Origin of the sequence: Azohydromonas caseinilytica (assembly GCF_012927045.1) — a bacterium.
In the GTDB taxonomy this organism is placed as follows: Bacteria; Pseudomonadota; Gammaproteobacteria; order Burkholderiales; family Burkholderiaceae_C; genus Azohydromonas; species Azohydromonas caseinilytica.
Genome location: NZ_JABBFW010000004.1, coordinates 54281 through 110145, shown reverse-complemented (window position 1 = coordinate 110145; position 55865 = coordinate 54281). Strand labels below are relative to the sequence as shown.

At 71.6% G+C, this 55865-nt stretch carries 49 protein-coding genes (1 of these 49 cut by a window edge); 23 read left to right on the top strand and 26 right to left on the bottom strand.

The features are described 5' to 3' along the window. The first annotated feature begins 182 nt into the window (after positions 1–182). The 6 genes from HHL10_RS07665 (at position 183) to HHL10_RS31130 (ending at position 8986) form a co-directional block, all read left to right on the top strand. Positions 183–545, top strand: coding sequence for a response regulator (locus HHL10_RS07665; protein WP_169159760.1), 363 nt, complete (start codon positions 183–185; stop codon positions 543–545). 23 nt (positions 546–568) lie between these two features. After that, positions 569–2764: a chemotaxis protein CheA gene (locus tag HHL10_RS07660; protein WP_169159759.1), complete on the top strand. Its 2196-nt coding sequence runs from the start codon at positions 569–571 to the stop codon at positions 2762–2764. 46 nt (positions 2765–2810) lie between these two features. Beyond that, the gene (locus HHL10_RS31135) at positions 2811–4574 is read left to right on the top strand and encodes a methyl-accepting chemotaxis protein (protein WP_310734548.1); all 1764 of its coding nucleotides are present in this window, start codon (positions 2811–2813) and stop codon (positions 4572–4574) included. Positions 4575–4631: 57 nt separating this feature from the next. Beyond that, complete coding sequence (locus tag HHL10_RS07650; protein WP_169159758.1) at positions 4632–6377, top strand: methyl-accepting chemotaxis protein; 1746 nt, start codon at positions 4632–4634, stop codon at positions 6375–6377. 100 nt (positions 6378–6477) lie between these two features. Then, positions 6478–7017, top strand: coding sequence for a chemotaxis protein CheW (locus HHL10_RS07645; protein ID WP_169159757.1), 540 nt, complete (start codon positions 6478–6480; stop codon positions 7015–7017). Between the two features lie 73 nt (positions 7018–7090). Further along, positions 7091–8986 carry a methyl-accepting chemotaxis protein gene (locus HHL10_RS31130; protein ID WP_169159756.1) on the top strand — a complete coding sequence of 632 codons (1896 nt, stop codon included), beginning with the start codon at positions 7091–7093 and terminating at the stop codon, positions 8984–8986. Positions 8987–9062: 76 nt separating this feature from the next. Here the strand turns inward: HHL10_RS31130 and HHL10_RS30965 are convergent, their stop codons facing one another. The 3 genes from HHL10_RS30965 to HHL10_RS07630 all read right to left on the bottom strand — a co-directional run bounded on the left by HHL10_RS30965 (position 9063) and on the right by HHL10_RS07630 (position 11475). Beyond that, positions 9063–9191, bottom strand: a complete 129-nt coding sequence (locus HHL10_RS30965) for a hypothetical protein (RefSeq protein ID WP_259373239.1) — start codon at positions 9189–9191, stop codon at positions 9063–9065. Between the two features lie 236 nt (positions 9192–9427). Next, the gene (locus tag HHL10_RS07635) at positions 9428–10399 is read right to left on the bottom strand and encodes a PDR/VanB family oxidoreductase (RefSeq protein ID WP_169159755.1); all 972 of its coding nucleotides are present in this window, start codon (positions 10397–10399) and stop codon (positions 9428–9430) included. Then, positions 10396–11475 (bottom strand): Rieske 2Fe-2S domain-containing protein, encoded by a 1080-nt coding sequence (locus HHL10_RS07630; protein ID WP_169159754.1) that lies wholly within the window; start codon positions 11473–11475, stop codon positions 10396–10398. Before HHL10_RS07630 ends, HHL10_RS07635 begins: the two co-directional genes overlap by 4 nt. A 254-nt stretch (positions 11476–11729) precedes the next feature. On the opposite strand from HHL10_RS07630, the gene HHL10_RS07625 reads away from it, so the two are divergent. Then, complete coding sequence (locus HHL10_RS07625) at positions 11730–12524, top strand: DUF2272 domain-containing protein (protein ID WP_169159753.1); 795 nt, start codon at positions 11730–11732, stop codon at positions 12522–12524. An 18-nt stretch (positions 12525–12542) separates the two neighbouring features. Here the strand turns inward: HHL10_RS07625 and HHL10_RS07620 are convergent, their stop codons facing one another. Further along, positions 12543–13055, bottom strand: coding sequence for a MarR family winged helix-turn-helix transcriptional regulator (locus HHL10_RS07620; RefSeq protein ID WP_169159752.1), 513 nt, complete (start codon positions 13053–13055; stop codon positions 12543–12545). A 239-nt stretch (positions 13056–13294) separates the two neighbouring features. Between HHL10_RS07620 and HHL10_RS07615 the strand changes: the two genes are divergently transcribed. Then, complete coding sequence (locus HHL10_RS07615) at positions 13295–15094, top strand: methyl-accepting chemotaxis protein (RefSeq protein WP_169159751.1); 1800 nt, start codon at positions 13295–13297, stop codon at positions 15092–15094. A 10-nt stretch (positions 15095–15104) separates the two neighbouring features. Here the strand turns inward: HHL10_RS07615 and HHL10_RS07610 are convergent, their stop codons facing one another. Both HHL10_RS07610 and HHL10_RS07605 read right to left on the bottom strand, forming a co-directional pair. After that, on the bottom strand, positions 15105–16079 hold the full coding sequence (locus HHL10_RS07610) for a DUF3293 domain-containing protein (RefSeq protein ID WP_169159750.1): 975 nt from the start codon (positions 16077–16079) through the stop codon (positions 15105–15107). A 180-nt stretch (positions 16080–16259) separates the two neighbouring features. Next, entirely contained in the window at positions 16260–18875 is a 2616-nt protein-coding gene (locus HHL10_RS07605) for an ABC transporter permease (RefSeq protein ID WP_235971181.1), read from the bottom strand. Positions 18876–18969: 94 nt separating this feature from the next. Between HHL10_RS07605 and HHL10_RS07600 the strand changes: the two genes are divergently transcribed. Then, positions 18970–19812: a dioxygenase family protein gene (locus HHL10_RS07600; protein ID WP_169159749.1), complete on the top strand. Its 843-nt coding sequence runs from the start codon at positions 18970–18972 to the stop codon at positions 19810–19812. A 1-nt stretch (position 19813) separates the two neighbouring features. On the opposite strand, the gene HHL10_RS07595 is transcribed toward HHL10_RS07600, so the two are convergent. Beyond that, on the bottom strand, positions 19814–20893 hold the full coding sequence (locus HHL10_RS07595) for a spore photoproduct lyase family protein (RefSeq protein WP_169159748.1): 1080 nt from the start codon (positions 20891–20893) through the stop codon (positions 19814–19816). A 49-nt stretch (positions 20894–20942) separates the two neighbouring features. Continuing rightward, positions 20943–22037 (bottom strand): BMP family ABC transporter substrate-binding protein, encoded by a 1095-nt coding sequence (locus HHL10_RS07590; RefSeq protein ID WP_169159747.1) that lies wholly within the window; start codon positions 22035–22037, stop codon positions 20943–20945. 149 nt (positions 22038–22186) lie between these two features. Between HHL10_RS07590 and HHL10_RS07585 the strand changes: the two genes are divergently transcribed. The 5 genes from HHL10_RS07585 to HHL10_RS07565 all read left to right on the top strand — a co-directional run bounded on the left by HHL10_RS07585 (position 22187) and on the right by HHL10_RS07565 (position 26962). Continuing rightward, positions 22187–22546, top strand: a complete 360-nt coding sequence (locus HHL10_RS07585; RefSeq protein ID WP_169159746.1) for a hypothetical protein — start codon at positions 22187–22189, stop codon at positions 22544–22546. A 99-nt stretch (positions 22547–22645) separates the two neighbouring features. After that, positions 22646–23563 (top strand): LysR substrate-binding domain-containing protein, encoded by a 918-nt coding sequence (locus HHL10_RS07580; protein ID WP_169159745.1) that lies wholly within the window; start codon positions 22646–22648, stop codon positions 23561–23563. A 129-nt stretch (positions 23564–23692) separates the two neighbouring features. After that, positions 23693–24901: a CaiB/BaiF CoA transferase family protein gene (locus HHL10_RS07575; RefSeq protein ID WP_169159744.1), complete on the top strand. Its 1209-nt coding sequence runs from the start codon at positions 23693–23695 to the stop codon at positions 24899–24901. Further along, positions 24898–25881: a hydroxymethylglutaryl-CoA lyase gene (locus HHL10_RS07570; RefSeq protein WP_169159743.1), complete on the top strand. Its 984-nt coding sequence runs from the start codon at positions 24898–24900 to the stop codon at positions 25879–25881. The genes HHL10_RS07575 and HHL10_RS07570 overlap by 4 nt, the downstream gene beginning before the upstream one ends. Positions 25882–25975: 94 nt before the next feature. Further along, on the top strand, positions 25976–26962 hold the full coding sequence (locus HHL10_RS07565) for a Bug family tripartite tricarboxylate transporter substrate binding protein (RefSeq protein ID WP_169159742.1): 987 nt from the start codon (positions 25976–25978) through the stop codon (positions 26960–26962). 16 nt (positions 26963–26978) lie between these two features. Here the strand turns inward: HHL10_RS07565 and HHL10_RS07560 are convergent, their stop codons facing one another. From HHL10_RS07560 to HHL10_RS07510, 11 genes are all read right to left on the bottom strand, one after another. Continuing rightward, a complete protein-coding gene (locus HHL10_RS07560) occupies positions 26979–27440 on the bottom strand; it encodes a hypothetical protein (RefSeq protein ID WP_169159741.1) in 462 nt (153 codons plus the stop codon). Positions 27441–27458: 18 nt separating this feature from the next. Continuing rightward, a complete protein-coding gene (locus HHL10_RS07555) occupies positions 27459–28187 on the bottom strand; it encodes a matrixin family metalloprotease (protein WP_169159945.1) in 729 nt (242 codons plus the stop codon). A 310-nt stretch (positions 28188–28497) separates the two neighbouring features. Then, positions 28498–29241, bottom strand: coding sequence for a matrixin family metalloprotease (locus HHL10_RS07550; RefSeq protein WP_169159740.1), 744 nt, complete (start codon positions 29239–29241; stop codon positions 28498–28500). Positions 29242–29483: 242 nt separating this feature from the next. Further along, the gene (locus HHL10_RS07545) at positions 29484–30521 is read right to left on the bottom strand and encodes an adenosine deaminase (RefSeq protein WP_169159739.1); all 1038 of its coding nucleotides are present in this window, start codon (positions 30519–30521) and stop codon (positions 29484–29486) included. A gap of 200 nt (positions 30522–30721) precedes the next feature. After that, complete coding sequence (locus tag HHL10_RS07540; protein ID WP_169159738.1) at positions 30722–31879, bottom strand: BMP family ABC transporter substrate-binding protein; 1158 nt, start codon at positions 31877–31879, stop codon at positions 30722–30724. Positions 31880–31939: 60 nt separating this feature from the next. Further along, positions 31940–32860: an ABC transporter permease gene (locus HHL10_RS07535; protein ID WP_169159737.1), complete on the bottom strand. Its 921-nt coding sequence runs from the start codon at positions 32858–32860 to the stop codon at positions 31940–31942. Continuing rightward, positions 32860–33963, bottom strand: a complete 1104-nt coding sequence (locus tag HHL10_RS07530; RefSeq protein ID WP_169159736.1) for an ABC transporter permease — start codon at positions 33961–33963, stop codon at positions 32860–32862. Before HHL10_RS07530 ends, HHL10_RS07535 begins: the two co-directional genes overlap by 1 nt. A gap of 16 nt (positions 33964–33979) precedes the next feature. Further along, positions 33980–35506 (bottom strand): ABC transporter ATP-binding protein, encoded by a 1527-nt coding sequence (locus HHL10_RS07525; RefSeq protein WP_169159735.1) that lies wholly within the window; start codon positions 35504–35506, stop codon positions 33980–33982. Positions 35507–35678: 172 nt separating this feature from the next. Further along, the gene (locus tag HHL10_RS07520) at positions 35679–37010 is read right to left on the bottom strand and encodes an NCS2 family permease (RefSeq protein WP_169159944.1); all 1332 of its coding nucleotides are present in this window, start codon (positions 37008–37010) and stop codon (positions 35679–35681) included. Positions 37011–37242: 232 nt separating this feature from the next. Beyond that, positions 37243–38535 carry a guanine deaminase gene (guaD, locus tag HHL10_RS07515; RefSeq protein ID WP_169159734.1) on the bottom strand — a complete coding sequence of 431 codons (1293 nt, stop codon included), beginning with the start codon at positions 38533–38535 and terminating at the stop codon, positions 37243–37245. Then, positions 38532–39536 (bottom strand): LysR family transcriptional regulator, encoded by a 1005-nt coding sequence (locus HHL10_RS07510; RefSeq protein WP_169159733.1) that lies wholly within the window; start codon positions 39534–39536, stop codon positions 38532–38534. Before HHL10_RS07510 ends, guaD begins: the two co-directional genes overlap by 4 nt. A gap of 71 nt (positions 39537–39607) precedes the next feature. Between HHL10_RS07510 and xdhA the strand changes: the two genes are divergently transcribed. From xdhA to HHL10_RS07485, 5 genes are all read left to right on the top strand, one after another. Further along, a complete protein-coding gene (xdhA, locus tag HHL10_RS07505; protein WP_169159732.1) occupies positions 39608–41092 on the top strand; it encodes a xanthine dehydrogenase small subunit in 1485 nt (494 codons plus the stop codon). A gap of 131 nt (positions 41093–41223) precedes the next feature. Then, positions 41224–43620, top strand: coding sequence for a xanthine dehydrogenase molybdopterin binding subunit (xdhB, locus tag HHL10_RS07500; RefSeq protein WP_169159731.1), 2397 nt, complete (start codon positions 41224–41226; stop codon positions 43618–43620). Then, complete coding sequence (xdhC, locus tag HHL10_RS07495) at positions 43617–44426, top strand: xanthine dehydrogenase accessory protein XdhC (RefSeq protein WP_169159730.1); 810 nt, start codon at positions 43617–43619, stop codon at positions 44424–44426. Before xdhB ends, xdhC begins: the two co-directional genes overlap by 4 nt. A gap of 3 nt (positions 44427–44429) precedes the next feature. Next, complete coding sequence (locus tag HHL10_RS07490) at positions 44430–44816, top strand: ACT domain-containing protein (RefSeq protein ID WP_169159729.1); 387 nt, start codon at positions 44430–44432, stop codon at positions 44814–44816. 215 nt (positions 44817–45031) lie between these two features. Continuing rightward, complete coding sequence (locus HHL10_RS07485; RefSeq protein WP_235971179.1) at positions 45032–45691, top strand: DUF1345 domain-containing protein; 660 nt, start codon at positions 45032–45034, stop codon at positions 45689–45691. 48 nt (positions 45692–45739) lie between these two features. Here the strand turns inward: HHL10_RS07485 and HHL10_RS07480 are convergent, their stop codons facing one another. From HHL10_RS07480 to mdlC, 3 genes are all read right to left on the bottom strand, one after another. Further along, positions 45740–46714, bottom strand: a complete 975-nt coding sequence (locus tag HHL10_RS07480) for a Bug family tripartite tricarboxylate transporter substrate binding protein (protein ID WP_169159727.1) — start codon at positions 46712–46714, stop codon at positions 45740–45742. Positions 46715–46842: 128 nt separating this feature from the next. Then, the gene (locus HHL10_RS07475) at positions 46843–48294 is read right to left on the bottom strand and encodes an aldehyde dehydrogenase (RefSeq protein WP_169159726.1); all 1452 of its coding nucleotides are present in this window, start codon (positions 48292–48294) and stop codon (positions 46843–46845) included. Between the two features lie 32 nt (positions 48295–48326). Next, positions 48327–49922, bottom strand: coding sequence for a benzoylformate decarboxylase (mdlC, locus tag HHL10_RS07470; protein ID WP_169159725.1), 1596 nt, complete (start codon positions 49920–49922; stop codon positions 48327–48329). 170 nt (positions 49923–50092) lie between these two features. On the opposite strand from mdlC, the gene HHL10_RS07465 reads away from it, so the two are divergent. Further along, positions 50093–50998: a LysR family transcriptional regulator gene (locus HHL10_RS07465; RefSeq protein WP_169159724.1), complete on the top strand. Its 906-nt coding sequence runs from the start codon at positions 50093–50095 to the stop codon at positions 50996–50998. 77 nt (positions 50999–51075) lie between these two features. Here the strand turns inward: HHL10_RS07465 and HHL10_RS07460 are convergent, their stop codons facing one another. Beyond that, positions 51076–51846, bottom strand: a complete 771-nt coding sequence (locus HHL10_RS07460) for a Crp/Fnr family transcriptional regulator (RefSeq protein WP_169159723.1) — start codon at positions 51844–51846, stop codon at positions 51076–51078. Positions 51847–51963: 117 nt separating this feature from the next. On the opposite strand from HHL10_RS07460, the gene HHL10_RS07455 reads away from it, so the two are divergent. Further along, entirely contained in the window at positions 51964–52521 is a 558-nt protein-coding gene (locus HHL10_RS07455) for a hemerythrin domain-containing protein (RefSeq protein WP_169159722.1), read from the top strand. A gap of 175 nt (positions 52522–52696) precedes the next feature. Here HHL10_RS07455 and HHL10_RS07450 read toward each other — a convergent pair whose 3' ends face one another. Then, a complete protein-coding gene (locus HHL10_RS07450) occupies positions 52697–54319 on the bottom strand; it encodes an IclR family transcriptional regulator domain-containing protein (RefSeq protein WP_169159721.1) in 1623 nt (540 codons plus the stop codon). Between the two features lie 120 nt (positions 54320–54439). Further along, a complete protein-coding gene (locus HHL10_RS31125) occupies positions 54440–54658 on the bottom strand; it encodes a hypothetical protein (RefSeq protein ID WP_169159720.1) in 219 nt (72 codons plus the stop codon). A 66-nt stretch (positions 54659–54724) separates the two neighbouring features. Between HHL10_RS31125 and HHL10_RS07440 the strand changes: the two genes are divergently transcribed. Both HHL10_RS07440 and HHL10_RS07435 read left to right on the top strand, forming a co-directional pair. Next, a complete protein-coding gene (locus HHL10_RS07440) occupies positions 54725–54970 on the top strand; it encodes a hypothetical protein (protein WP_169159719.1) in 246 nt (81 codons plus the stop codon). After that, the gene (locus HHL10_RS07435) at positions 54967–55527 is read left to right on the top strand and encodes an HU family DNA-binding protein (RefSeq protein ID WP_169159718.1); all 561 of its coding nucleotides are present in this window, start codon (positions 54967–54969) and stop codon (positions 55525–55527) included. The genes HHL10_RS07440 and HHL10_RS07435 overlap by 4 nt, the downstream gene beginning before the upstream one ends. A gap of 70 nt (positions 55528–55597) precedes the next feature. Here HHL10_RS07435 and HHL10_RS07430 read toward each other — a convergent pair whose 3' ends face one another. Continuing rightward, positions 55598–55865, bottom strand: partial view of an alpha/beta hydrolase gene (locus tag HHL10_RS07430; protein WP_169159717.1) — the 3' portion only. Its footprint extends 917 nt past the window's final position; the window shows 268 of its 1185 coding nt (coding positions 918–1185); the start codon falls outside the window, past its right edge; the stop codon is at positions 55598–55600.

The window sequence follows — 55865 nt, the reverse complement described above, 5'->3', positions numbered from 1 at the left end:
GGCACCGGACCCGCCGCGGCGCCCCAAGAATCGACGAGCCGGGCGCTGTGGCGCGCGCGGCGTGACATACGACGCGGTACGCGCCACTGCGCGGGCCGCCAGCGCCGTTGGCCGCTGCTGCCAACTTAAGTCAGGCCCGCGTACGCCGATAGACCGTCCAGCCTGCCATGGAGAAATAACGCATGCCTTCGATTCTTGCCGTCGACGACTCGACCTCGATGCGCCAGATGGTGTCCTTCACGTTGAAGAACGCCGGCTTCCAGGTGGTCGAGGCGGTGGACGGCCTGGATGCCTGGGACAAGGCCGACAGCCGCAACTTCGACCTCGTCCTGACCGACCACAACATGCCGCGCATGGACGGCATCACGCTCACGCGCAAGCTGCGCCAGCACCCCAAGTTCGGCCGCACGCCCATCCTCATCCTCACCACCGAGTCCAGCGACGAGATGAAGCGCGCCGGCCGCGAGGCCGGGGCCACCGGCTGGATGGTGAAGCCCTTCGACCCCGCCAAGCTGATCGAAGTGATCGGCAAGGTCATTCGCTGAACGCCCCCCCGGAGAGTCACCTCATGGGCGAGACAACATCCGACAACAGCCTGGACGCCGGCATCGACCTGAGCCAGTTCTACCAAGTCTTCTTCGAGGAGGCGCTGGAGAACCTGGAGCGCATGGAGCAGATGCTCCTGGAAGTGGACATCACGGCCGCCGACGACGAGGCGCTCAACGCGATCTTCCGCTGCGCGCACTCGGTCAAGGGCGGCGCCGCGACCTTCGGCTTCAACGACGTGGCCGAACTCACGCACCAGATGGAAACGCTGCTGGACCGGCTGCGCCGCCACGAGCTCCAGCCCGACAACGCGATGGTGGACGTGCTGCTGCAGTCCGGCGACGCGCTGCGCGCGCAGCTCGCGCGCCACGAGGCCGGCGGCGCCGGCGACCCGGTGGACACCACCGAGCTGCGCCAGCGCATCCGCGCCATGGCCGAGGGCCGCGGCGCCCCGGCACCGGCCGCGGCCGCGCCGGCCCCGGTGGCCCCGCCCGCCCCGGCCCCCGCGCCCGTGGTCGAGGCCGCCCCGGCCGAGGTGGTCGAGGCCGCGCCGGCCGTTGACGCCAAGCCCTGCCCGGTGCGCGAGCTCGAGCTCACGGTCGGGCCGCTGCAGCAGCCCGAGCAGGCCGACAACCTGGCCGAGCTGTTCAAGGAGATTCCCGACTTGGGGCTCTTGGAGCCGCTGGACGGCGGCCACGCCGCCGACGGCATGCGCCGCTTCAAGGTGCTGACCACCAGCAGCGACGACGAGCTGCTGGACCTGTTCACCTTCCACGTCGCGCGCGAGTCGATGCGCCTGGCGCCCATGCACAAGGGCTACGGCTTCCACGACGACGCCCCCGGCGCGCCGCCGCCCGAGCCGCACTGCGAGGGCTACGGCTTCTACGACGACGCCCCCGGCGCCCCCGGCGCGGCGGCCCCGGTGCCGGCGCCCGCCACCGGCACCGCCGTCACCCCGGCCGCGCCCGCCGAGATCACCGTGCCCACGCCCGCCGCCGGCCCCAAGCCCGCGGCGGTGCCGCGCGTGGACAAGGGCGAGTCCTCGACGCTGCGCGTGTCGGTGGAGAAGGTGGACCAGCTCATCAACCTGGTGGGCGAGCTCGTCATCACGCAGGCCATGCTGGCGCAGAACAGCAAGCAGCTCGACGGCGCGCTGCACCAGCAGCTCGTGGCCGGGCTGGCCGCGCTGGAGCGCAACACGCGCGACCTGCAGGAATCGGTGATGTCGATCCGCATGATTCCGATGTCGGTCGTCTTCAGCCGCTTCCCGCGCATGCTGCGCGACCTGGAATCCAAGCTGGGCAAGCGCATCGAGATGCACACCCAGGGCGAGGCCACCGAGCTCGACAAGGGGCTGGTGGAGAAGATCACCGACCCGCTCACGCACCTGGTGCGCAACAGCGCCGACCACGGCATCGAGCTGCCCGCCGAGCGCAAGGCGCGCGGCAAGGCCGAGCATGGCAGCATCACCCTGGTGGCCAGCCACCAGGGCGGCAACATCGTCATCGAGGTGCGCGACGACGGCCGCGGCCTGGACCGCGACAAGCTGCTCAGGAAGGCGCGCGAGCGCGGCCTGGACGCGCCCGACACGCTCAGCGACGCCGAGGTGTGGGGCCTGATCTTCGCGCCGGGCTTCTCCACCGCCGAGGTGGTCACCGACGTCTCCGGCCGCGGCGTCGGGATGGACGTGGTCAAGAAGAACATCACCGCGCTGGGCGGCACGGTGGAGATCGACTCCGCGCCGGGCCAGGGCATGAGCGTGAAGGTGCGGCTGCCGCTGACGCTGGCCATCATGGACGGCATGAGCGTGGGCATCGGCCAGGAGTGCTACATCGTCCCGCTGGCCAGCGTGGTCGAGTCCTTCCAGGTCAAGCCCGGCATGATCCGCGGCCTGGCCGGGGCGCGCGTGGTCGAGGTGCGCCAGGAGTACATGCCGGTGGTGGACATGCAGCGCATGTTCGACGTGCCGCGTCCGGGCATGGAGAACCCCAGCGACATGATGGTGGTGGTCGAGGCCGACGGCGGGCGCGTGGCGCTGCTGGTGGACGAGCTGCTCGGCCAGCAGCAGGTCGTGGTCAAGAACCTGGAGGCCAACTACCGCCGCGTGGACGGCATCTCCGGCGCGACCATCCTGGGCGACGGCCGCGTGGCGCTGATCCTGGACGTGGGCGGCCTGGTGCGCCGCTCGCGCAACCGGCTCATGGACGGCCACGCCTGACGGCCAGCCGCTGATCAAGCAACCAATAGCAGTTCTGGGGACCTGAATGATCAACGGCTGGATTCGCAGCTTTTCCATCCGCTTCCGCATGATCAGCGCCATCGCGATGGTGCTGGCCCTGCTGGCCGTGGTGTGCGGGGCGGGCCTCTGGGGGCTGACCAAGGTGCACGCCGTGGGCGACGGGTTCCTCCACGGCGCGCACGTCCAGGCCACGAAGGCGGCCGCGCTGCAGGAGCAGCTCGGCGCGATCCGGCGCTTCGAGAAGGACCAGGTCATCAATTACGAGAAGCCCGAGGTCGTCGCCCAGTACCACGCGAAGTGGATGGCCGCGATCCAGCAGGCGACCCGGATCGCGCAGGAGCTCGGCCAGGGCCCGGCCGACCCCGGCACCGCCGCGGCGGCGGCGATTGCCGCCGCGATCACCGACTACGCCGCCAAGGCCGAACCGGTGATGAAGCAACTGGCCGCCACCGCCTACGACACCGCCACGGTGGCCAACCGCCTGCTGGGCCCGGCCAAGGACGCCATCCATGCCACCGAGATCGAGGCGGGCAAGCTCGCGGCCCACGTGAGCGCGCAGCAGGCCGCCGCCGCGGCCGAGCTCGACGAGGCCTCGCATGTGGCCAACCTGCTCTTCGGCACGGCGGTGGTGCTGGCCATGGTCGTGGTGGTGCCGCTGACGCTGGCCAACATGGTGTCGATCTGCACGCCGCTGGCGCAGGCGCAGGCCGTGGCCGAGCGCATCGCCACGGGCGAGCTGTCGCAGGACATCGAGGTCAGCGGCAAGGACGAGACCGCGGCGCTGCAGCGCGCGCTGGCGAGCATGCAGCGCGCGCTGCAGTCGCTGGTGGGCGAGGTGCGCCAGACCGCCGCGTCGGTGCAGCTTGCCAGCTCCGAGGTGGCCTCGGGCAACAGCGACCTCTCCAACCGCACCGAGCAGGCCGCGTCGAGCCTGCAGCAGACGGCGTCGAGCATGCAGCAGCTCACCTCCACCGTGCGCGCCAGCGCCGAGGCCGCCGCCACCGCCAACCAGCTCGCCCACTCGGCCTCCGAGGTGGCGCAGCGCGGCGGCGAGGTGGTCAGCCAGGTGGTGAGCACCATGGACGGCATCCAGGCCGCGAGCCGGCGCATCGGCGACATCGTCGGCACCATCGACGGCATCGCCTTCCAGACCAACATCCTGGCGCTCAACGCCGCGGTGGAGGCCGCGCGCGCGGGCGAGGCCGGCCGCGGCTTCGCGGTGGTGGCCGGCGAGGTGCGCCACCTGGCGCAGCGCAGCGCCGAGGCCGCGCGCGAGATCCGGGCGCTCATCGGCCAGAGCGTGGCGCAGGTGGAAAACGGCTCGGCGCTGGTGCAGGACGCGGGCCGCACCATGGACGAGATCGTGCAGGGCGTGCGGCGCGTGTCGGACGTGATCGGCGAGATCAGCGCCGCCGCCGCCGAGCAAAGCGGCGGCATCGGCCAGGTCAACACCGCCGTGGTCGAGCTCGACCGCATGACGCAGCAGAACGCCGCGCTGGTGGAAGAGAGCGCCGCTGCCGCCCAGAGCCTGAGCGAGCAGGCCGTGCGGCTGTCGGAAGTGGTGGCGCGCTTCCGCACCGGCCGCGCCGAGCGGGACGCGCCCGGCGCCGTGGCGCTGGCCGAGCCGGTGCGCGGCGCGGCGCCGGCCCGTGCCCCGGCGGCCGCCACTCCTCCCCTGTCGTCCAAGGCCCTGGCCCGGGCCACGCCGGGGCGCGCGCGCCAGGGCGCGCCGGTGGCGAGCGCGGCCAAGGCGCCGGCAACCGACGCCGGCGAGTGGGAAAGTTTCTGAATCAACAGGCCCCGGCCTGACGCGCCGGACATGCCGGGACCCTGAAGAAAGTCATTGATGTCGAAAGTCGTTCTCTCGCTGGCCGCGCGGCTGCGCCTGATGGCGCTGGCCGTGACGCTGGCCCTGCTGGGCCTGGGCGCCTACACCGGCGTGGCGTTCCACGATGCCGCGCTGGACCTGCGCCTGGGCGCCACGCGCGCGGTGGTGCAGCAGTCGCTGTCCATCGCCCAGCGCTGGCAGGAGCAGGAGGCCACCGGCAAGGTCTCGCGCGCGCAGGCCCAGCAGCACGCCATGGACGAGATCCGCGCCATCCGCTACGACGGCAAGGAATATGTCTGGATCAACGACATGGTGGCGCGCATGGTGGCGCACCCGATCAAGCCCGAGCTCGAAGGCAAGGACATGTCGCAGACCCAGGACCCCGACGGCAAGCGGCTGTTCATGGAGTTCGTGGAAACCGTCAAACGCAACGGCTCCGGTTACGTGGACTACCTGTGGCCCAAGCCCGGCGAGCAGGCCAACAGCCCCAAGCGCTCCTACGTGGCGGGCTTCGCGCCCTGGAACTGGGTGATCGGCTCGGGCGTGTACACGGACGAGGTGCGCGCCGCGGCGTGGCGCTTTGCCGCGGTGAGCCTGGCCACGGCGCTGGTGGTGGGCCTGGTGGTGCTCGCCTTCGTGCAGCGCATGGCCAACGGGCTGCAGCGCCGGCTCGACAACGCGCAGCAGGCGCTGCAGGCCATCGCCGGCGGCGACCTGACGCGGCCGGTGAGCGCCGGGCGCGCCGACGAGATCGGGCGGCTGCTGCAGGCGCTGGAGCGCATGCGCCAGGACCTGGGCCGCATGGTGGCGCAGGTGCGCGCCGGCAGCGACGGCATCGGCGGCGCCTGCGCGCAGATCGCCAGCGGCAACGCGGACCTGGCCAGCCGCACCGAGCAGGCCGCCAGCGAGCTGCAGCGCAGCGCCGCGAGCATGCAGCAACTCGCCGGCGGCGTGCAGGCCAGCGCCGAGTCGGCCACCAGCGCGCACGCGCTGGCCGCCGGCGCCGCCGACGTGGCGCAGCGCGGCGGCGAGGTGGTGCACCGCGTGGTGGCCACCATGGACGAGATCCAGGCCGGCTCGCGGCGCATTGCCGAGATCACCGGCACCATCGACGGCATCGCCTTCCAGACCAACATCCTGGCGCTCAATGCCGCGGTGGAAGCCGCGCGCGCCGGCGAGGCCGGCCGCGGCTTCGCGGTGGTGGCCGGCGAGGTGCGCGCCCTGGCGCAGCGCTCGGCCGCCGCCGCGCGCGAGATCAAGGACCTCATCGGCGGCAGCGTGGACAAGGTGGAGGCCGGCAGCCGGCTCGTCACCGAGGCCGGCGGGACCATGGACGAGATCGTGTCGCAGGTGCGCCGCGTGGCGCAGCTCATCGGCGACGTGGGCGTGTCGCTGCAGCAGCAGGCCGAGGGTATCGCCCAGGCGCGCGACGCCGTGGGCCAGCTCGACACCCACACCCAGCAGAACGCCTCGCTGGTGGAGGAAACCGCCGCCGCGGCGCAGCACCTGCGCGAGCAGGCGCAGCGGCTGGAGTCGGCTGCGGCGGTGTTCCGGCTCGAAGGCATGGAGCACCTGCCCGCGGTCCGCACCGATGCCCGGACACAGGCCGCGGCGCTGATCGGGCGCGTGGCGGTTCGGGCAGCGCCCCCGTCCTCACTCCAGCCCCGGCCCCAGTCCAAGGCCGCGCCCGCGCCCAAGCCCGCGGCCGCCCCGTCCCCCGCCCCGGCCGCCTCCGGCGACGACGGCGAATGGGAGCAGTTCTGAAGTCCCTGAAAACCCCTCTGCCCCGCGCCGGCTGCCCGCCGCACGGGAGCTCCCTCAACACCCCGTGCGGCAGCGGCCGCACCTCATGCAGGAGTGACGCATGGAACTGATCAACAACCCCGCGCCCGCCACCGGTGGCGCCCTCCAGGTCGTGCAGCGCGGCGCCGCCCCCGTGGCCACCGCCGAGCCGCGCGGCGGCGAATACCTGACCTTCCGCCTCGGTGCGGAGGAGTACGGCATCGACATCCTGCGCGTGCAGGAGATCCGCTCCTACGAGCAGCCCACGCGCATCGCCAACGCGCCGGCGTTCATGAAGGGCGTGGTCAACCTGCGCGGCGTGATCGTGCCGGTGGTGGACCTGCGCCTGAAGCTGGGCTGCGACAGCGCCGAGTACAACAGCTTCACGGTGGTGATCGTGCTCAACGTGCGCGGGCGCATCGTGGGCGCGGTGGTGGACTCGGTGTCGGACGTGCTGCAGCTCAGCCGCGAGCAGATCCGCCCGGCGCCGGAGATGAACGCCACCGTGGACGCGAGCTTCATCACCGGCATCGGCGGCGTGGGCGAGCGCATGCTCATCCTCATGGACATCGAGGCGCTGATGAGCAGCTCCGACATGGGCCTGATCGACTCGGTGCGCTGACGCATTCCCGGGCCCGTTGCCCTTCAAGCAGTACCCGGGAGGGTCGATGACACGCTGGATCGCGGATCTGCCCATGGCACGCAAGTTCGTGCTGGTGGGATTGCTGGCCCTGGCCATGGTGGCGGTCCCCGCGACGCTGCTGCTGCAGCAGCAGTGGCAGGCGCTGCAGGAGCTGCGCTCGGAAGCGGCCGGGCTGGCCCAGGCCGGCGAGCTGCTCAAGCTGGTGCGGCTGACGCAGCAGCACCGCGGCACGGTGGCCGCCACGCAGGACGACGCGGCCGGCCGCGGCGCCCGCGCGGCCAAGCAGGCCGAGGTGGCCGCCGCGCTGGCGGCGACGCAGGCCGCGCTGGCCGGCCAGGGCGCGCTGGCGTCCCAGGCCGAAGCGCTCGGACGTGACTGGCAGGCACTGGTGCAGGCCCTGCCCGGCATGGCCAAGCCCGAGAGCTTCAGGCGCCACACGGCGCTGGTGGAGACGCAGCTGGCGCTGCTGGAGGCCATTGCCGACGGCAGCGGGCTGTCGCTGGACACCGAGGCGCGCAGCTACCACCTGGTCATGGGCACGCTCACCCACCTGCCCCAGCTCACCGAGCGGCTGGGCCAGGCCCGCGCGCGCGGCGCGGCGCTGCTGGCGCAGGGCCAGGCCTCGGCCGGCGAGCGCGCCGCCCTGGCCTCGCTGGCCGAGGTCGCGCGCGACCACCTCAGGGCCGCGCGCGGCGCCTTCGGCAAGGCCGGCGCCACCGATGCCCAGGTGCAGGCCGCCCTGCAGGCCCCGCTGCAGGCGGCGCTGTCGGCCTTCGACACGGGCCTGAAGCTCATCGACGACGGCGTGGTGCAGCCCGAAACCCTCAACCTTCCGGCACCGGAGTACTTCGCCGCCATCACGCGCGTGATCGACGCGCAGTTCGCGCTGGCGCAGTCCGCCTTCGGCGCGCTGGACACGGCGCTGGCCGAGCGCGTGGCCGCGCAGCGCCGGCTGCTGCTGCTGGTCAACGGCCTGGTCACGCTGTTCGGCGGCCTGGGCGTGGCGCTGCTGGTGTTCGTCACCCGCACCACGCGGCGCGCGGTGCGGGAGGCCGAGGCCGCGGCCAAGGCGTTGGAGCGCGGCGAGCTGCACCACGTGGTGCAGGTGCACTCGCACGACGAGGTCGGCCGGCTGTCGCAGGCGCTGCAGCACGCCATGCACTCGCTCTCGGGCATGGTGGTGGGCATCCGCCGCAGCAGCGAGTCGGTGAGCACCGCGGCGGTGCAGATCGCGCACGGCAACCTGGACCTGAGCCAGCGCACCGAGGAGCAGGCCTCCAACCTGCAGCAGACCGCGGCCTCGATGGAGCAGCTGCGCGGCATGGTGCAGACCAACGCCGAGAGCGCGCTGCAGGCCAGCGAGCTCGCCCGCGCGGCGCAGGACGCCGCGGGCGCGGGCGGCGCGGTGGTGCGCCGGGTGGTGAGCACCATGGACGAGATCACCACCTCCAGCCACCGCATCGTCGACATCATCGGCACCATCGACGCCATCGCCTTCCAGACCAACATCCTGGCGCTCAATGCCGCGGTGGAGGCCGCGCGCGCCGGCGAGCAGGGCCGCGGCTTCGCCGTGGTGGCCGGCGAGGTGCGCCACCTGGCGCAGCGCAGCGCAGAGGCCGCGCGCGAGATCAAGGCGCTCATCACCGAGAGCACTTCCAAGGTCGAGACCGGCAGCGCGCTGGTGCACGACGCCGGCCGCGGCATGGAGGAAATCGTCGCGCGCGTGCAGCAGGTGCACGCGCTCATCGAGCGCATCAGTACCGCGACGCAGGAGCAGAGCAGCGGCATCAGCCAGGTCGGCGACGCCGTGAGCCAGCTCGACCAGGTCACGCAGCAGAACGCCGCGCTGGTGGAGGAAAGCGCCGCCGCGGCCGAGAGCCTGCAGCAGCAGGCGCAGCGCCTGGTGGAGTCGGTCAGCGTCTTCCGCCTGGCGCCGCGGCAGGCCTGAGCCGGCGCCGTTCCTCACCCCGAACAGGGGCGGCGCCCCGGCGTGCCCGCCCCATAAAGCCCGGCCCCGTGAATATTTAGGTGCGCCAGTCCGGGGTATGGGCTTCGTATTCCTGGTCGGTGCCGGCCATATTGCCCACGGGTTTGCTGCAACCGATGAGGGAAAAGGCGGCCATCAGCACGACGGCGATCACGCGTTTGGACATTGGGATTTTCTCCTCAAGATCACGGCATTGGCCAGGTCTAGTGCAAACCCGATGCCGGCACCCGCAATCGAGGGGAAAAGAAATTCCCGAAGATACTTCCGATGACCCCTTGCGCTGCGGCGAGGCCGACTCTAAAGGTGAGCCTGGCCATATGCGGTGTTCCCGGGAGGAAAATACCATTCGCGCCTGGATATTCCCGGGACAAATATCCCGGGAATATCAACGGCGACGCCTATTCACAAATCCAGCACCAGCCGCGGCGACTTGGCGCGCGAGCAGCAGGGCGTGAACTGGTCGTTGGCCGCCTGCTCCTCGGGCGTGAGGTAGGCGTCGCGGTGGTCCACCTCGCCCTGCAGCACGCGCGTGAGGCAGGTGCCGCACACGCCCTGCTCGCACGACACCAGGATCTCCACGCCCGCCTCGGCCAGCGCCTGCGTCACGGTCTTGTCCGGGGCGATGGCGATGACGCGGCCCGAGCTGGCGAGCTGCACCTCGAAGCTGCCGTCGTCGGCGCGCGGCGCGGCGTCGGCGCCGGAGAAGAACTCCCAGTGCAGCTGCGCCTCGCCCCAGCCCTGCGCCCGCGCCGTGCCCAGCACCGCGTCCATGAAGCCCTTGGGCCCGCAGACGTAGAGGTGCGTGCCGGGCTGCGCCTGCATCAGCAGCCCGGGCAGGTCCAGGCGCTGCTCGGCGTCGCCGTCATCGAAGTGAAATTGCACCTTGTCGGCAAAGGCCGCGCCCTGGATTCGGTCCACGAAGGCGGTGCGCTCGCGTGAGCGCGCGGCGTAGTGCATCTCGAAGGAGGCGCCCATCACTGCCAGGCGCTCGGCCATGCACAGGATCGGCGTGACACCGATGCCCCCGGCCAGCAGCAGGCTCTTCTTGGCCTCGTGGGCCAGCGCGAAGTGGTTCTTGGGCGCGCTGATGCACAGCTCGTCGCCCTCCTGCACCGCGTCGTGCACGGCGATGGAGCCGCCGCGCGAGCCCGGGTCGCGCAGCACGGCAATGAGGTAGCGGTGCGTCTCGGCCGGGTCGTTGCACAGCGAGTACTGGCGCACGATGCCGCCGGGCAGGTGCACGTCGATGTGCGAGCCGGCCGAGAAGCCCGGCAGCGTGCTGCCGTCGGCGGCCACCAGCTCCAGGCTGCAGATGTCGGCGGCTTCGACCGCCTTGCGCGCCACGCGCACGCTCAGGGTGGGGCCGGTGCTCATTTCGCCATCTCCGCGGTGGAGGCAGCGGCGAGCCGGTCGGCCGACGCGCTGCGCTCGGCGGCCAGGACGCGGTCGATGACACGGCGCGACTGCACGCCGCCGGCGTCGATGTTGAGCATCAGCAGCTTCCTCTCGGGCCAGGTGCTGAGGTTGGCCTGCTGGCGCTCCAGCATCTGCAGGTCCTCGCCGAAGACCTTGCGCTGGCCCTCGCGGATGGCCACGGTCAGCGCCGGGTCCTGCGGCTTGAAGTGCCGCGCCATGCCCCAGAAGTAGTGATGCGAGGTCTCGGTCTCGGGCGTGATGAAGTCCACCACGATGGCGTAGACCTTCTTGTCCGCCGGCGCGTCGTAGCCGCCGTGGCCGGCCAGCGCCACGCCCACCTCGATCATCACGTGCGTGGGCGGGTTGAAGTGGCAGATCTGCCAGCGGTCCACGCGCTGGTCATCGGGCAGCCCGTGGCCGCGCAGCGCCAGCTTCCAGAACGGCGGCGCCTCGGGCAGCTCGTTCATGAAGCGGCTGGTGATGACGTGGTCGCCCTCGACCTTCGTGGTGCACGGCGTCTCGTCGATCTCCTTCTGGCCGATGGACGTGGAGTGCACGTAGGTCTCGTGCGTGAGGTCCATCAGGTTGTCGATCATGAGCCGGTAGTCGCACCTGACGTGGTAGTAGCCGCCGCCGTAGGCCCACTCGGGATCGTGGGCCCAGTGCAGGTCCGGGATGAGCGCGGGGTCGGCCTGGTCCTTGTCGCCGGGCCACACCCAGATGAAGCCGTGGCGCTCCACCGTGGCGTAGCTCTTGATGCACGGGAAGCCGCGCACACGCTGGCCCGGCATGGCGACGGCCTTGCCGTCACAGCCCATCTCCAGGCCGTGGTAGCCGCACACGAGCTTGCCGTCGGACACGTAGCCCAGCGACAGCGGCGCGCCGCGGTGCGGGCAGAAGTCCTCCACCGCGGCCGGACTGCCGTCGGCCTGGCGGTAGAAGACGATGGCCTCATTGCAGACCTTGCGGCCCAGCGGCTTGCCCTCGATCTCGTCGGGCGTGCAGGCGACGTACCAGGTGTTCTTGGGGAACATGTGTGTATCTCCTCTGGGATTCCAGCCAGTCGGTGGACGCATCGCGCCACGTCCCGCCCCGGGTCGCGGCAAGCCGTGCGCCGGCTCGGCAGGCGCCGCGATCGGTACGGGCGCCCCTGTCATTCAGAGCACTGAATATGTCATTCAGTGTACGGATCGTGGCTTTCTCGGGGAAGACGGTGCGGCTCAGGGCTTTCCCTAATCCGTGGCCCGGTCGATAGACACGCAAGCCGCTTGCTCAAGGCCCCGCAACCATGCCGATCCGCACTTTCCTCATCACCTTGACCGCCACGGTCCTCCTGCTGCTGGGCGGCTGCAGCACGCCGGTCGAGCCCCCGGGCGAGGCTTCAGGCGAACAGCAGACGGCACCCACCGGGGCCGGCGGCCGGGTCGTCACGCTGCCCACGCCGCGGCAGCGCCTGGTCTTCACCGCCCGGCAGGAATGGGCGCTGTGGGGCCGCGGCGTGTGGGACGCGGCCACCGACACCTACGAATGGCCCGCCGCCACGGCGCCGGGGCGCGAGCATGTCCCGGACTTCAGCAGCCGCGTGCTGCTGTACTGGCAGGCCCTCGACAACGGCGCCGGGTTGCAGGCCGAGGAGGCGCAGTACGGCGACGGCTCCCTGATCCCGTGGTCGGCGGTGTTCATCAGCTTTCTCGTGAAGGCCGCGGGCATCGGCGCCGAGCGCTTCCCGGGCAGCGCGCTGCACTGGCACTACATCAAGCACATCCACGACGCGCCCGACCCGCAGGGCTTCGAGGCGCTGGACGCCGCCACGACGCCGCCGGCGGTGGGCGACCTGATCTGCGCCCCGCGCGACGCGACCGCGCTGCGGGTGTGGTCCTTCGCGCAGCTGGCCGACCCCGACAGCCGCGGCGGCTACCACTGCGACGTGGTGGTGGAGATCGGCAACGGCACGCTGGGCGCCATCGGCGGCAACGTGCGCGACGCCGTCACCTGGACGCGCGTGCGGCTGCGCGAAGGCGGCTTGCTGGAGCCCTCGCCGCAGCGGCCGTGGATCGTGGTGCTGCGCAACCACCTGCCCTGAGCCGCGGCGCGCGCGGGCTCAGGTTTCCTGCGGCGCCAGCGCCTCGCTCGCGCTGCCCGAGCGCAGCGGCGCGCGGCTGTACTCGTTGCCCAGGTCCACGAACTTGCGCAGCAGGCGCAGGAACTCGCGCTGCTCGTCGGCCTCCAGGTGCGACAGCAGCGCCTGCTGCATGCGCCGCACGCCGGGCACGGTGCGCGCCAGCACCGCCTCGCCCTCGGCCGTGAGCAGCAGCCGGCGCTGGCGCCGCGGCAGCACCTCGCGCGTGATCCAGCCCTTGTTCTCCAGCCGCGCGGCGATCTCGGCGGCGGTGGAGGTGTCCAGCGCCACCTCCTGCGCCAGCCGCACCTGGTCCAGCCCGGGCTTCTCCTGGAGCATGCGCAGCACCGAATACTGGATCGGCGTCACCTCGCGCCCGACCTCCTCGTAGAACACCGACACGGCGATCTGCTGCGCGCGCCGGATCAGGTGCCCGGGCTGGTCATAGAGCTCGATGGCCAGGAGATCGGCGGGCGGGGCGGCGTCGGAAGGCATGGCGAAAAGGGCGGCGGGGGCAACGGCCTGGGAAGCGCGAATTCTGCACGCAGCGCCCGGCGCGCTTCCCATGCCAGCCGCCATCCTCCGAATGGTCATGCTTGAGATGGATCAATCGACGTGGAGTCCGGCACGCCGTTACAGCTCTGGACCCTTCAGTCCATCCGTGACATCCCGATGAGCAGTTATCGCAGCTCAAGCGTGCGCCCGGAAGCCTCGGGTGCCTGAAAGACCAAGCCATGATTTCCTTCAACAAGCTCCGACTCGGTTCGCGCCTGGGCATGGGCTTCGCCGCCGTGCTGGTGCTGATGCTCGGCATCGTCGTGACCGCCCTGGTCAACCTCAACAAGGTCGGCGCCGCGTCCGACCGCGCCATCGAGGTGGACTGGGTGAAGTCCGAGGCCACGGCCACGCTCAACGCCTACACCCGCGCCAACGCCCGCCGCACCATGGAGCTGTTCTTCGCCAAGGACGAAGCTGACCTGCAGCGGATCAAGCAGCACATCGCCTCCAACAAGCAGAAGGTGAGCGAGTCGCTGGAGACGATGGACCGGCTGGCCTACACCGACCAGGGCAAGGCCATCATCGGCCGGATCAAGGAATACCGCGCCGCCTACGTCGCCTCCTTCACCAAGGTGGAGCAGCTGCTGGGCAAGGGCCAGCGCGACGAGGCCTCGGCGCTGCTCACCGCCGAGACGCTGCCGGCCATCGACCGGCTGCAGAACGAGGTGGAAGTCTTCTCCGAGCTGCAGAAGGGGCTCATGGCGGCCAGCAACGAGCAGGTCACCGGCGACATCTCTTCCGCCCGCGTGGAGATCCTGGTGCTGGGCGTGATCGCGCTGGTGGTGGGCGCGGGCTTCGCCTGGTGGCTCACCCGCACCATCACGGCACCCATCCTGCAGGCGGTGAAGGTGGCCAAGACCGTGGCCGCCGGCGACCTGACCTCGCGCGTGCAGGTCACGCGCCAGGACGAGACCGGCGAGCTGCTGCAGGCGCTGGACACCATGAACCACAGCCTCCAGGACATCGTGGCCCGCGTGCGCCAGAGCAGCGACTCCATCGCCACGGGCAGCCAGCAGATCGCCACCGGCAACGCCGACCTGAGCCAGCGCACCGAGGAGCAGGCCTCCAACCTGCAGCAGACCGCGGCCTCGATGGAGCAGCTCACCTCCACCGTCAAGCACAACGCCGACACCGCCGCGCAGGCCACGCAGCTGGCCCACAGCGCCAGCCATGCCGCCGCGGAAGGCGGCGCGGTGATGACGCGCGTGGTGTCCACCATGGAGGAGATCAGCGCGGGCTCGCGCAAGATCGCCGACATCATCGGCGTGATCGACGGCATCGCCTTCCAGACCAACATCCTGGCGCTCAACGCCGCGGTGGAAGCCGCGCGCGCCGGCGAGCAGGGCCGCGGCTTCGCCGTGGTGGCCGGCGAGGTGCGCAGCCTGGCGCAGCGCAGCGCCGAGGCGGCCAAGGAAATCAAGTCCCTCATCGGCTCCAGCGTGCAGAAGGTGGAAACCGGCTCGCACCTGGTGGACGACGCCGGCCGCACCATGCACGAGATCGTGAGCCAGGTGCGCCGCGTCAGCGACCTCATCAACGAGATCGCCGCGGCCAGCACCGAGCAGAGCCAGGGCATCAACCAGGTGGGCGACGCGGTGTCGCAGCTGGACCAGGTGACGCAGCAGAACGCCGCGCTGGTGGAGCAAAGCGCCGCCGCCGCCGAGAGCCTGAACCAGCAGGCCGCCCGCCTGGCGCAGGTCGTGCACGGCTTCAAGCTCGACGGCTACCAGGCCGCCGGCACCCCGGCGACCAGCCGCCTGGTGGCCCCGGTGGACTTCCAGTTCCCTCCGGCACCGGCCGCAGCTCCGGTCGCGGCCCCGGCCGAGCCCCGCGCCGCCGCGGCGCCCATGCCGAGCGCATCCATGCGCAAGGCGGCGCCGGTGCACACCGCCCTGGCGGCTCCCATGGCCCCCGCTGCCCCGGCCGCGCGCACGGCCCGCGAGGAGGCCGACGCCGCGGAGTGGGTCAACTTCTGACCTGGGCGCCTCAGCTGCTGGCGTACTCCTCGCGCGCCAGCTCGCGCATGAAGGTCGGCCGCAGCCACAGGCGCGGCGGCGCATCGGCCGCGGCCAGCAGCACCGCGTTCTGGCCGAACTCCTCCATCAGCCGCTGCAGCAGCAGCGGCGGCGCGTCGAAGACGGCCAGCAGCGGCTCCACCGGCCGCGCGCTGCCGTCGCGGGCCCGGCCCTCGGCCTCGACGCAACGCAGCCCGGCCGCCTCCAGCGCGGCGCGCAGCGCGCCCTGGCGCCGCGCGTTCTCCTCCAGCGACAGCATCTGGCTGCGCGGGTTGTAGGCCGTGAGCACGGCCAGCGAGCGCGCGCCCTGCCCCGCCAGGAAGCCCGCCAGCGCTGGGTTGCGGTCGCCCGGGTGCAGCGGCGCGTCCAGCCCGGCAACGAAGTAATTCGTGTTGGCGTAGCCGGCCAGCAGGTCGTCGGCATCGGCCGGCGCCATCGGGTCGGCCTCGGCCGGCACGCCGCCCGGCTCCTCGTCGGGCGCCGCGGCATCCGTGTAGGCGCAGGCATGGGCCAGCACCAGCTCGCATGAATGCAGCGCGGCGTCGTCCAGGCAGGGCGGCAGCGCGGGGGGGTGCAGCTCGCCTTTGCCCTGCGGCGCGGGGCCGATGCCGCCGGGCTTGAGTTGCCGCTGGCGCGCCGACTCGTCGGTCCAGCGCGACTTGCGGTAGGCCACCACCCGGGCGCCGGCCTCGTCGAGCAGCTTCAGCGCCTCCTCGGTGAACACCGTGCCCACGGCCACCACGCCGTCGGGCGCGGGCTCGCCCAGCCGGCGCAACGCCTTGCGCACCGGCGGCGAGGGCACCACGTCGCGCGGCGCATGCGCGAACAGCAGCAGCGAGTACTGCGCCTCGGGGCGCGTGGCCTTGCGCAGCGCCTCGTGATAGGCGCGCGGCACGGCGTGATGCAGCTTGTCTCCGGGGATGCGGGCACGGATGGTGGGCTTCATGGCCTGCCCCGCAGCAAACGGCGGGCGCGCGGCCGGCCCCGGATGGGGGAGCCGCGCCGCCGCTGGTTCTACAGGCTCGAGCCGATATTGTTCAACCCACCTGGACAGTTACCTCAAATATTGAGGTTCTTATCCAGAAATTCTGACCAATCCCCGGCTGCCAGAGCTGCCGCCCGCACCCTACTCCGCCGCCCTGCGCAGCGTCTGCACCACCGGCCGGCGCAGCACGCCGCGCAGGCCCCACCAGCCCGCGGCCAGCGCCAGCAGCGCGCCGGCGGCGGTGCCGGCCAGCGGCACCAGCGGCGAGGGCCGCCACGTGAACTCGAAGGCGTACTTCGCCAGCGCCCAGCCGACCGCCACCGCCGCCACCGAGGCCAGGAAGCCCGCCAGCGCGCCCACGCCCAGCAGCTCGGCGCGCTGCACGCGCTGCAGCAGCGCGCGGCCCGCGCCCAGGGCGCGCATCACCGCGTACTCGCGCTCGCGCGCCTCGCGCGTGGCCGTCACGGCGGCAAAAAGCACCACCAGCCCGGCCGCCAGCGTGAAGCCGAACAGGAACTCCACGGCGCGGATCACCTGGTCCAGCACCGCCTGCACCTGCGCCAGCGAGGCGGAAATGTCGATGTTGGTGACGTTGGGAAATTCGCGCACCAGCCGGTTGTCGAAGCCCGGCACGGCCGGCGCGCGGAAGGCGGAAATGAAGGTGGCGGGCACCTCGTCCATGCGCTCGCGCGGGAACATCACGAAGAAGTTCACCCGCATCGAGCCCCAGTCCACCTTGCGCAGGCTGGTGATGCGGCCCTCGTGCATCACGCCGGCCACGTCGAAGCGCAGCCGGTCGCCCAGCTTCAAGCCCAGCGTCTGCGCCAGTCCCTCCTCCACGCTCACGGCATCGGGCTCGTCGGGCGTCCACTTGCCCGCCGCGACCTGGTTGTGCCCGGGCATCTGCGCGTCGTGGCTGAGGTTGAACTCGCGCTCGGCCAGGCGCTGCGCGCGCTCCTCGCTCCACTCCTCGCCCTTGACGTTGCGGCCGTTGATGGCCACCAGCCGGCCGCGGAACATCGGGTACCAGTCATAGCCCTGCACGCCGGCCTCGCTGAGCATGCGGCGGAATGGCTCCGCCTGGTCGGGCTGCAGGTTGATGACGAAGCGGTTGGGCGCATTGGGCGGCGTGGCCTGGCGCCAGCTGTCGATCAGGTCCGTGCGCAGCAGCACCAGCAGCACCAGCGCCAGCAGCCCCACGGCCAGCGCCGACACCTGCAGCACCGCGAAGCCCGGCCGCGCCGCCACCTGGCGCGTGGCCAGCACCAGCCAGCGCGGCGCCTTGCGCGCGCGCGGCACCGCGCGGCGCAGCAGCAGCACCGCGCCCCAGGCGATGAGCGCGAACAGCGCCACCGCGCCGGCGAAGCCGCCCACGGCGATCAGGCCCATCTTCAGGTCCGACGAGGCGGCCACCAGCAGCGCCGCGAAGCCCAGCGCCCCGGCCAGCAGCACCACCAGCGAGGCCGCCTTCAACTGCCCCACGTCGCGCCGGATGACGCGCAAGGCCGGCACGCGGGCCAATTGAAGAACAGGGGGCAGCCCGAAGCCGAACAGCAGCGTGAAACCGACGCCCAATCCGAAGGCGGCGGGCTGCCAGCCGGCGCCGGGCAGCTCGGCCTCCACCAGCGCGCCCAGCAGCAGCACGAACACATGGTGGATGCCCCAGCCCGCGGCCACGCCCAGCGCGCTGGCCAGCAGGCCCACGGCGCCGAACTCCAGCACGTAGGCCGAGGCGATGGCGCGCTGCGGCAGGCCCAGCACGCGCAGCAGCGCGCAGTCGTCGAGGTGGCGCTGCGCGAAGTCGCGCGCGGCGATGGCCACCGCCACGGCGGCCAGCAGCGCCGCCAGCAGCGCCACGAGGTTGAGGAACTTGTTGGCCCGCTCCAGCGTCTGGCGCATCTCCGGGCGGCTGGCCTCCAGCGACTCCACGCGCAGGCCGCGCAGGTTCTGGCTGCGGATCTGCTCCTGGGCCCAGTCGGTGAAGCGGCGCACCGCCGCGCCGCTGTCGCCCGGCGCCGCCACGGCCAGGCGGTAGGTGACGCGGCTGGCGGGCTGGATCAGCTGCGTGGCCGCCAGGTCCGACTGCCGCAGCATCACCCGCGGCGCGAAGGCCAGGAAGCCGGCGCCACGGTCCGGCTCGAAGGCGATGACGCGCTCGATGCGCAGCCGCGACTCGCCCAGCAGCAGCGCATCGCCCACGCGCAGCTGCAGCGCGTCCAGCACCGCGGCGTCCACCCACACGCTGCCCGGCGACGGGATGGCCGTGGCCGCCCGCGCCGCCGCATCCGGTTGCTCGCGCACCCGCACCGCGCCGCGCAAGGGGTAGCCCTCGCCCACCGCCTTCACCGCCACCAGCCGCGTGGCGCCGCCCTGCTCCTCCGGCGCCAGCGCCATGCTGGGGAAGGTGGCGTGCTGCGTGACGCGCAGGCCCAGCGCGCGCGCCTGGGCCTCGAAGGCCGGCGGCAGCGGGTGGTCGGCCGCCACCAACGCGTCGCCGCCCAGCAGCGCCCCGGCGTCGCGCGCCAGGCCGGCATTGAGCCGGTTGGCGAAGAAGCCCACGGCGGTGAGCGCCGCCACCGCCAGCAGCACCGCCACCACCAGCAGCCGCAGCTCGCCGGCGCGCAGGTCGCGCCAGGTCTGGCGCCAGGCCAGCTTCACGATGGAGGGCGACAGCGGGGCGCTGGCCGGGGTGGAGGCGGCCGGGCCGTGGGAAGTGGTCGCCGCGACCGCGGCGGAGGACGGGGCGTCGGGGGTCATGGCGGGGACGATAACCGAGCCGGTTCAGCCGGCTGAATGCCGGGTGCAAAGCCCTGCAACGCCCGCGCCGCGGCGGGCTGCTTCAATGGAGCGCATGAACACGCTGCCTTCGCTTTTCCTGTCCCACGGCTCGCCCATGATCGCGCTGGAGCCCGGCGCGGCGGGCGCCTTCATGGAGCGCCTGGGCCCGGCCATCGACGCCGTTTTCGGCCGCCCGCGCGCGATCCTGGCCGTGTCGGCGCATACGCTCACGCGCGAGCCGGTGCTGCTGGCCGCCGAGCGCCATGAGGCCGTGCCCGACTTCGGCGGCTTCCCGCAGGCGCTGTACGAGATGCGCTACGACGCGCCCGGCGCGCCGGCGCTGGCCGAGGAGGTGAAGGCGCTGCTGGCGCAGTCCGGCGTGACGGCGCATGTGCTGGCCGAAGGCGGCCTGGACCACGGCATCTGGACGCCGCTGCGCTACGTCTATCCGCAGGCCGACGTGCCGGTGCTGCCGCTGGCCTGGATGCCGATGGCGCCGCCGGCGCAGCAGTTCGCCCTCGGTGAGGCCCTGGCCGCGCTGCGCGCGCGCGGCGTGCTGGTGATGGGCAGCGGCTCGATCACGCACAACCTGCGGCTGCTGTCCACCTTCACCGGCCGCGCGCCCATCGACGCGCCGGAAAAGGCCGAGAGCAAGGCGTTCCGCGAGTGGTTCGCCGAGCGCGCCGCGGCGCGGGATTGGGACGCGCTGTTCGACTACCGCGCCCAGGCGCCGCATGCCGCGCTGATGCACCCCACCGACGAGCACCTGCTGCCCTGGTACGTGGCTGCCGGCGCGGGCGGGCGCGACACGGCGCCGCTGCGGCTGCATGAGAGCCACACCTACGGCGCGCTGGGGATGGATGCGTATGGGTTCGGGGCGGAGGCGGAGAGGCTGCGGGAGGCGTTGGCCGTTTGACTCAAAACGCGTACCGAATCGGACACCCCGGCAGTCCCTGCTCCAGCAGTTCCTTGAAGATCGCGACCATCTTCCCCTTGAGCCCCGTGCGGTAGCGCACGTTGTCCGCGCCGTTCTCGCTGCGCTTGCTCTCCTGGAGCTTGGGCACCCACAGCATGGCCTCGGCCTTCGGGTGCCAGCCCAGGTTCACCTCGTGCAGCGCCTCGTTGTGGGTGAGGAAGATCACCTCGGCCGCGATCTGCGCCCGCGCCCTGGGCGACAGCGCATCCGCCACCTGCGCGAACAGCTCGGCGTAGTCGGCGCGCCAGCCCTCGTAGACGATCACCGGGCTGAAGTTCAGGTGCACCTCGTAGCCGGCGTCCACGAAGTCGTTGATGGCGGCGATGCGCTCGGCCACCGGCGAGGTGCGCACGTCCACCACCTTGGCCGCGCGCTGCGGCATGAGCGAGAAGCGGATGCGCGTCTTGCCCTGCGGGTCGTAGTCCAGCAGTTCGCGGTTCACGTACTTGGTGGCGAACGAGCCCTTGGCATTGGGAATGCGGCGGTACAGGGCCACCAGGTCGCGCACGTTGTCCGACACCAGCGCGTCGGCGGAGAGGTCGCCGTTCTCGCCGATGTCATAGACCCAGTACGCCGGATCGACCTGGTTCGGCTCGGTCTTGGGGCCGAGCTTCCTGGCGTGCTTCTCCAGCGCCTCGGCGATCTGCTCGATGTTGACGAACACCGTGATCGGATTCGCGTAGCCCTTGCGGCGCGGCACGTAGCAGTAGGCGCAGGCCATGGCGCAGCCGTTGGAGCTGCCCGGCGCGATCCAGTCGGCGCTGCGGCCGTTGGGGCGGCAGCTCATCGACTTGCGCACGCCCAGCACCAGCACGTCGCGCTTGGTGCGCAGCCACTCGCCTACCAAACCCTCGTTGCCGTGCAGGCCGGGGATGTTCCAGTGCGAGGGGACTTCGATGCGCTCGGCCTCGGGGAAGCGCGCCAGGATCTCGCGCCCGCGGGCGTACTGCGCCACCGCCGGCTCCAGGTAGATGGTCTTGACCCGCAGCAGCGAGGCGGGGCGGCTGGTCACGATGTCCATGCCGGGGGGTGGCAAGAGGTGTTCCGCCAAGGCCGGGCCCCGCCCGCGCTCACTTCGCCGCCGACGGCAGCGTCCCCTGCACGCCCTGCACGAACCAGTCCATGCGCGCGATGGCGGCGTCGTCCAGGGCGCCCTTGTCCTGGCGCACGCGGCCGTCCTGGTCCACCAGCCGGCCGCCGAAGGGAATCAACTTGCCCTGGGCGATGGCGCGCTGCCTGGCCTGCACCTCGTCGCGCAGCGCCTTGGGCAGCGCGGGGTTCAGCGCGGCCAGCTCGACCATGCCGTCCTTGATGCCGCCCCACACCGGCGTGGGCTGCCAGCGCTGCGCCATCACCGCTTTCGCGACCTGCGTGTAGTAGCCGCCCCAGTTGGCCACCACCGCGGCGAGCTGCGCGTGCGGGGCGAAGCGGCTCATGTCGCTGTGGAAGGCGAGCAGGTGCACGCCCTTCTCCTCGGCCGCCTGCGGCACCGCGGGCGAGGCGCTGTGCGGGGTCAGCACGTCCGCGCCGGCGTTGACCAGCGACAGCGCCGCCTCGCGCTCCTTGGCCGGGTCGAACCAGGTGTTGAGCCACATCACCTTCACTTGCGCCTTGGGATTGGCGGCCTGCATGCCCAGCGCGAAGGCGTTGATGCCCTGGATCACTTCCGGCAATGGGAAACCCGCCACGTAGCCGGCCGTGCCGCTCTTGCTGACCTTGCCCGCGAGGTAGCCGGCGAGCCAGCGGCCCTCGTAGAAGCGGGCGTTGTAGGTGCCCAGGTTGGCGGCGGTCTTGTAGCCGCCGACATGCTCGAACTTCACGTTCGGGAACTCGCCCGCCACGCGCAGCGCGGGCTCCAGGTAGCCGAAGCTGGTGGCGAAGATCAGCTGGTGGCCCTGGGCGGCGAGGTCGCGCATCACGCGCTCGCTGTCGGGCCCTTCGGGCACGGCCTCGACCACGGTGCTCTTCACGGCCGCGCCCAGCGCCTTTTCCATGGCCAGGCGGCCCTGCTCATGTTGAAAAGTCCAGCCGGCCTGGCCCACGGGCGTGACGTAGACGAATGCGGCCTTCAGCGGCGCGGCGAACGGCTTGGAGGTCTGGGCGAAGGCGGGAGAGGCAGCGACGCACGCGGCGAGCAGCGCGCCGCGCCAGAGGTTTTTGAACATGGTTGTCCTCGACATGGCCACCGGCAAAAACAAACGCGCCGCGGGTGGCGCGCGGCGCGTGGGAGAAGCCGGAATTGTAGGCAGCGGGCGGAACCGGGGCCGGCGAGCCCTCTCCAATCCCGCATCACGACCAAGAGGAAGGTTTTTCCATGCTGCTGCTGATCTGGACCCTCGCCGCCCTGGGGCTGGCAATGTGCGCGCTGCTGTCCTGGGCGCTGTACGCGCTGCTGCGCATGGACCCGTCCTGGCTGGGCGACCTGCCCGGCCTGGCGCAGCGGCTGCCCTACCAGCAATGGCTGGACGACCTTTTCCCCGGCTGGGAGCAGCTGCTGGCCTGGGCGGTGGACGTCGCGCAGTGGATGCTGGGCTGGGCCGGTGCCGCTGCGCCGGTGGTGGCCTGGATCTTCTTCGCGCTGTGCGCCAGCTTCGTGCTCATCGGCGCGGCGCTGCTGACCGTGGCGGTGAAGCTGCTGCGGCGCAAGAACGCCCCGGCCCGCGCCTCGGCCTGAAGCCGGGCACCCGCGCCTGACCGGCCGGCCGGCGCCGGTCGGGCGCCCTGCAGCGCCGGGCAGAATCGGAGCCTTCCGCCGCCCTGCCCGCGCCCCGCCGTGAACCTGCACCGACTCGATCTCGTCTCGCTGGCGCTGTTCGGCCTGGTCGCGCGCAGCGGCAGCATCAGCCGCGGCGCCGAGCTGGCGCACCTGGCGGTGGGCGCGGCCAGCAAGCGCATCTCCGATCTGGAGGCCGCCGTGGGCACGCCGCTGCTGGAGCGGCATTCGCGCGGCGTCACGCTCACCCCGGCCGGGCAGGCGCTGCAGCGGCATGCGCAGCGCATCCTGGGCGACGTGGACCAGCTCGCCGCCGAGCTCTCCGACTTCGCCGCCGGCGTGGTCGGCGTGGTGCGGCTGTGGGCCAACACCTCCGCCGTCATCCAGTTCCTGCCCACCGACGTCGCGTCCTTCGTGGCCGAGAACCCCGGCATCCGCATCGAGCTGGAGGAGCGCGACAGCTCGGACGTGGTGCTGGCCGTGGCCGACGGCCGCGCCGACCTGGGCCTGTTTGCCGAGCGCACGCCGCCGCTGGGGCTGCAGTCGCTGCCCTACCGCCAGGACCGGCTGGTGCTGGTCGCGCCCGAGGAGCACCCGCTGGCGCAGCGCGAGGCCATCGATTTCGTGGAAGCCTGCGACTGCGAGTTCGTCAGCCTGTCGTCCAGCACCTCGCTGGCGCAGCGGCTGCAGCTGGAATCCAGCGCGCTGGGGCGGCGGCTCAAGCTGCGCATCCAGGTGCGCAGCTTCGACGCCATGTGCCAGATGGTGGCCGCCGGGCTGGGCGTGGCGGTGCTGCCCGAGGCCGCGGTGCAGCCGCATTTGCGCTCCATGGGGCTGCGCCGGATCACGCTGCGCGACGCCTGGGTGCGGCGCCAGCTGCTCATCGGCGCGCGCGACTTCGCCGCGCTGCCGCGCCCGGCGCGGCTGCTGATGGACCACCTGCTGCAGCGGCGCCCGCCGCGACCGCCTCCGGGTTGACCCGCAGTTGCTTTCGCAAGTTGCGAAAGCTCAAGTCACCCAGTTGTCATTCCCCACGAAGGCCGCCCTTCCCACAATGGCATCCGCACCGCAGGCTGCGACCCGCGGACTTCCTTTCAGGAGACACCCATGACCACCACATCGATCCCGCCCAGCGCGCTGCAGGGCGTGCGCGTCATCGAGATGGGCCAGTTGATCGCCGGGCCCTTTGCCGGCAAGACCCTGGCCGACTTCGGCGCCGAGGTCATCAAGATCGAGGCGCCCGGCAGTGGCGACCCGCTGCGCAACTGGCGCCTGATCCAGGACGGCACCTCGGTGTGGTGGCAGGTGCAGTCGCGCAACAAGCGCTCCATCGCGCTGGACCTGCGCAGCGACGAGGGACAGGACATCGCGCGCCAGCTGATTGCGGAAGCTGACGTCCTGATCGAGAACTTCCGGCCCGGCACGCTCGAAGGCTGGGGCATGTCGTACGAGGCCCTGAGCGCGCTCAACCCGGGGCTGATCATGCTGCGCATCTCCGGCTACGGGCAGACCGGCCCGTACCGCGACCTGCCGGGCTTCGGTGCCATCGGCGAGGCCATGGGCGGGCTGCGCCACCTCACCGGCGAGCCGGGCCGGGTGCCGGTGCGCTGCGGCATCTCCATCGGCGACACGCTGGCGGCGCTGCACGGGACCATCGGCGTGCTGCTGGCGCTCTACCACCGCCAGGCGCATGGCGGAAAGGGGCAAGTCATCGACGTGGCGCTGCACGAGGCGGTGTTCAACGTGATGGAAAGCCTCATTCCCGAGTACAGCGCCTTCGGCGCCGTGCGCGAGGCCGCGGGCAGCGCCCTGCCCGGCATCGCGCCCTCCAACGCCTACCGCTGCAATGACGGCTACGTGCTGGTGGCGGGCAACGGCGACAGCATCTTCAAGCGGCTGATGGCGGCCATCGGCCGGGACGACCTGGGCAACGACCCGGCGCTGGCCGACAACGCCGGCCGCGTCAAGCGCGTGGCCGAGATCGACGCCGCCATCGAGGACTGGACCAGCCCGCGCAGCGTGGCCGAGGTGATGGAGGTGCTCAACGGCGCGCGCGTGCCGGTGGGCAAGGTCTACACGGCGAAAGACATCGCCGAGGACCCGCACTACCGGGCGCGCGACATGATCCTGGAGCAGCCCACGCGCGACGGCCACGTGGTGGCCGTGCCGGGCGTGGTGCCCAAGCTGCTGGGCACGCCGGGCAGCCTGCGCACGCCCGCGCCCAAGCTGGGCGACGACACCGACGCGGTGCTGCGCGAGATCGGGCTCACGGAACAACAGATCGCGGCGCTGCGCGAACGCAAGGTGGTGGCATGAGCAACAACGAAGTCTGGAACGGCGCCGGGCGGCGCATCCACATGCAGGAAGTGGGCACCCGCGACGGGCTGCAGGTCGAGCCCGCCTTCGTGCCGACCGAGGACAAGATCGCGCTGGTCAACGCGCTGTCGCACGCCGGCTTGGCCAAGATCGAGGTCACGGCCTTCGTCTCGCCGCAGGCGATTCCGGCGCTGCGCGACGCCGAGCAGGTGCTGCGCGAGATCGAGCGCGTGCCGGGCGTGGTCTACAGCGCGCTGGTGCCCAACGTGCGCGGCGCCGAGCGCGCCATCGACGCGCACGCCGACGAGCTGAACCTGGTGATGTCGGCCAGCGAGAGCCACAACCTGGCCAACCTGCGCATGACGCGCGAGCAGTCGTTCAAGGCGCTGTCGGCCGTCAACGCCATCGCGCGGCCGGCGGGCAAGCCGGTGAACGTGTCGCTGTCGTGCAGCTTCGGCTGCCCGATGGAGGGCGACGTGCCGGAAGACGTGGTGCTGGGCTGGTGCGCGCGCTTCGTCGAGGAGCTGGGCGCGCGCGGCGTGACGCTGTGCGACACCACCGGCATGGCCTACCCGGGCCAGGTCGCGGCGCTGGTGCGCGCCTTCCGCGCGCGCTGGCCCGGCACCGAGCTGACGCTGCACTTCCACAACACGCGCGGCCTGGGCCTGGCCAACGTGCTGGCCGCCATCGACGCCGGCGCGGACCGCTTCGACGCCTCGCTGGGCGGCCTGGGCGGCTGCCCCTACGCGCCCGGGGCCACGGGCAACGTGTGCAGCGAGGAGATCGTGCATGCCCTGCAGCTCATGGGCTACGACACCGGCGTGGACCTGGAGCGGCTGATCGAGGCCGCGCGTCGCCTGCCCGCGCTGGTGGGGCATGGCATCCCCAGCCAGATCGTCGCGGCCGGCCGCCGGCTGGATTTGCACCCGCGCCCGGCGGACTTCGACGCCATCCGCGAGCGGGCGCTGGCGCGCGGGTGAGCTACTGCATTGACCGTTCGCCCCGAGCCCTTCGACAAGCTCAGCCCGAACGGAAAACCTCTCGCAAGACCAAGAGAAACCCAAGGAGACAACCATGACGATTCGCCGACGCCACTTTCCCCTGCTGGCCCTGGCCGCCGCCGCCACGCTGGCCGCCGGCCCGGCCGCCGCGCAAGGCGGCAACTACCCGAGCCGCCCCATCACCCTGATCGTGCCCACCGCGCCGGGCGGCACCACCGACATCGCCGCGCGCATGCTGGCCGACCCACTGGGCAAGGCGCTGGGGCAGACCGTGGTGGTGGACAACCGCGGCGGCGCCAACGGCGCCGTGGCGGCGGTGGCCGTCAAGCGCGCCGAGGCCGACGGCTACACGCTGCTGATGCAGTACTCGGGCTATCACGTCATCACGCCGCACGTGAGCACGCAGCCGGCGCAGTGGAGCGCCGAGGACCTGCGCCCGGTGGCCAACGTGCTGAGCGCGCCGCAGGTGATCGTGGTGCGCGAGGGCCTGCCGGTGAAGACCATGGCCGAGCTCATCGCCTATGCCAAGGCCAATCCGGGCAAGCTGAATTACGCGTCCTCGGGCAACGGCTCGCTGCAGCACGTCACGGGCGCGATGCTGGAGCAGCAGGCCGGCATCCAGATGAACCACATCCCCTACAAGGGCACGGGCCCGGCACTGCAGGACCTGCTGGGCAGCCAGGTCGATCTGACCTTCGGCACCCCGCCGCCGTACATGCCGCACATCGCCAGCGGCAAGCTGCGCGCGCTGGCCGTGACGGGCAAGGCGCGGCTGCCCTCGCTGCCCAATGTGCCCACCGCGGCCGAGGCCGGGCTGCCCAAGCTGGACGCCACCTCGTGGTTCGCCGTGTTCGCGCCGGCCAAGACGCCGCAGCCGGTGATCGACAAGCTCAGCGCCGAGATCGCCAAGGTGATGGCCACGCCCGCGTTCAAGCAGAAGGCCGCCGAGCAGGGCGCAACGGCCGACTACATGAGCCCGCAGCAGCTGGGCGACTACAGCCGCGCCGAGCTCGCGCGCTGGGGCCAGGTGGTGAAGGCGTCGAAGATCTCGGCGGATTGAGCCGCCGGGCCGGTGCTCAGCGCCGGCCCAGCTCCTGCCGCAGCGCCTTCACCAGCGCGGCATCGCTGCCCTCGCGCACGAAGCGCTGCGGGCTGTCCGCGGCATAGAGGCCGGCGCCGCCCTGCCAGGGCCGCAGCAGCCACAGGCCGCGGTCGCCGCGGCGGTAGGTGATGGCGTCGCTGGCCGCCAGCAGGCCCGACGGCACCACCACCTGCACGCTCTTCAGGCCCGGCGGGCCCTTCCAGACCTCGCTGACGGCGATGCGGCCCACGGCCTGCGCCGGCGTGTCCGGCAGCGGCGCCGGCGCGTCGCTCACCCACTCGCCGACCACGATCAGCTCGGAGTGCCGCACCAGCTCGGCCTCGGTCATGCGGGCCCACATCGCCCGCGCCGGCCCGATGGCCAGCAGCCCCAGCAGGCCGCCCAGCCGCAGCACGCGCCGGCGCCCGGTCGCGAGGATGAAAGCGTTGTTGCGCATGCCGCGGCTCCTTCCGGTTCAGGCCTTGATCTTGCGCCGCCGCACCAGGCCCACCGCTCCCAGGCCCAGCAGGGCCAGCGTGGAGGGCTCGGGCACCGCCGCCGTGAGGGGCGCGCCGTAAAGGTACTGGATGCCCGCGATGTCGTCCGCCTGCGGCCCGACGAAGGCCTCGTTGTAGGTCGGCGCCATCAGCGCGCCGCCGTCGCCGGAATGCTTCAGGCCCAGCGCATGGCCGATCTCGTGCGTCAGCACCTGGAAGATGTCGATGCCCGATCCGGCATAGCCGATGGTCCAGTTCTCGGAGGTGTCGAGATGGATGTCGCCCGCCGCGGAGCCGTAGTTCTCCGGCGGGTAGTAGCCGTGCGCCAGGGTGTTGTAGGCCCCGTCCAGGTAATGGGCGCCGATGCGGATGTCGCCCGAAGTCGTGTTGGCGCCGAAGGCCGCGCCATCGTCGGCCACCTGCACGAAGCTGAGATTCGCCACCGCCGACCAGGCGGCAAAGGCGCGCTCGATCTCGTTGAGGTACCCGCCGGGCAGGAACGCGCTCAGTGCGGTGGTGCGGCAACCCGCGAACTCCAGCGCGCAGCTCACGCCGCCGCCCATCAGGCTCCAGGTGATGGTGGCCCCGGTACCCGGCGTGGGATCGCCCCACTTGCCCGGCGAGGTGCTGCCGATCACGTAGGCCGATGCCGCCATCGGCGTCACGAGCGCGGCGGCCAGAACCGCGCGGGCCAGGGTCTTTTTCATGCTTCTCCCCCTGCACACGAGAAAACCCGGTTCGCATCCGGGCCGGTCCGGCACTCCTGCTGGTGCGGCTTCCAGGCCCCTCCATCGAAAGATCAAGGGTGTGCGCCTTGAAAACCGGGACTGCAAACTCCTGTTACGGACGGATTGCCCTGGGTTTGAGTCCTGTTAACCCGGGTGCGGTCACGGATCGGTGTTGCGGACGCGTTTTGCGCGTCGCATTTCACGCCATCGGCCGCGCGGGCCCGCTATGGAGCATGGGGGAGAACGGGAATGCCGGCCGCCGCCGGCATGGCGGCGGCCGGCATGGGCCTCAGCCCTGGACCAGGCTGCGCCCCCTGCGCCGCGTCACGGCCACGCCGGCCAGCCCGGCGGCAAACAGCAGCAGCGAGGCCGGCTCGGGCACGGGCTCGGGCGCGCGCACGCCGTAGAGGTGGCGCACGCCCTCGATGTCATCGGCCTGCGGACCGCGGAATCTCTCCTGGTACCAGGCGTTCATCAGGGAGTCGGTGTTGCTGGTGTGTTCCAGGCCGATGGCATGGCCGATCTCGTGCGCCATGACCTGGAAGATGTCGTAGCCCGGGCCGTCGAAGCCGATGGTCCAGCTCTCGGCGGTGTCCAGGAAGATGTCACCGGCACCGCTGGTGCCGTTGAGCGGCGGAAAGTAGCTGTAGGCCAGGGTGCCCAGCGCGCCGTCCATGGCATGGGCGCCGATGCGGATGTCGCCCGAGCGGGTGGGCAGGTCGAAGGCCGCGCCATCGTCGGCCACCTGCACGAAGTTGATGTTGGCAACCGACGACCAGGCCTCGAAGGCCAGCTGGATCTGCGTGAGGAAGCCCGTGGGCAGCAGCGAGTTCAGCGCGGTGGTGGCGCAGCCCGAGTACTCCGCGGCGCAGCTCACGCCGCTGCCCATCAGGCTCCAGGTCACGGTGGCGCCGGTGCCCGGCGTCGGACTGCCCCATTTGCCGGGGCTGGTGGGACCGACCACGTAAGCCGATGCCCAGCCTGGCAAGGCCAGTGCGGCCGTCAGCGCAAGGCGCATCAGGGTTTTGTTCACGTTACCTCCTGCGGGATGTTGGAGGCTGCGCCGGACCCCGTCACCGGCGCGATCCCGGCGAGCCTGCTTGCGGTCCATCAAGCTGTGGACCCTCTGGCAGTATTCCCGTTGCCTCCAATCGCAAGAAGGCGAAAGCCAACCCTGAACAAGTGAGCGAAGGGCAGCTTTCTGTAAGCAATCCTTGCCTCTGTACGGAAATGGAAACGGCCCGCCGAGCGGGCCGTTTTCCGTGCAGTGTGCGCTTACAGCGCCGCGCCGAAGACGTGATCGAGCTGCTGCTTCCAGGCGTCCTTGGCGGCACGCTCCACGAAGCTGGCCTCGAAGCTGTTGAGCGCAAGCTGGTAGGCCTCGCGCGCACCGAGCTGGGGCAGCGCCTCGAACAGCTCGATGAAATTCTGGTTGAGATAGCCACCAAAGTAGGCCGGGTCGTCCGAGTTGACCGTGGCTACCAGGCCCTGCTCCAGCAGCGCGGCCAGGTTGTGGTCGCTGAGCCGGTCGAACACGCGCAGCTTGACGTTGGACAGCGGGCACACCGTCAGCGGCATGCGCTCGCGCACCAGGCGCTGCACCAGCTCGGGCTTCTCCACGCAGCGCACGCCATGGTCGATGCGCTCGACCTTGAGCAGGTCCAGCGCCTCCTCGATGTACTCGGGCGGGCCTTCCTCGCCGGCATGGGCCACGATGTGCAGGCCCAGATCGCGGCACCTGGCGAACACGCGCTCGAACTTGGAAGGCGGGTGGCCGCGCTCGCTGCTGTCCAGGCCCACGCCGATGAAGTACTGGCGCCAGGGCAGCGCCTGCTCCAGCGTCCTGAAGGCGTCCTCCTCGCTGAGGTGGCGCAGGAAGCACAGGATGAGGCGGCTGCTGATGCCCAGCTCCTGGTGCGCGCGCTGGCAGGCATGGTGCAGGCCGCGGATCACGGTCTCGAAGGGCACGCCGCGCTCGGTGTGGGTCTGCGGGTCGAAGAACAGCTCGGCGTGCACGATGTTGTCGGCCGCGGCGCGCTCGAAGTAGGCCCAGGCCATGTCGAAGAAGTCTTCCTCCTTGAGCAGCACGCTGGCGCCGGCGTAGTAGATGTCGAGGAAGCTCTGCAGATCCTTGAAGGCGTAGGCCGCGCGCAGCGCCTCCACGCTCTCGTACTTCAGCGCCACGCCGTTGCGCTGCGCCAGCCGGAAGATCAGCTCGGGCTCCAGCGAGCCCTCGATGTGGATGTGCAGCTCCGCCTTGGGCATGCGGCGCAGCAGCGCGTTGAGCGGTTCGTGGTGGGTCAGGGTCGTCATGGCGTCAGGACGGTTGGAGCGATGCGGTTCATTGTGTGGCAGCGGCACGGCCGCCAAAAGGCACGGGCCGCCGTGCCCGCGAAGGCGACGGCGGCCCGTGATTCCGGTTCCCGTTCGCCCTGAGCTCGTCGAAGGGCCTATGGCGCGGCTGTGCTGCAGGGCTTCGACAGGCTCAGCCCGAACGGGTATGGGAACTCCCGTTACCTGGCGCTGGGCAGCTTGCCCTCCACGCCCTTCACGTACCAGTTGATCTTGTGCAGGAACTCGTCGTCGGCGGTCTCGCCGTCCTTGAGCAGCTGCTTGCCGTCCTGGCCGGTGAGCGGGCCCTTCCAGATGGCGAAGCTGCCGTCCTTGAGGCCGGCCTTGACCTTCTCCACCGCCTCCCGGGCCTCGGCCGTCACCTTGTCGGAGACGTTGACCAGGTCGATGGCGCCTTCCTTGACGCCCCACCAGGTGTTGGGCCCGGTCTTCCAGGTGCCGTCCAGCGCCTCGCCAATGGCCTTCTTGTAGTACGGCGCCCAGTTGATGACGGCCGAGCCCAGGTGCGCGTTGGGGCCGAACTTGCTCATGTCGGAGTCCCAGCCGAAGCCGAACTTGCCCGCCTTCTCGGCCGTCTGCAGCACGGCGGCGGAGTCGGTGTTCTGCATCAGCACGTCGGCGCCCTGGTTGATGAGGCTCTGCGCGGCCTCGCCTTCCTTGGGCGGATCGAACCACTTGTCCACCCAGACCACGCGGGTCTTGACGGCCGGGTTCACCGACTGCGCGCCCAGCGTGAAGGCGTTGATGTTGCGGATCACCTCGGGGATGGGGATCGAGGCCACCACGCCCAGCGTGTTGGACTTGGTCATCTTGCCGGCGATGACGCCGGCCATGTAGGCGCCCTCGTAGGTGCGGCTGTCGTAGGTGCGCAGGTTCTCGGCGCTCTTGTAGCCGGTGGCATGCTCGAACTTCACGTCGGGCGAGTCCGCGGCCACCTTGAGCATCTGCTCCATGTAGCCGAAGGTGGTACCGAAGACGAGCTTGTTGCCTTGCGCAACCATGTCGCGAATCACGCGCTCGGCGTCGGCGGACTCGGGCACGCTCTCGACGTAGCTGGTGACGATGCGGTCGCCGAACTCCTTCTGCGCCTCCTGGCGCGCGCGGTCATGCGCGAAGGTCCAGCCCGCGTCGCCCACCGGGCCGACGTAGGCGAAGGCCACCTTCAGCGGCTCGGCCTTGGCCGTGGCGGCCGGCGCCGAGGCCGGGGCGGCGGCCGTCGGCGCGGCCTCCTCCTTCTTGCCGCAGCCCACCAGCGCCGCCGTGGCCGCCAGCGAGGCCCAGCCCGTGAGGCGGAGCAGCGATCGCTTGGAAATCGTCATGAATGTCCTCTCCTGTGAATTTCGAGGGTTGTGTGGTGAGGTCGATCAGGGAGCCGGGCTTCAGGACCCGGGGAAGAAGGGCTTGCCCAGCGAGGCCGGCATGTTGGCGCGAATCCAGGCCGGGTTGCGCGAGATCAGCACCAGCACGACGATGGTCGCCAGGTAGGGCAGCATGGTCAGCAGCTGGCTGGCCACCTCCACGCCCTGCCCCTGCAGGTGGAACTGCAGCATGGTGACGCCGCCGAACAGGTAGGCCCCGAGCAGCACGCGCGCCGGGCGCCAAGTGGCGAAGGTGGTCAGCGCCAGCGCGATCCAGCCCTTGCCGGCAATCATCCCTTCCACCCACAGCGGCGTGTAGATGATGGACACGTAGGCGCCCGCCAGCCCGCACAGCGCGCCGCCGGCCATCACCGCGGCCAGCCGGATGCGCCGCACCGGGTAGCCCAGCGCATGCGCCGACTCGGGCGACTCGCCCACCGCGCGCAGCACCAGCCCGGCGCGCGAGCGGTACAAGAACCAGCCCAGCCCCAGCGCCAGCGCGATGGCGATGTAGACCATCGGGTGCTGCCTGAAGAAGGCCGGGCCGATGAAAGGAACGTCGGCCAGTCCGGGGATCTCGAAGCGCATGCGCTCGGGCAGCTTCTCCTGCGTGTAGCGGATGCCCACGAAGGCCGAGAAGCCGGCGCCGAACAGGCTCAATGCCAGGCCGGTGGCGTACTGGTTGGTGTTGAGCCAGATCACCAGCGCGCCGAAGGCCGCGGCCAGCAGCGCGCCGGCGCCGGCGCCGGCCGCGAAGGCCAGCACGTCGGAGCCGGTGTGCACCGCGGTGGCGAAGCCGGCGATGGCCGCCACCAGCATCATCCCTTCGGCGCCGAGGTTGACGATGCCCGCGCGCTCGTTGATCAACAGGCCCAGCGCCGCGATCGCCAGCACCGTGCCGGCGTTGAGCGTGGCGGCCAAGAGGAGAGCCATCGCGTCCATCAGGCGCTCCCTTGGGCTGTGACGCCCGCCGCGGCTGCCGCGCGCGCGCCGCGTTGCCAGCGCAACCGGTAGTGGATGAGCGTGTCGCAGGCCAGCAGGCTGAACAGCAGCAGGCCCTGGAACACGCCGGTGATGGACTTGGGCAAGCCCAGGCGCGACTGCGCCAGTTCCCCGCCGATGAAGAACATGCTCATCAGGATGGCGGACAGCGTGATGCCGCCCGGGTGCAGCCGCCCGACGAAGGCGACGATGATCGCGGCGAAGCCGTAGCCCGCGGGCACGTGCGGCGTGAGCTGGCCCAGCGGCCCGGCCGCCTCCAGCGCGCCGGCCAGGCCGGCCACGCCGCCGGAGATCAGCAGCGCCGTCCACAGCGCGCCGCGCGAGGAGAAGCCGGCATAGCGCGCGGCCAGCGGCGCCAGCCCGCCCACCTGCAACTGGTAGCCGGCGTAGGTGCGGAACATGAACAGCCATGCCGCCACGACGGCACCCAGCGCGATCAGCACGCCGATGTTGGCGCGCAGGCCGTCGAACAGGCGCGGGATCTTGGTCGCGGCGGCAAAGGTGACGGTCTGCGGGAAATTGAAGCCCATCGGGTCCTTCCACGGGCCGTAGACCAGGTAGCCCAGCAGCAGCTCGGCCACGTACACCAGCATCAGGCTGACCAGGATCTCGTTGGCATTGAAGCGGTCGCGCAGCAAGGCCGTGATGCCGGCCCACGCCATGCCGCCGAGCACGCCGGCCAGCAGGATGGGCAGCACGATCCAGCGGCTGCTGTCGGGGCCGGCCTGCATCGCCACCCAGCCTGCGGCCAGCGCGCCGACGATGAACTGGCCCTCGGCGCCGATGTTCCAGACGTTGGAGCGGAAGCACAGCGCCAGCCCCAGCGCGATCAGCACCAGCGGCACGGCCTTGATGCTGAGCTCGGCCCAGGCGCGCGCGTCCTTGATGGGTTCGAGGAAGAAGAGCTGCAGGCCGCGCACCGGGTCCTTGCCCAGCAGCACGAACAGGCCGATGCCGATGAGCACCGTGAGGGCCAGCGCCAGCAGCGGCGAGGCCCAGGACATGAGGCCGGACGGCTGCGGCCGGGCTTCGAGTTTCAACATGGGATTCGATGCAAAGTCAGGCCACGGCGGCCGCGGGCTGGCCCGCTTCGGCCTGCGGCCACAGCCCGCTCATCCAGGCCCCGATCTGCTCGATGGTGGCCTGCGCGGCGGGAATGCTGGGGCTCAGCCGCCCCTGGGCGATGACGACCAGCCGGTCGCTGATCTCGAACAGCTCATCCAGCTCCTCGCTGACCACCAGCAGCGCGCAGCCGGCGTCGCGCAGTTTCAATAGCTCGCCGCGGATCTGCGCCGCCGCGCCCACGTCTACGCCCCAGGTGGGCTGCGAGACGATCAGCAGCTTGGGCCGGGCGTCGATCTCGCGGCCGACGATGAACTTCTGCAGGTTGCCGCCGGACAGGCTCTTGGCCGCGGCGTGCGGGCCGCCGGCCTTGACATTGAAGCGCTCGATCAGCGACTGCGCCAGCGACTTGACCTTGCCCGTGCGCAGCCAGCCGCCGGGCCCGACGGGCTCGGTGCGGGTGAGCAGCACGTTGTCGGCCAGGCTCAGCGTGGGCACCGCGCCCCGGCCCAGGCGTTCCTCGGGCACGAAGTGCAGCCCCAGGCGGCGCCGGCGGCGCGGCGTGGCCTGCGCGATGTCGCGGCCGAAGAGCGTGATGCTGCCGCGCGGCGCGCGCCGGTCCTCGCCGGAGAGCGCGGCCATGAGTTCCTGCTGGCCGTTGCCCGAGACACCGGCCACGCCGACGATCTCGCCGGCGCGCACCTGCAGCGCGATGTCCTGCAGCGTGGTGCCGAACACGTCCTGCCGCTCCAGGCGCAGGCCCTTCACGTCCAGCACCGTGTCGCCCGGCGCGGACGCCACGTGGCGCAGCTGCGGCGGCTCGGCGCCGATCATCAGCCGCGACAGCGAGGCGTTGGTCTCCTGCGTCGGATCAACCTCGCCCGTGACCTTGCCGCCGCGCAGCACCGTGCAGTGGTGGCACAGGCTGCGGATCTCGTCGAGCTTGTGGCTGATGTAGAGGATCGAGCAGCCCTGCGCCGCGAGCTGGCGCAGCGTCACGAACAGCTTCTCGACGGCCTGCGGCGTGAGCACCGAGGTGGGCTCGTCGAGGATCAGCAGCTGCGGCCGCCCCATGAGGGCGCGCACGATCTCGACACGCTGGCGCTCGCCCACGGAGAGGCTGTGCACGGGCCGCATCGGATCGACGTCGAGCCCGTACTCGCGCGCGACCTCGCGCATGCGGATGACGACCTCGCCCAGCGGCAGCGATTTATCCAGGCCGAGCCAGACGTTCTCGGCGGCGGTGAGGGTGTCGAACAGCGAGAAGTGCTGGAACACCATGGAGATGCCCAGCGCCCGGGCCTCGTGCGGGTTGCGCACCTGCACGGGGCGGCCGTTCCAGCGGATCTCGCCCGCGTCGGGGCGCACCGCGCCGTAAATGATCTTCATCAGCGTCGACTTGCCGGCGCCGTTCTCGCCCAGCACGGCGTGGATCTGGCCGGGCGCGACGCGCAAGGTGACGCTGTCGTTGGCCTTGACGGCCGGATACTGCTTGCTGATGCCCACCAGCTCCAGGCGCAACATGGACGGTGAATCTCCCTGGTTGACCGGCGGGAGCGCCGGCAAAAGGCGTGATTGTGCTATGGCCGGAAGCCCTCCCCGGCACCAGCCCGGTGCACCGGGCCGGCGCGGCGTGGCAGGTTGCGCACGCCGCGGGGGTTGCGGGTTGCAGCTTTTGTGCCGGGGTGGGGTGGGCTCAATGCCCCCCCAGCCACACGAACTTGAACAGGAACACGCCCGCGATCAGCCAGCTCATGAAGTGCACCTGCTTCACCTGCCCCGTGAACAGCTTGAGCGCGGCGTAGGTGATGAAGCCGAAGGCCAGGCCGTTGGCGATGGAGTACGTGAAGGGCATCGCCAGCGCCGTCACGGCGGCCGGGACGATCTCGGTGCTGTCGTTCCAGTCCAGCTCGGTAAGCTCGCGCAGCATCAGGCAGGCCACGAAGAACAGCGCCGGCGCCGTCGCGTAGGCCGGCACCGCGCCGGCCAGCGGGGCGATGAACAGGCACGACAGGAACAGCGCCGCCACCGTCACCGCCGTCAGGCCCGTGCGCCCGCCGGCCTGCACGCCGGTGGCGCTCTCCACGTAGGCCGTGGTGCTGGAGGTGCCCAGCAGCGAGCCGCCGAAGATCGCCGCGCTGTCGGCCAGCAGCGCCTTGTTCATGCGCTCCATCTTCCCGGGCTGCAGCAGCCCGGCGCGCTTGGCCACGCCCATCAGCGTGCCGGTGGCGTCGAAAAGCTCGACCAGGAAGAACACCAGCACCACGTTGAGCACGCCCGCGGCCAGCGCGCCCTTCACGTCCAGCTGCAGGAAGGTCGGCGCGATGGAAGGCGGCGCCGAGAACACGCCCTTGAAGTGGTTGCCGCCGACGAGAAAGGACAGCGCCGTCACGGCCACGATGCCGATGAGGATGGCGCCGCGCACCTTGAAGCGGTCCAGCACCACGATGAGGATGAAGCCCAGCACTGCCAGCAGCACCGGCGTCTGGTGCACGTCGCCCAACGTCACGAAGGTGGCCGGCGAGGCCGCCACGATGCCCGCGCTCTTGAGCGCGATCAGCGCCAGGAACATGCCGATGCCCACCGTGATGGCCACGCGCAGCGAGTGCGGGATGCCGCGGATGATCAGCTCCCGCACACGCAGCAGCGTCACCGCCAGGAACAGGCTGCCGGAGATGAACACCGCCCCCAGCGCCACCTGCCACGTGTAGCCCATGCCCTGCACCACCACGTAGGCGAAGTAGGCGTTGAGGCCCATGCCCGGCGCCATGGCGATCGGGTAATTGGCGAACAGGCCCATCACCAGCGTGCCCAGCGCCGCGATCAGGCAGGTGGCGACGAACACCGCCTCGCGCGGCATGCCGGCGTCGCCCAGGATCGCCGGATTCACGAAGATGATGTAGGCCATCGTCAGGAACGTGGTCAGCCCGGCGATGAGCTCGGTGCGCACGTTCGTGTCGTGCTCGCGCAGGCGGAACAGCCGCTCCACGAGCGAACGATTGAGGCCAACGGCGGTGGTATCGGGCATGGCGGCTTCCGAAGGTGGTGCGACAGGCGTGACGATGCGCCCACCGTGCAAGGTGGAGTCAGGTAAGGCCATGGGTTGTCTCCTGTTTGTCCCGGAGGACGGGTTGCGGCGCTTCTGTAGCGCTCTGTGAGCTAACCCGCTCGCCCCGAGCCCGTCGAAGGGCCCGCGGCACGGTGGTGCGGCAGGGCTTCGACCGGCTCAGCCCGAACGGGACTGCGCATGACCATCCGCCTCAAGGGCGGTGCCAGCGCTGCGTGCCGGCCACCCAGGCCGACACCAGGTTGCGTTCGTCGCCCAGCGTCATCCAGGCGAAGACGCGTTCGTGCAGCTCGCGCGCCAGGCGATCCCGGTGCAGCGCCAGCGCGCCATGGGCCCAGTCCCACACCGCCAGGTCGGCGCTGGCGCCCACGTCCAGCGAGCCGATCTCGTGCTCCAGCCGCAGCGCGCGCGCCGCGCCGCGCGTGGCGGCGTAGATCGCCTTCCAGGCGCTGAGCTTCACGCCCTGCAGCGCCTGCACCTTGTAGGCCTCGGCCAGGGTGCGCGGCATCGACAGCGTGGTGCCCGCGCCCACGTCGGTGGCCAGCGACACGCCCACGCCGGCTTCCTGCAGCTTGGCCCAATCCAGCAGCCCGCTGCCCAGGAACAGGTTGGAAGTCGGGCAATGCGCCACATGCGCGCCGGTCTCGGCCAGCAGGCGGCGGTCGGCGTCGTCCAGCCAGATGCCGTGCGCCAGCACCGAGCGCGGGCCCAGCAGGCCGTGCGCGGCGTAGACGTCGAGGTAACTGCGCGCCTGCGGGAACAGCTCGGCCACCCACTGCACCTCGTCGCGGTTCTCGGCCACGTGCGTGTGCATGTAGGTGCCGGGATAGCGCGCCAGCAGCCGCCCGGCCATCTCCAGCTGCGCCGGCGTGCTGGTGGGCGCGAAGCGCGGCGTGAGCGCGTAGGCCGCCCGGCCTCGGCCGTGCCAGCGCTCGATCAGCTCGGTGCAGTCGCGCTCGGCGCCTTCCACGTCGTCGCGGAGGTAGTCCGGCACGTGGCGGTCCATCAGCACCTTGCCGGTGATCAGGCGCATCTGGTGCCCCTCGGCGGCCTCGAACAGCGCCTGCACCGACACCTTGTGCACGGTCGGGAACACCACCGCCGCCGTGGTGCCGTGCGCCAGCAGCAGGTCCAGGAAGCGGTCGGCGCCCTCGCGCGCCGCGACGGCCTCCTCGAAGCGGCGCTCGGCCGGGAACACGTAGCGCTCCAGCCAGGGCAGCAGCGCCTCGCCATGGCTGGCGATCACGTCCAGCTGCGGGCAGTGCACGTGGGTGTCGATGAAGCCGGGCATGAGCAGCCGGCCCGAGTAGTCGCGCTTGTCCCAGTCCTCGCCGGGTGTCTCGCGGGTGCGGCCGGCGATGCGGCCGCCCTCGACCAGCAGCCAGCAGTCGGGGTCGAAGCGCACCACGGGCGAGTCCACGGCGCCGAGGCCGGGGTCGTCCGTGATGTCCAGCAGGTCGGCACGCAGGGCCAGGCGACGGGTCATGGGGTTTCCTCTTGGGAATCGGGGGGTTGTGAAGTGCGGCGCCGCGCCGCCTGCTGCGCCTGCGCGACCAGCGTGCGCACCACGTCGCGCACCTGCTCGCGCAGCCAGCGCGCGGAGGCGGAAGCGTGCGTGGCGTCGTGCCAGAGCTGGTAGTAGCTCAGCGGCGGAAAGTCCACCGGGCACTTCACGACGCGCACCGCCAGCCGCTCGGCGTAGCGGCTGCAAAACAGGCGCCCGGTGGTCAGCACCAGGTGCGAGCGCGCCACCATCAGCGGCGCCAGGCCGAAGTACGGGCTGCGCACGGCGATGTGCCGCGTCAGGCCCTGGGCATCCAAGAACTCGTCGATCACGCCGCGCGCGCCCGGGTGCAGCGCCGTCGGCGCCACGTGCTCGGCGGCGAGATAGCGCTCGGCGTTCCAGCCGCGCGGGCTGCGCACGGCGGGGTGGTCCTGCGCCACCAGGCACACCACCTCGTCGGCGAAGAGCCGCGCCAGGTGCAGCTCGCCCGGCGGCTGCAGCCAGTTGCCGATGACGAGCTCCACCTCGCCGCGCGCCAGGGCGCGGCGGTAGTCGTAGGTGGAGGACAGCGCGTGGATCTCCAGCTCCACGCCGGGCGCCTCGGTCTTGAGCCGTTCCACCAGCGCGGGCAGGAACAGCGGGTCGAGGTAGTCGCTGGCGGCGATGCGGAAGGACTGCCGCGCCGTGGCCGGCTCGAAGGCGCGGGCATGGGCGCCGCCGAACAGCGTCGCGGCATGGCGCAGCAGCTCGCTCGCGGGCTCCAGCAGCTCCAGCGCCAGCGGCGTGGGCGCCATGCCGTTGCCCGCGCGCACCAGCAGCGGATCGCCCACCAGGTGGCGCAGCCGCCGCAGCTGCGCGCTGACGGCCGGCTGGGCGCTGCCCAGCTTCAGGGCTGCGCGCGAAACGCTGCGTTCGGTGATCACGGTGTGCAGGACCTTGACGAGTTGGAGCTCGATCTTGTCCAAAGGAGATGCCTGCGCCATACGCCTGGAGCCATAGATGAGATGCGCCTGATCGTATAGAGCACCGGTCTGCAGCGTGTACCTTTGCGGCCATGAACACCCCGCGCCCCATCCGCTTCTTCCACCGCGGCCGTACCGTGTCGGTGGACGCCTCCACCCCCACGCGCACCGTGCTGCAGTGGCTGCGCGAAGACGAGGCCTGCACCGGCACCAAGGAAGGCTGCAACGAGGGCGACTGCGGCGCCTGCACCGTGCTGGTCGGCGAGCTGGCCGACGGCCCCGGCCCCGACGTGGTCGGCGGCCTGCGCCTGCGCAGCGTCAACGCCTGCATCCGCTTCCTGCCCACGCTCGACGGCAAGGCGCTGCTGACGGTGGAAGACCTCAAGCCCGCCGCCGGCGGCGCGCTGCACCCGGTGCAGCAGGCGCTGGTGGACTGCCACGGCTCGCAATGCGGCTTCTGCACGCCGGGCTTCGCCATGTCGCTCACCGCCTGCTACGAGCGCCACTGCGAGGCCGGCACCCGCCCCACGCGCCAGGAACTGGCCGACGAGCTCTCGGGCAACCTGTGCCGCTGCACCGGCTACCGGCCCATCCTCGACGCCGGCCAGAAGATGTTCGACCTGGGCACGGTGCGCCTGGACACGGCGCCCATCGTGCAGGCCCTGCAGTCGCTGCAGGCCGAGCCCGCCCTGTCACTGCCCGGCTTCGAGGCGCCGCGCACGCTGGATGACCTGGCCGCGCTGCGCCAGGCCCAGCCGCAAGCCACGCTGCTGGCCGGGGCCACCGACATCGGCCTGTGGAACAACAAGCAATTCCGCCCGCTGCCGCAGCTGCTGTACGTGGGCGAGGTGAAGGAACTGCAGCGCATCGAGGAGATGGACGGCGGCCTGCGCATCGGCGCCGGCGCCTCGCTGGAGGACGCCTGGACCGCGCTGGCGGACGCGGTACCGGAGCTGCGCGAGGTGTGGCTGCGCTTCGCCTCGCCGCCGGTGCGGCATGCGGGCACGCTGGGCGGCAACGTCGCCAACGGCTCGCCCATCGGCGACGGCGCGCCGGTGCTGATCGCCCTGGGCGCCACGCTGGTGCTGCGCCAGGGCGAGCGCGAGCGCCGGCTGCCGCTGCGCGATTTCTACGTGGACTACATGAAGAACCGCCTGGAGCCGGGCGAATTCCTGCAGGCCATCGAGGTGCCGCGCCCCGCCCCCGACGCCGCCGTGCGCGTCTGGAAGATTTCCAAGCGCTACGACAGCGACATCTCCGCCGTGTGCGGCGCCTTCCTGCTGGCGCTGGACGGCGGGCGCGTCAGGGAAGCGCGCTTCGTCTTCGGTGGCATGGCCGCCATCGTGAAGCACGCGGCCCATGCGGAAGCCGCCGTCGTCGGCCAGCCCTGGACCGAAGCCACGGCGCGCGCCGCCATGGACGCGCTCACGCGCGACTTCACCCCCCTCACCGACCAGCGCGCCAGCGCCGACTACCGCCTGCGCGTCGCGCAGAACCTGCTGCTGAAACTCTGGCTGCAGACCCGCCCCGAGGCGCCGCTGCCCGTCGCGGCCGGCAGCGTGTGGCAGGCGGCCTGAAACCCTTTCTCCGTTCGCCCTGAGCCTGTATTTCCCCGTTCGCCCTGAGCCTGTCGAAGGGCCTGCAGGCCGACTCGCCAAGAGAGCTTCGACAGGCTCAGCCCGAACGGAAATCTGTTGAGGACATCACCATGAACCGAGCCGTCGAAAGCTTCCTGGCCAGCGACCCCGCCGCCGCCCACAGCGCCGCGCGCGTGGGCGTACCGCGTCCGCACGAGTCCGCGCACCTGCACGTGGCGGGCGCGGCGCCCTACGTGGACGACATCCCCGAGGTCATCGGCACGCTGCACGCGGCGCTGGGCCTGTCGCCCGTGGCGCATGGCCGGCTGCGCGCCATCGACCTGGAGGCGCTGCGCGCGCAGCCCGGCGTGGTGGCGGTGCTCAGCGCCGCGGACATCCCGGGCGCCAACGACTGCGGCGCCATCGTCCACGACGAGCCGATCCTGGCGCAGGGCGAGGTGCAGTACCTGGGGCAGCCGGTGTTCGCCGTCATCGCCACCGAGCGCGAGCTGGCGCGCCGCGCCGCCGCGCTGGCCAGGAAGGTGCTGGACATCGAGCCGCTGCCCGCCGTGCTCACCGCGCGCGAGGCCCATGCGCTGGGCCAGTACGTGGTGCCGCCGGCGCACCTGGTGCGCGGCGACGCCCGCGCCGCCATCGAGGCCGCGCCGCGCCGGCTGAAGGACCGCTTCACGCTGGGCGGCCAGGAGCAGTTCTACCTGGAGGGCCAGATCAGCTACGCCGTCCCGCAGGAGGACGGCACGCTCAAGGTGCACTGCTCGACGCAGCACCCCAGCGAGATGCAGCACGTGATCGCGCATGTGCTGGGCAAGCTCAAGCACCACGTGCAGGTCGAGTGCCGGCGCATGGGCGGCGGCTTCGGCGGCAAGGAGTCCCAGTCCGCCGTGTTCGCCAGCATCGCCTCACTGGCGGCGTTCAAGCTGGGCCGGCCCGTGAAGCTGCGGCCGGACCGGGACGATGACTTCATGATCACCGGCCGGCGCCACGGCTTCGAGTTCGACGTGGAGGTGGGCTACGACGACGAGGGCCACATCCTCGGCGTGGAAGTGGAGATGCTGACCAACGCCGGCTGGAGCGCCGACCTCTCCGCGGCCGTGATGGGTCGGGCCATCTGCCACTTCGACAACGCCTACTGGCTGCCGCATGTGGCCATGCACGGCTACTGCGCGCGCACGAATACGCAGAGCAACACCGCCTTCCGCGGCTTCGGCGGCCCGCAGGGCGCCTATGCCATCGAGCATGTGATCGACACCCTCGCGCGCCGCCTGGGCCGCGACCCGCTGGAAGTGCGGCGCGCCAATTTCTACGGCGTGGGCGAGCGCGACGTGACGCCCTATGAGCAGAAGGTGGAAGGCAACGTCATCGCGCCGCTGGTGGCGGAGCTGGAAGCCAGCTCGGGCTACCAGGCGCGCCGCGCCGAGATCGCGGCCTGGAACGCGCAAAGCCCGGTGCTGAAGCGCGGCCTGGCGCTGACGCCGGTGAAGTTCGGCATCTCCTTCAACGTGCAGCACCTGAACCAGGCCGGCGCGCTGGTGCACCTCTACACCGACGGCTCCGCGCTGGTGAACCACGGTGGCACCGAGATGGGCCAGGGCCTGAACACCAAGGTGGCGCAGGTGGTGGCGCAGGAGCTGGGCCTGAGTTTCAGCAACATCCGCGTCACCGCGACCGACACCTTCAAGGTGGTGAACACCTCGGCCACGGCGGCGTCCACCGGCAGCGACCTCAACGGCAAGGCGGCGCAGGACGCGGCGCGGCAGATCCGCGAACGGCTGGCGGCCTTCGCCGCCGGCAAGTGGGGCGGCACGGCCGAGGACGTGCGCTTCGCCAACGACCAGGTCGAGGTCAACGGCCAGTCCGTGCCGCTGCAGGAGCTGCTGCTGCAGGCGTATCTGGCGCGGGTGCAGCTGTGGAGCGACGGTTTCTATGTCACGCCGGGCCTGCACTGGGACGCCAAGGCCATGAAGGGCCGGCCCTTCTACTACTTCGCCTTCGGCGCGGCGGTGTCGGAGGTGGTGGTGGACACGCTCACCGGCGAATCCAGGCTGCTGCGCGCGGACCTGCTGCACGACGTGGGCAAGTCGCTCAATCCGGCCATCGACCTGGGGCAGGTGGAAGGCGGCTTCATCCAGGGCATGGGCTGGCTGACGATGGAGGAGCTGGTCTGGCATCCCAAGACCGGCGCCCTGCTCACCCACGCGCCCAGCACCTACAAGATCCCCACCGCCAACGACGCGCCGGCCGTGTTCAACACGCGTCTCTTCGACAACAGCAACGTGGCCGACAGCATCCACCGCAGCAAGGCCGTGGGCGAGCCGCCGCTGCTGCTGGGCTTCAGCGTCTGGCACGCGATCCGCGACGCGGTGTCCTCGGTGGGCGAACACCGCATCGACCCGCCGCTGCGCGCCCCGGCCACGGCCGAGGCCGTGCTGGACGCGGTGGACGCCGTGCGCGCCGCCGCGACGCCGGCCGCCGAGCCGGCCGCGGCCGAGACCGCGGGGGCGGTGTGAGCGGCGCCGCGCTGCGGGCCACGGCGCGCGACTGGCTCGCGCGCGGCGAGCCGGCCATCGAGGTGCGCGTGGCGCAGGCGCGCGGCTCGGCGCCGCGCGAGGCCGGCGCACGCATGCTGGTGAGTGAGCGCGCGGTGGCCGGCACCGTGGGCGGCGGCCACCTGGAGCTGCAGGCTATCGAATTGGCACGCGGCATGCTGGCCGCCCATGAAACGCTGCCGCGCGAGAAGCACTACCCGCTGGGCCCGGCGCTGGGCCAGTGCTGCGGCGGCGCGGTGACGCTGGCCTTCAAGCCGCTGACCGATGCCGTGCTGGCGCGCTGGCCGGCGCCGCGGCCCCGCTTCCACCTGCAGCTCTACGGCGCGGGCCACGTGGGCCGGGCCATCGTGAACCTGCTGTCCGGGCTCGACTGCGAGGTGCAGTGGATCGACGAGCGCGACGCGGAATTCCCGGACGGCCCGCTGCCGCCGCACATCGAGAAGGTGTGCGTGGATGCGGTCGAGGGCGAAGTGGATACCGCCGCGCCGGGCGCCTTCTACCTGGTGCTCACGCACAGCCACGACCTGGACATGCGCATCACCGAGGCGGTGCTGCGGCGCGGGGATTTCGGTTTTCTCGGGCTGATCGGCTCGCAAACGAAACGGGCGCGGTTTCTGCACCGCTTCGAGGCGCGGGGGATCGCGCCGGAGATGCTGGGGCGGATGACCTGCCCGATCGGCGTCCCGGGCATCACCGGCAAGGAGCCGGAGGTGATCGCGGTGTCGGTGGTAGCGCAGTTGCTGCAGGTGGGCTCGGCACGGAGCTGAGTCATGGCCGAGCGCGACCTGGACCGCCTGCTGCGCCACATGGCGCCGCAGCTGCATCCGCAGACCTGGGTCTACGTCTGCCTGCCGGACGGCCACGTGCCGGAAGGGCTGGAGCTGATCTGCACTTTCCGCGAGGAAGAAGGCCTCACGCTCATCGTCGAGCAAGAGGCAGCCGAACGCGCCGGCCTGCCCTTCACCTTCGAATCGCGCCGCGTCACGCTGACGGTGCATTCGGCGCTGGAGGCGGTGGGCTTCCTGGCGGCGGTCAGCGCCCGGCTGGCCGCGGCTGGTATCTCCTGCAATGCGGTGGCCGGCTACCACCACGGCCACCTGTTCGTGCCGGCGGCCCGGGCCGACAAAGCGCTGGCCGTGCTGGCTGCCGGCTGTTGAACCCAAGGGGAAATCAGCACGGCAAGACGGGCCGGGATGAATTCCAACAGCACCATGGTCGAGCCGGCATCCGGCGCGATCGGTGACCGACTGGCACGAATCGCGCCATTCAAGTGGCGCGGTTCTGGCGCAATGGCCGAAAACCGCGCCACTGGCTTGACCCGGCCAGCGCGGAGGCCGGCACCACAATGTCGGCCTTCCTTCGCCCGCCGCTCATGTCCCGCACCCTCCGCGTCCTGCGCGCCCATCCCCGCTTGTGGTCGTCACTGGCGGCGGGCGCGGCGGTGTACCTGCTGCTGCCCGATGCCTGGGTGGCGACCCCGGCCTCGCGCGCGCTCATCGGCTGGAACGCCGGCGCGCTGCTGTACCTGGGGTTGGCCTGGGAAATGATGAGCGGCGCCCATGCCGCGACCATGCGGCGACGCGCGCTGCAGCAGGACGAGGGTCGGCTGCTGGTGCTCACCGGCGTGGTGCTGGCCGCGGTGGCGGTGATGATGGCCATCGCCAGCCAGCTGGCCGCTGTGAAGAGCCTTCCCGCCATCGAGCGGCTGCCGCACCTGGCGCTGACGGTGCTCACCGTCCTGAGCTCCTGGCTGTTCACCCAGGCGATGTTCGCCCTGCACTACGCGCATGACTTCTACGCCGCGCGCGAGCGCAAGCAGCCCGACCTGCTGCAGTTCCCCGGCACGCCCGACCCGGACTACGGCGACTTCTTCTACTTCGCCTGCGTCATCGGCACCTCGGGCCAGACGGCGGACGTGGCCTTCACCAGCTCCGCGCTGCGCCGCATCGGCACGCTGCACTGCATCCTGGCTTTCGCCTTCAACACCACCGTGCTGGCGCTGAGCGTGAACATCGCGGCGGGGCTGTTCTGAACAGCCCCGCGGCCGACCCTCCCGGGCCGGCCACGGCGCGCGGGGCGCTCAATCGCCCACGATGTGGCGCTCCTTGATGATTGCCCCGAAGCGCTTGGAATCCTCCGCCGCCGTGGCGCCGAACTGCGCCGGCGTCATGGGCGCGGGAATGCCGCCGAGCTGGGCGATGCGCTCCCTGAAAGCCGGCGTGGCGATGATCTTGTTGACCTCGGTGTTCAGGCGGTTCACCACCTCCGCCGGCGTGCCCGCGGGCGCGTAGATCCCGAAGTAGCTGTCGGCGTTGAAGCCTTTCAACCCCGCCTCGTCCAGCGTGGGCACGTCCGGGAACAGCGGCGAGCGTTTCGGGCTGCCCACGGCCAGCACGCGCAGCTTGCCGGACTTGATGTGCGGAATCGCCACGCCCGGATCGAACAGGAAGTCCACCTGCCCGCCCAGCAGGTCGGTCAGCGCCGGCGCCGCGCCGCGGTAGGGCACGTGGGTGGCGAACACGCCGGCCTGGCTCTTCATCATCTCGGCGGCCAGGTGCGGCGAGCTGCCGTTGCCCGGCGAGCCGTAGCTGCGCTTGCCCGGATTCGCCTTGAGATCGGCGATGAAGCCCTTGAAGTCCTTGATCGGGCTGTCCTGGCGTACCACCAGGAACACCAGCACCCGCGCCGCGGCGGCCACGGGCGTGAGGTCCTTGGCCGGGTCGAAGCTCATCTTCGGGTAGATGTGCGGGTTCACCGACACCATGCCGCCCGAGCTCATGAGGATCGTGTAGCCGTCGGGCGGCGCCTTGGCGACGGCGTCGCCGCCGAGGTTGCCGCCCGAGCCGCCGCGGTTCTCCACCACCACCGGCTGGCCCACTGCCTCCTGCAGCGGTTGCGCGATGGCGCGCCCGATCTGGTCCGCCGCGCCGCCGGGCGGGAAGTTCACGATCATCTTCACCGGCTTGCTCGGCCACTGCGGGCCTTGCGCCCAGGCGGCGGCGCCGGCGAAGGCGCAGGCGGCGGCCAGGGCCAGGGTGCGGATGCGCTTGGTCATGGGTGGTCTCCTTGTTGTCTGTGTGATGCCTGCCAACGTGGCCCGGAGCCGGGTCGTTGCCTCCCCTCGCCCGCTCGCGGGAGAGGGGCTGGGGTGAGGGTGCGGCCCCGAGCCAGCGCTGGGAGAACTCAGAACGGGTACTGCCGCGGCCCCGTCTGCACCGTGATCCAGCGCAGCTCGGTGAACTCGTCGATGCCGGCCTTGCCGCCGAAGCGGCCCCAGCCGCTGCCCTTGACGCCGCCGAAGGGCATCTGCGCCTCGTCGTGCACCGTCGGGCCGTTGACGTGGCAGATGCCGCTTTCGATGCGCTGCGCCACCTGCATCGCGCGTGCGATGTCGCGCCCGAACACCGCCGCCGACAGCCCGTAGTCGTTGTCGTTGGCGCAGTCCACCGCCGCGTCCACGCCCTTCACCCGCACGATGGCCTTCACCGGCGCGAAGCTCTCCTCGTGGTAGAGGCGCATCTCGCGCGTCACGTGGTCCAGCAGCGTCGCGGGCATGAGCGTGCTGTCGGCCTTGCCGCCGCACACCAGCTTGGCGCCCTTGGCCAGGGCGTCATCGATCAGCTCGTTGCAACGGTGCACTGTCGCCATGTCCACCACCGAGCCCAGCACCACCGGCCCCTGGCGCGGATCGCCCAGCGGCAGCGCCCGGGCACGCGCCGCGAGCTTGGCCACGAACTCGTCGGCCACCGCCTCGTCCACGATAAGCCGCTCGGTGGACATGCAGATCTGCCCCGAGTTGGCGAAGGCGCCGAAGGTGGCGGCCGCCACCGCCGCGTCGATGTCGGCATCGTCCAGCACCACCAGCGGCGCCTTGCCGCCCAGCTCCAGCACGCTGCGCTTCAGGTGCTTGGCGCAGGTCGCGGCGATGAGTTTTCCCACCCGCGTGGAGCCCGTGAAATTCACGCGCCGCACCGCCGGGTGCGCGACCATGGCCTCGACGATCTTTCCGGCGTCGGCCGGGGCGTTGGTGACGAAGTTCACCACCCCGCGCGGGAAGCCGGCCTGCTGGCAGGCCTTGACGATCAGCCCATGCGTGGCCGGGCAGATCTCGCTGCCCTTGAGCACCACGGTGTTGCCGCAGGCCAGCGCCACGGCGATGGCGCGCACGCTCAGGATCACCGGCGCGTTCCACGGCGCGATGGCCAGCACCACGCCCGCGCTCTGGCGCACCGCCATCGACACGCTGCCCGGCACGTTGGACGGGATCACCTCGCCGCCGATCTGCGTGGTGATGGCCGCGGCCTCGCGCAGCATGTCCGCCGCCAGGTGCACGTTGAAGCCGGCCCAGATCGCGGACGAGCCCGTCTCGGCGGCCATGGCCTGGGCGAAGGCTTCACCCTGCGCCTCCAGCGCGTCGGCGGCCTTGGACAGCAGGGCGCGGCGCTCGGCGGGCCCGGTGAGCGACCAGCTCTTGAAGGCCTGCGCCGCCGCGTCCACCGCCGCCACCGCGTCCGCCACCGTGGCGGCAGGCGCCTCGGTGGCAACGCCGCCGTCCAGCGGGTTGCGGCGCTCGAAGGTGGCGCCGTTGCCGGCCCGGCGGGCCTCGCCGTCGATCCACAGGTCGATGCGGTTCATGTCTTGTCTCCTCTTGATGGGGCTGTGCCCGTTCAGGCCACTTCCACTTCCACCAGCACCGGCCGGGTCGAGCCCAGCGCGGCCGTCAGCGCCTCACCCAGTTGCTGCGCCGTCTCCACGCGCACGCCTTCCACGCCCTGCGCCCGTGCCAGGCCGGCGAAGTCGAGGTCAGGCAGATCCGTGCCTTCGAGCCGGTCGCCGGGCTTGAAGCCAAAGACACCGGCGAACTCCTGCAGCGCGGCGTAGCGGCGGTTCTTCAGGATCACGAAGGTGATGGGCAGCTGCATCTGCGCCGCGCTCCACAGCGCCTGGATCGAGTACATGGCCGAGCCGTCGCCGATGAGGCCGATCACGCGCTGCCGCGTCTTGGCCATCGCCACGCCCACCGCCGCGGGCATGGAGTGGCCCAGGCCGCCGCTGCACATGGTGTAGAAGGTTTCGCTCTCGTAGATCGGCAGGTACTCGTGCATCACCGGCCGCGAGCTGGGCGCCTCCTCGACCACGATGGAGTCGCGCGGGCGCAGCTCATCCAGCGTCTGCAGCACGTAGGCCACCGACAGCCGCTCGCCCGGCGCCGGCGGCTCGGCCCGCGGCCGGACCGGGCGTGCCGGCGGCAGCGGGCGCGCTCGCGGCGCGGGCCGCGCCAGCAGGTCCTGCAAGCCCAGGCGGATGCCGCCCACGGCCGAGGTGCCCAGCGGCGTCCAGCTGGCCGTGGCCGGGTCCTCGATCAGCTGCGCCAGCGTCGCGCCCTCGGGAATGTGCGGGCCCTGCCCTTCCACGTGGTAGGTGAAAGCCGGCGCGCCGATGGCGAAGATGAAGTCGTGGCCGGCGAGCTTGCCCACGATGCGCTCGCGCATGGCGGGCAGGAAGCCGGCGAAGAGGCGGTGGTCCTCCGGGAAGCCGCAGCGCCCGGACATGGGCGCCACGAACACGCGGGCGTTGTGGCGTTCGGCCAGCTGCACCGTCTCCTGCCAGGCCGCGTCGCGGTCCACCGCGGCGCCGATGACGAAGGCCGGGCGCTCGCAGGCATCGAGCTGCGCGCCGATGGCCTCCAGCAGCGCGGGCTCGGGCCGCAGCTGCGTGCTGACCCGGCGCGGCGCGATGAAATCGCAAGGCTTGTTCCAGTCGTCCGACGGGATCGACACCAGCACCGGGCCGCGCGGCGGCAGCATCGCCAGGTAGTAGGCACGCGCGATGGCATGCGGCACGTCCTCGGCGCGCGCGGGCTCGATGCTCCACTTCACGTAGGGCTTGGCCAGCTCGGTGGCCTGACCCGAGTACAGGAAGGGCTCGTAGGGCAGGATGGATCGCGCCTGCTGCCCGGCCGTGATCACCATCGGCGTGCGGTTCTTGAAGGCCGTGAAGATGTTGCCCATCGCATGGCCCACGCCGGCGGCGGAGTGCAGGTTCACGAAGGCGGCATTGCGCGTGGCCTGCGCATGCCCGTCGGCCATGCCCACCACCACCGCCTCCTGCAGGCCCAGCACGTAGGAGAAGTCCTCGGGGAAGTCGAGGAACAGCGGCAGCTCGGTGGAGCCGGGGTTGCCGAAGATCTTGGTCATGCCGAAGTCGCGCAGCAGCGCGATCACGGCCTCGCGCACGGTGGGTTGCTCGGCGGAAGTGCTCATCAGTCAAGGCTCCAGGGAACGGCGAGCCGGCAGTGTGCGCGTCCGCCTCTCATGCCTCAATAAGATGAGACTTCTAAGTCTCATCCATGCCATGCATGACGCCGGCCGCGTGGCGGGCTCGGCCCGTGCGCGAGGGCGCCCGCGGGCACCCTCTCCTGCCGTTCCTTCCCATGCACGTTGAAAACCTGGACCTGAACCTGCTGCGCCTCTTCGATGCGGTGTACCGGCTGCGCAACGTCAGCCGTGCCGCCGAGGCACTGAACCTGTCTCAGCCCGCGGCCAGCCAGGGCCTGACACGGCTGCGGCTACAACTGAAGGACCCGCTGTTCATGCGTGCCGCGGGCGGGGTGCGGCCCACGCCGCGGGCGCAGCGGCTGGCCGCGGCGGTGCAGGCGGCGCTGGGCACGCTGGAGCAGGCGCTGGGCGAGTTCGAGCAGTTCGATCCGGCGGCCTCGCGCATGCCGTTGCGGCTGCACCTGAGCGACATCGGCGAGGCGCGCTTCCTGCCGCCGCTGATGGCGGCGCTGGGCCGCGAGGCGCCCGGCATCACGGTGCAGAGCCTGTGGCTGCCGCACGGCGAGATCGCCGCCGCGCTGGACGGCGGCCAGCTGGACCTGGCCATCGGCTTCCTGCCGACGGTGCTGGAGACGCGGCAGGTGGCGCTGCTGCGCGACCGCTACGTGGTGCTGGTCAATGAGCGCCATCCGCTGGCGGCGCAGGCGGCCGGCACGGTGGACGCGCGCTCGCTGCAGGCGCTGGAGCTGGTGGCGGTGCGCTCGCATGGCGAGACGCTGCGCATCCTGCAGCAGCTGGGCCTGCAGGAGCGGGTGCGGCTGACCTGCGGCAACTTCCTGGCGCTGCCGGCCATCGTGCGCAGCACGGCGCTGGCGGTGGTGCTGCCGCGCGACGTGGCACTGGATTTCGTGCAGCAGGGCGGCTGCGTGCTGGTGGAGCCGGCGCTGCCGCAGCCCGACTTCACCGTCTCGCTGCACTGGAGCCGGCGCTTCGAGGCCGACGCGGCGCTGCGCTGGGTGCGGGCGCTGGTGCTGCGGCTGTTCAGCCAGCCGGCGCCCTGACGCGCCCGAAACGAAAAACCCCTCGCCCCCCAGGCGGAAGAGGGGCCGAACAGGGAGTGAGCGTGCGCGCCGCAGCTTCAGGCCGCCACCGCCTCGTCCTGCGCCAGCTTGCGCAGCGCGGGCAGGTCCAGCACGCGCACGTTGTAGCCGGCGACGTCGATGACGCCCTGCGTCATGAAGCTGCGCATCAGGCGCGACAGCGTCTCGGGCGTGATGGCCAGCTGCGAAGCGATGTCGCGCTTGCGCTCGCGCAGCAGCACATGGCCCTGGTCCGGCACCTCGGGCAGCGGCGCGCAGCGCTGGTGCAGCCAGGCCGCCAGCCGCGCCGGCGCGTCCTTGTGCATGAGCTCGTGGGTGTTGAGCGTGAGCGTGCGCACCTCGCGCGCCAGCGCCTGGATCAGCAGCGCGGCCAGCTGCACGTCGTCGTCCAGCAGCGCGGTCAGCGCCGTGCGCGGCAGCTCCACCAGCGTGACGTCGGAGACGGCCTGCGCGTCCAGCGAGTGCGTGCCCGACAGCCAGGCCGAAGCCAGGTCCAGCCAGCCCGGCGCATGCACCATGCGCTCGATGCGGAACTGCCCGTCGCCCTGGCGCAGACCCAGCGCGGCATCGCCTTCGAGCAGCGCCACCAGCGAGTGGGCCGGGTCGCGCCGGGTGTAGATCAGGGCGCCCGCGGCGACGGTGCGCACCTGGGCGATGGCGTCCAGCGCCTGCGCCTCGGCCGGACCGAGCGCGGGCGCGTCCAGCAGCGCGGCCCAGTTGCGGCGCGAGGCAGCGGAGCGTGTCGCCGCGCGCGCGGCGGTCCGGGGCAGGCCCGGCGTGAGCAGCGAAGAAGCGGGAAGGGATGACATGGCCTGGAGGAGCGGTCCGTTCACGGAAGAATGAGCGGGATACTCTCCCAGCCCCCTGCTCCCGGGCTTGCGGCAGATCAACCGCTTCCTGTGCGGGTGCAGCATGACAATTCCGGCATGAGCGCTACATCTTCTCTGCCCGGGCTGCACAGCCCCGCCGCCGGCTTCGACGAGCCTTTCGAGGTGCTGGCCGCCTGCCATGACCGCGTGCGCCGCAGCCTGGATCTGCTGCAGCGCCTGGTGGCGCATGTGGACCAGCATGGGGCCGATGCCCAGGCCCGCGACGCCGCCCGCGACGTGGCCCGCTACTTCAATGTGGCCGCCCCGGCGCACCACGAGGACGAGGAGCGCCATGTGCTGCCGCTGCTGCGCGCCAGCGCCGATGCGGCGCTGCAGGCGGCGGCGCAGCGCATGCTGTCGGACCACGAGCGCATCCGCGCCAGCTGGCAGGCCCTGGAGCCCGCGCTGCAGGCACTGCAGCGCGGCGAGGTGTCGCCCGCCCTGCCCCAGGTGGCCCAGGACTTCGTGCAGGCGCACGACGGGCACCTGGAGCTGGAGGACGGCCTGGCCTTCCCCGGCGCCCGGGCGCAGCAGGAGGGCGCCGCCGACGGTGAGGCGCAGCGGGAAGCGATGGGGCGGGAGATGGCGACGCGGCGCGGCGTCAAGCCGCAGTAACGCGGCCCACTGACCCGTTCGCCCTGAGGTATCGAAGGGCGAGTCCGTCAGGCGGAGATGGCTGCGCCCTGGCAAGGGCCGTTCATCCTTCGATCCGGCCAGAGGCCGGCCGCGGCCCTGAGGTACCGAAGGGTCAGGACGAACGGAATGCTTCAGTGACAAGCAAGAGCCGGCATCAATCCAGCGGCCAGTCCAGCTCGTGCGTGGGCAGGCCCGCCACGTCGGCGGGCAGCTGGAACAGCCGCCCCGACAGCGGCGCGTTGGCCAGCGCCTCCAGCGGCACGCCGTCGCGCGCGGTGGTGACGTAGAGCCGCTGCAGTTCGGGCCCGCCGAAGGCCAGGTCGGTGGGATTGGGCACGGGCAGGCCCAGCACGCGATCGACGCTGCCGTCGGCGGCAAAGCGCATCACGCTCCAGCCCTCGTGCAGCGCCGACCAGATGCCGCCCTCGGCATCCAGCGCCAACCCGGACAGCCGGCCCGAGGCGCGGGGCACGGTGGCCAGGCGGCGCACGCCGCCGCCGGGGCCGCGCTGCTCCAGCCGGTACAGCGTGCCCGACTCCGGCGCTGCGGCCACCAGCGCGTCCTCCGCGTCCCAGGCCAGCGCCGCCACCGGCTCACTCAGCAGCCAGCCGCCGCTGAAGTCGCCCGCGGGCGTGAGCTGCGCCACGCGCCAGCGCTCGCCCTGGGCCACGCAGGCCCACAGCGTGCCGTCGCTGCGCACGCAACTGGCCAGCAGGCGCTGCCGCGGCCAGCCCGGCAGCGCCCGCGCGCCGCCCGCGTCGTCCAGCAGCAGTGCGCCCTCGGCCAGCGCCAGCAGCACGCCGCGCCGGTGCAGCAGCAGCGCCTCGATGGGCAACTCGGCGTCGCCCAGGATGCGGTCCTGCCTGCCCTCGGCGCAGGCATGCACGGCCGGCGCCAGCGTGTCGGCCCACAGCAGCCGCTGTCCGCGCGCCGACCAGCGCGGGAACTGCCCGCGGAAGGCGCGCTCGCCTTCCAGAGCCTCGGGCTCGCCCGGCGCCGGTGCGGCGCGCGTGGCCTGCAGCTGCGCGCCCACGCGGCGCGCGGCCTGCACCAGCTCCGGCCCCAGCAGCTCCAGCCGCTCGCGCGTGAGGCGGAAGGCCGGCCCGGCCACGCTGATGGCGCCGCGCAGCCGGCCCTGGCTGTCGACGATGGGCGCGCCCACGCAGCGCACGCCCGGCACGATCTCCTCATCGTCGATGGCCCAGCCGCGCGCGGCGGTGAGCTTGAGCTCCGCCTGCAAGCGGCGGCGGTCGGTGATGGTGTGGGGCGTCTGCGCCGGCAGCGGCAGCTCGCGCACCAGCGCGTCGCGCGCCTGCGCGGGCAGCGCCGCCAGCATGGCCTTGCCCTGGCTGGTGCAGTGCAGCGGCTTGCGCTGGCCCAGCGCCGAGGCCGAACGCTGGCTGTGAGCCCCGTCGCAGCGCTCCAGCAGCAGCGACTCCTTGCCGTCGAGCGTGCACAGGTAGGAGGTTTCGCCGGTGAGGTCACGCAGCGCGCGCAGCTCCAGCCCGGCCGCGGCCACCAGGTCGGGCATGGCATAGGCGGCGCGGGCGTACTCGAAACAGCGCATGCCCAGCACGTAGACGCGACGCAGGGGATCGCGCCGCACCAGGTCGCGCGCCACCAGCGCGGCCAGCAGCCGGTACAGCGTGGTGCGCGGCAGTTGCAGCTGCGCCGACAGCTCGGCCTGGCTCAGACCCTGGGGCGACCGGCCGATCGCATCCAGTACATCCAGCGCCTTGTCCAGGGCCGCGGTGCCCTCGTGGCTGGACGAACTCATTCAAAACTCCCGTGGCATGGAAAAAGGGCCGCATCCTAAAGGTCCGTGCAAATGCTTGTAACGCCACCGGGATGAATTTTTGTGTTGGCGCGAGAAAGTGCCGGGCCTCACCGCGGCGGTTCAGGGCTTGGGCGGCGCGGACGGCGTGGGCACCGCCGGGCCGGGCGGGGGCATGTCGATGGGCGCATCCAGGCCCATGTCCAGGCTGGCGCCCGGGTCCTCCTCGCCGGCGGTGGACTCCTCGGCCCAGTCCACCGGGGCCGGGGCCGGGGTGGCGTTTGCATCGGCGGGCGCAGGCGACGGTGCGGCCGGCGGGCGGGGCGTATCGGCAACGGTCATGGCAGCTCCTGGGAGCATGGGCCCGCAGTGCTGCAAGCGGCGCGCCCGCGCGTCGCGGGCCGGGTGATGTTTGCCGACACGGGGACGATGCACGGCCTGCCCACGCATTGCGCGGCGCGGGGCGGCGATATTTTCGCCGGGGCGGCAAAAACACCCGATGCCCGGGGCCGCCATCGCTGCCATGCGGCGCGCACGCGGCGGCGCAGCGGCGGCTGCCCCAGTGATTGCGCCGGCAACCAAGTGAAAAGTGCGGCGGTCCATGGCGCGGCCAATGTCACAATCACGGCTTTTCAACGATCTGAAGACGCATGAACCGCAACGACCTGGCTGCCCTGCTGGCCGAAAAGCACGAACTCTCCAAGGCTGCCGCGGCCCGGATGCTGGACACCGTGATCGATACGCTGTGCACCGAGCTCAAGAAGGGCAAGCCGGTGGCGATTTCCGGCTTTGGCAGCTTCAAGCTGGGCCAGCGCGCCGCGCGCGTGGGCCGCAACCCGAGCACCGGCGACAAGATCAAGATCGCCGCGCGCAAGCTGGTGAAGTTCACGCCCTCGACCGCGCTGGCCGGCCTGGTCGATCCCAAGTTCGCCAAGGCCCGCGCCGAGAAGGCCGCCGCCAAGCAGGCCGCCAAGGCCCCGGCCAAGAAGGCTTCGGCCAAGGCTGCCGCGCCGGCCAAGAAGGCCTCGGCCAAGACCGCCGCCGCGCCGGTGAAGACCGCTGCCCCGGCCAAGAAGGCTGCCGCCGCGCCCGCGAAGAAGGCCGCCGCGAAGGCCCCGGCCACCAAGGCCGCTGCCAATGCCAGCGCCGCTCCCGCCAAGGCCCCGGCCAAGAAGGCCGCTGCCAAGAAGGCCGCCGCGAAGAAGGCCTGACCCGCCGGGCCGTTGCGAGCCCCTTGCGAAAAAGCCCCGCAGCGCGGGGCTTTTTTCGTGGCGCCGGCCCTCAGCGTGCCTTCTTCTCGCTCTCGTTGATCTTCTGGTTGTCGGCGTTGACGTCGGACACGCGCATGGACCGCTCGAAGCCCTGGCGCAGTTCCTTGGCGGCCAGGCGCTGCGCGTCGCGCGCGTCGTTGAGCACATGCTCCATGCCGAAGAACTCGTGCGTGACGCCGTCGTAGATGCGGTGCACCGTCGAGACGTTGGCCTTGCGCAGCGCCTCGATCAGCAGGTCGCCGTCGCTGCGCAGCGGGTCGATCTGCGCGTTGATCACC

Coding starts and splice junctions, on each gene's coding strand:
- HHL10_RS07665 (WP_169159760.1), top strand. CDS start 183: ATGCCTTCGATTCTTGCCGTCGACGACTCGACCTCGATGCGCCAGATG.
- HHL10_RS07660 (WP_169159759.1), top strand. CDS start 569: ATGGGCGAGACAACATCCGACAACAGCCTGGACGCCGGCATCGACCTG.
- HHL10_RS31135 (WP_310734548.1), top strand. CDS start 2,811: ATGATCAACGGCTGGATTCGCAGCTTTTCCATCCGCTTCCGCATGATC.
- HHL10_RS07650 (WP_169159758.1), top strand. CDS start 4,632: ATGTCGAAAGTCGTTCTCTCGCTGGCCGCGCGGCTGCGCCTGATGGCG.
- HHL10_RS07645 (WP_169159757.1), top strand. CDS start 6,478: ATGGAACTGATCAACAACCCCGCGCCCGCCACCGGTGGCGCCCTCCAG.
- HHL10_RS31130 (WP_169159756.1), top strand. CDS start 7,091: ATGGCACGCAAGTTCGTGCTGGTGGGATTGCTGGCCCTGGCCATGGTG.
- HHL10_RS30965 (WP_259373239.1), bottom strand. CDS start 9,191: ATGTCCAAACGCGTGATCGCCGTCGTGCTGATGGCCGCCTTTTCCCTC.
- HHL10_RS07635 (WP_169159755.1), bottom strand. CDS start 10,399: ATGAGCACCGGCCCCACCCTGAGCGTGCGCGTGGCGCGCAAGGCGGTC.
- HHL10_RS07630 (WP_169159754.1), bottom strand. CDS start 11,475: ATGTTCCCCAAGAACACCTGGTACGTCGCCTGCACGCCCGACGAGATC.
- HHL10_RS07625 (WP_169159753.1), top strand. CDS start 11,730: ATGCCGATCCGCACTTTCCTCATCACCTTGACCGCCACGGTCCTCCTG.
- HHL10_RS07620 (WP_169159752.1), bottom strand. CDS start 13,055: ATGCCTTCCGACGCCGCCCCGCCCGCCGATCTCCTGGCCATCGAGCTC.
- HHL10_RS07615 (WP_169159751.1), top strand. CDS start 13,295: ATGATTTCCTTCAACAAGCTCCGACTCGGTTCGCGCCTGGGCATGGGC.
- HHL10_RS07610 (WP_169159750.1), bottom strand. CDS start 16,079: ATGAAGCCCACCATCCGTGCCCGCATCCCCGGAGACAAGCTGCATCAC.
- HHL10_RS07605 (WP_235971181.1), bottom strand. CDS start 18,875: ATGACCCCCGACGCCCCGTCCTCCGCCGCGGTCGCGGCGACCACTTCC.
- HHL10_RS07600 (WP_169159749.1), top strand. CDS start 18,970: ATGAACACGCTGCCTTCGCTTTTCCTGTCCCACGGCTCGCCCATGATC.
- HHL10_RS07595 (WP_169159748.1), bottom strand. CDS start 20,893: ATGGACATCGTGACCAGCCGCCCCGCCTCGCTGCTGCGGGTCAAGACC.
- HHL10_RS07590 (WP_169159747.1), bottom strand. CDS start 22,037: ATGTTCAAAAACCTCTGGCGCGGCGCGCTGCTCGCCGCGTGCGTCGCT.
- HHL10_RS07585 (WP_169159746.1), top strand. CDS start 22,187: ATGCTGCTGCTGATCTGGACCCTCGCCGCCCTGGGGCTGGCAATGTGC.
- HHL10_RS07575 (WP_169159744.1), top strand. CDS start 23,693: ATGACCACCACATCGATCCCGCCCAGCGCGCTGCAGGGCGTGCGCGTC.
- HHL10_RS07570 (WP_169159743.1), top strand. CDS start 24,898: ATGAGCAACAACGAAGTCTGGAACGGCGCCGGGCGGCGCATCCACATG.
- HHL10_RS07565 (WP_169159742.1), top strand. CDS start 25,976: ATGACGATTCGCCGACGCCACTTTCCCCTGCTGGCCCTGGCCGCCGCC.
- HHL10_RS07560 (WP_169159741.1), bottom strand. CDS start 27,440: ATGCGCAACAACGCTTTCATCCTCGCGACCGGGCGCCGGCGCGTGCTG.
- HHL10_RS07555 (WP_169159945.1), bottom strand. CDS start 28,187: ATGAAAAAGACCCTGGCCCGCGCGGTTCTGGCCGCCGCGCTCGTGACG.
- HHL10_RS07545 (WP_169159739.1), bottom strand. CDS start 30,521: ATGACGACCCTGACCCACCACGAACCGCTCAACGCGCTGCTGCGCCGC.
- HHL10_RS07540 (WP_169159738.1), bottom strand. CDS start 31,879: ATGACGATTTCCAAGCGATCGCTGCTCCGCCTCACGGGCTGGGCCTCG.
- HHL10_RS07535 (WP_169159737.1), bottom strand. CDS start 32,860: ATGGACGCGATGGCTCTCCTCTTGGCCGCCACGCTCAACGCCGGCACG.
- HHL10_RS07530 (WP_169159736.1), bottom strand. CDS start 33,963: ATGTTGAAACTCGAAGCCCGGCCGCAGCCGTCCGGCCTCATGTCCTGG.
- HHL10_RS07525 (WP_169159735.1), bottom strand. CDS start 35,506: ATGTTGCGCCTGGAGCTGGTGGGCATCAGCAAGCAGTATCCGGCCGTC.
- HHL10_RS07520 (WP_169159944.1), bottom strand. CDS start 37,010: ATGCCCGATACCACCGCCGTTGGCCTCAATCGTTCGCTCGTGGAGCGG.
- guaD (WP_169159734.1), bottom strand. CDS start 38,535: ATGACCCGTCGCCTGGCCCTGCGTGCCGACCTGCTGGACATCACGGAC.
- HHL10_RS07510 (WP_169159733.1), bottom strand. CDS start 39,536: ATGGCGCAGGCATCTCCTTTGGACAAGATCGAGCTCCAACTCGTCAAG.
- xdhA (WP_169159732.1), top strand. CDS start 39,608: ATGAACACCCCGCGCCCCATCCGCTTCTTCCACCGCGGCCGTACCGTG.
- xdhB (WP_169159731.1), top strand. CDS start 41,224: ATGAACCGAGCCGTCGAAAGCTTCCTGGCCAGCGACCCCGCCGCCGCC.
- HHL10_RS07490 (WP_169159729.1), top strand. CDS start 44,430: ATGGCCGAGCGCGACCTGGACCGCCTGCTGCGCCACATGGCGCCGCAG.
- HHL10_RS07485 (WP_235971179.1), top strand. CDS start 45,032: ATGTCCCGCACCCTCCGCGTCCTGCGCGCCCATCCCCGCTTGTGGTCG.
- HHL10_RS07480 (WP_169159727.1), bottom strand. CDS start 46,714: ATGACCAAGCGCATCCGCACCCTGGCCCTGGCCGCCGCCTGCGCCTTC.
- HHL10_RS07475 (WP_169159726.1), bottom strand. CDS start 48,294: ATGAACCGCATCGACCTGTGGATCGACGGCGAGGCCCGCCGGGCCGGC.
- mdlC (WP_169159725.1), bottom strand. CDS start 49,922: ATGAGCACTTCCGCCGAGCAACCCACCGTGCGCGAGGCCGTGATCGCG.
- HHL10_RS07465 (WP_169159724.1), top strand. CDS start 50,093: ATGCACGTTGAAAACCTGGACCTGAACCTGCTGCGCCTCTTCGATGCG.
- HHL10_RS07460 (WP_169159723.1), bottom strand. CDS start 51,846: ATGTCATCCCTTCCCGCTTCTTCGCTGCTCACGCCGGGCCTGCCCCGG.
- HHL10_RS07455 (WP_169159722.1), top strand. CDS start 51,964: ATGAGCGCTACATCTTCTCTGCCCGGGCTGCACAGCCCCGCCGCCGGC.
- HHL10_RS07450 (WP_169159721.1), bottom strand. CDS start 54,319: ATGAGTTCGTCCAGCCACGAGGGCACCGCGGCCCTGGACAAGGCGCTG.
- HHL10_RS31125 (WP_169159720.1), bottom strand. CDS start 54,658: ATGACCGTTGCCGATACGCCCCGCCCGCCGGCCGCACCGTCGCCTGCG.
- HHL10_RS07440 (WP_169159719.1), top strand. CDS start 54,725: ATGTTTGCCGACACGGGGACGATGCACGGCCTGCCCACGCATTGCGCG.
- HHL10_RS07435 (WP_169159718.1), top strand. CDS start 54,967: ATGAACCGCAACGACCTGGCTGCCCTGCTGGCCGAAAAGCACGAACTC.